41 protein-coding genes and 7 pseudogenes are annotated in these 48,144 nt (G+C 70.8%); 21 read left to right on the plus strand and 27 right to left on the minus strand.

The features are described from left to right. The 3 genes and pseudogenes from OO52_RS48885 to OO52_RS48890 form a co-directional block, all read left to right on the plus strand. Positions 1-215 (plus strand): annotated as a pseudogene (locus OO52_RS48885) (transcriptional regulator); the annotation flags it as partial. A gap of 50 nt (positions 216-265) precedes the next feature. Continuing rightward, a complete protein-coding gene (locus OO52_RS42625; protein WP_051819060.1) occupies positions 266-1,063 on the plus strand; it encodes an alpha/beta fold hydrolase in 798 nt (265 codons plus the stop codon). 27 nt (positions 1,064-1,090) lie between these two features. Continuing rightward, positions 1,091-1,695, plus strand: a pseudogene (locus OO52_RS48890) (hypothetical protein); the annotation flags it as partial. Between the two features lie 26 nt (positions 1,696-1,721). Here OO52_RS48890 and OO52_RS42635 read toward each other — a convergent pair. Both OO52_RS42635 and OO52_RS42640 read right to left on the minus strand, forming a co-directional pair. Beyond that, the gene (locus tag OO52_RS42635) at positions 1,722-2,030 is read right to left on the minus strand and encodes a hypothetical protein (protein WP_030657915.1); all 309 of its coding nucleotides are present in this window, start codon (positions 2,028-2,030) and stop codon (positions 1,722-1,724) included. A gap of 465 nt (positions 2,031-2,495) precedes the next feature. Next, the gene (locus OO52_RS42640) at positions 2,496-2,882 is read right to left on the minus strand and encodes a hypothetical protein (RefSeq protein ID WP_030657917.1); all 387 of its coding nucleotides are present in this window, start codon (positions 2,880-2,882) and stop codon (positions 2,496-2,498) included. A 287-nt stretch (positions 2,883-3,169) separates the two neighbouring features. On the opposite strand from OO52_RS42640, the gene OO52_RS42645 reads away from it, so the two are divergent. Then, positions 3,170-3,757 carry a TetR/AcrR family transcriptional regulator gene (locus OO52_RS42645; protein WP_030657919.1) on the plus strand — a complete coding sequence of 196 codons (588 nt, stop codon included), beginning with the start codon at positions 3,170-3,172 and terminating at the stop codon, positions 3,755-3,757. Further along, positions 3,754-4,467 carry a hypothetical protein gene (locus OO52_RS53605; RefSeq protein WP_231406219.1) on the plus strand — a complete coding sequence of 238 codons (714 nt, stop codon included), beginning with the start codon at positions 3,754-3,756 and terminating at the stop codon, positions 4,465-4,467. Before OO52_RS42645 ends, OO52_RS53605 begins: the two co-directional genes overlap by 4 nt. 51 nt (positions 4,468-4,518) lie before the next feature. Here OO52_RS53605 and OO52_RS42655 read toward each other — a convergent pair whose 3' ends face one another. The 4 genes from OO52_RS42655 to OO52_RS42670 all read right to left on the minus strand — a co-directional run bounded on the left by OO52_RS42655 (position 4,519) and on the right by OO52_RS42670 (position 9,038). Beyond that, entirely contained in the window at positions 4,519-5,412 is an 894-nt protein-coding gene (locus OO52_RS42655; RefSeq protein WP_030657921.1) for a Bax inhibitor-1/YccA family membrane protein, read from the minus strand. A gap of 172 nt (positions 5,413-5,584) precedes the next feature. After that, a complete protein-coding gene (locus OO52_RS42660) occupies positions 5,585-6,208 on the minus strand; it encodes a peptide deformylase (protein ID WP_374101775.1) in 624 nt (207 codons plus the stop codon). A 70-nt stretch (positions 6,209-6,278) separates the two neighbouring features. Beyond that, positions 6,279-7,079, minus strand: coding sequence for a GNAT family N-acetyltransferase (locus tag OO52_RS42665; RefSeq protein WP_030657924.1), 801 nt, complete (start codon positions 7,077-7,079; stop codon positions 6,279-6,281). Positions 7,080-7,652: 573 nt separating this feature from the next. Continuing rightward, complete coding sequence (locus OO52_RS42670; RefSeq protein WP_030657927.1) at positions 7,653-9,038, minus strand: FAD-binding oxidoreductase; 1,386 nt, start codon at positions 9,036-9,038, stop codon at positions 7,653-7,655. Positions 9,039-9,304: 266 nt separating this feature from the next. On the opposite strand from OO52_RS42670, the gene OO52_RS52330 reads away from it, so the two are divergent. The 3 genes from OO52_RS52330 (at position 9,305) to OO52_RS42680 (ending at position 13,085) form a co-directional block, all read left to right on the plus strand. Next, positions 9,305-9,499, plus strand: a complete 195-nt coding sequence (locus tag OO52_RS52330) for a hypothetical protein (protein ID WP_030940558.1) — start codon at positions 9,305-9,307, stop codon at positions 9,497-9,499. 126 nt (positions 9,500-9,625) lie between these two features. Then, on the plus strand, positions 9,626-12,418 hold the full coding sequence (locus OO52_RS42675; protein ID WP_030657929.1) for a LuxR family transcriptional regulator: 2,793 nt from the start codon (positions 9,626-9,628) through the stop codon (positions 12,416-12,418). A gap of 178 nt (positions 12,419-12,596) precedes the next feature. Then, positions 12,597-13,085 carry an SRPBCC family protein gene (locus OO52_RS42680; protein ID WP_030657931.1) on the plus strand — a complete coding sequence of 163 codons (489 nt, stop codon included), beginning with the start codon at positions 12,597-12,599 and terminating at the stop codon, positions 13,083-13,085. Positions 13,086-13,302: 217 nt separating this feature from the next. On the opposite strand, the gene OO52_RS42685 is transcribed toward OO52_RS42680, so the two are convergent. After that, on the minus strand, positions 13,303-14,850 hold the full coding sequence (locus OO52_RS42685; RefSeq protein WP_106972169.1) for an MDR family MFS transporter: 1,548 nt from the start codon (positions 14,848-14,850) through the stop codon (positions 13,303-13,305). A gap of 235 nt (positions 14,851-15,085) precedes the next feature. Here OO52_RS42685 and OO52_RS42690 point away from each other — a divergent pair, with 235 nt between their 5' ends. The 4 genes from OO52_RS42690 (at position 15,086) to OO52_RS42700 (ending at position 18,635) form a co-directional block, all read left to right on the plus strand. Continuing rightward, a complete protein-coding gene (locus tag OO52_RS42690) occupies positions 15,086-15,574 on the plus strand; it encodes a TetR/AcrR family transcriptional regulator (protein ID WP_030657935.1) in 489 nt (162 codons plus the stop codon). Positions 15,575-16,127: 553 nt separating this feature from the next. After that, positions 16,128-16,940 carry a hypothetical protein gene (locus OO52_RS53610; RefSeq protein ID WP_030657937.1) on the plus strand — a complete coding sequence of 271 codons (813 nt, stop codon included), beginning with the start codon at positions 16,128-16,130 and terminating at the stop codon, positions 16,938-16,940. A 625-nt stretch (positions 16,941-17,565) separates the two neighbouring features. Beyond that, entirely contained in the window at positions 17,566-18,033 is a 468-nt protein-coding gene (locus tag OO52_RS53615) for a hypothetical protein (protein WP_234339972.1), read from the plus strand. 152 nt (positions 18,034-18,185) lie between these two features. Further along, complete coding sequence (locus tag OO52_RS42700) at positions 18,186-18,635, plus strand: hypothetical protein (RefSeq protein WP_030657942.1); 450 nt, start codon at positions 18,186-18,188, stop codon at positions 18,633-18,635. An 84-nt stretch (positions 18,636-18,719) separates the two neighbouring features. Here OO52_RS42700 and OO52_RS42705 read toward each other — a convergent pair whose 3' ends face one another. From OO52_RS42705 to OO52_RS42735, 7 genes are all read right to left on the minus strand, one after another. Next, positions 18,720-19,637 carry a TIGR03619 family F420-dependent LLM class oxidoreductase gene (locus tag OO52_RS42705; RefSeq protein ID WP_030657944.1) on the minus strand — a complete coding sequence of 306 codons (918 nt, stop codon included), beginning with the start codon at positions 19,635-19,637 and terminating at the stop codon, positions 18,720-18,722. A gap of 10 nt (positions 19,638-19,647) precedes the next feature. Further along, positions 19,648-20,298, minus strand: a complete 651-nt coding sequence (locus OO52_RS42710) for an HAD-IA family hydrolase (RefSeq protein ID WP_030657946.1) — start codon at positions 20,296-20,298, stop codon at positions 19,648-19,650. A 370-nt stretch (positions 20,299-20,668) separates the two neighbouring features. Beyond that, on the minus strand, positions 20,669-21,505 hold the full coding sequence (locus tag OO52_RS42715; protein WP_030657949.1) for a prephenate dehydratase: 837 nt from the start codon (positions 21,503-21,505) through the stop codon (positions 20,669-20,671). 2 nt (positions 21,506-21,507) lie between these two features. Further along, positions 21,508-22,440 carry a hypothetical protein gene (locus tag OO52_RS42720; protein WP_030657951.1) on the minus strand — a complete coding sequence of 311 codons (933 nt, stop codon included), beginning with the start codon at positions 22,438-22,440 and terminating at the stop codon, positions 21,508-21,510. A 4-nt stretch (positions 22,441-22,444) separates the two neighbouring features. Beyond that, complete coding sequence (locus tag OO52_RS42725) at positions 22,445-23,416, minus strand: 2-hydroxyacid dehydrogenase (RefSeq protein ID WP_030657953.1); 972 nt, start codon at positions 23,414-23,416, stop codon at positions 22,445-22,447. 403 nt (positions 23,417-23,819) lie between these two features. After that, positions 23,820-24,335, minus strand: a complete 516-nt coding sequence (locus tag OO52_RS42730; RefSeq protein WP_030657955.1) for a flavin reductase family protein — start codon at positions 24,333-24,335, stop codon at positions 23,820-23,822. Positions 24,336-24,418: 83 nt separating this feature from the next. Beyond that, entirely contained in the window at positions 24,419-25,621 is a 1,203-nt protein-coding gene (locus tag OO52_RS42735) for an acyl-CoA dehydrogenase family protein (protein WP_030657957.1), read from the minus strand. A 134-nt stretch (positions 25,622-25,755) separates the two neighbouring features. Here OO52_RS42735 and OO52_RS42740 point away from each other — a divergent pair, with 134 nt between their 5' ends. Then, entirely contained in the window at positions 25,756-26,337 is a 582-nt protein-coding gene (locus tag OO52_RS42740) for a TetR/AcrR family transcriptional regulator (RefSeq protein WP_234338052.1), read from the plus strand. A 13-nt stretch (positions 26,338-26,350) separates the two neighbouring features. Here the strand turns inward: OO52_RS42740 and OO52_RS42745 are convergent, their stop codons facing one another. Beyond that, a complete protein-coding gene (locus OO52_RS42745; RefSeq protein ID WP_030657961.1) occupies positions 26,351-26,725 on the minus strand; it encodes a WhiB family transcriptional regulator in 375 nt (124 codons plus the stop codon). A 566-nt stretch (positions 26,726-27,291) separates the two neighbouring features. On the opposite strand from OO52_RS42745, the pseudogene OO52_RS42750 reads away from it, so the two are divergent. Continuing rightward, positions 27,292-29,638 (plus strand): annotated as a pseudogene (locus OO52_RS42750) (LuxR C-terminal-related transcriptional regulator). Positions 29,639-29,705: 67 nt separating this feature from the next. On the opposite strand, the gene OO52_RS42755 reads toward OO52_RS42750, so the two are convergent. Then, positions 29,706-30,527 carry an alpha/beta hydrolase gene (locus OO52_RS42755; RefSeq protein ID WP_030658678.1) on the minus strand — a complete coding sequence of 274 codons (822 nt, stop codon included), beginning with the start codon at positions 30,525-30,527 and terminating at the stop codon, positions 29,706-29,708. A gap of 313 nt (positions 30,528-30,840) precedes the next feature. Here OO52_RS42755 and OO52_RS42760 point away from each other — a divergent pair, with 313 nt between their 5' ends. Further along, the gene (locus tag OO52_RS42760; RefSeq protein WP_030658680.1) at positions 30,841-31,311 is read left to right on the plus strand and encodes an SsgA family sporulation/cell division regulator; all 471 of its coding nucleotides are present in this window, start codon (positions 30,841-30,843) and stop codon (positions 31,309-31,311) included. On the opposite strand, the gene OO52_RS42765 is transcribed toward OO52_RS42760, so the two are convergent. Both OO52_RS42765 and OO52_RS42770 read right to left on the minus strand, forming a co-directional pair. Further along, on the minus strand, positions 31,312-32,277 hold the full coding sequence (locus tag OO52_RS42765) for an SAM-dependent methyltransferase (RefSeq protein WP_234340004.1): 966 nt from the start codon (positions 32,275-32,277) through the stop codon (positions 31,312-31,314). A 178-nt stretch (positions 32,278-32,455) separates the two neighbouring features. After that, complete coding sequence (locus OO52_RS42770; protein ID WP_048910706.1) at positions 32,456-32,902, minus strand: acyl-CoA thioesterase; 447 nt, start codon at positions 32,900-32,902, stop codon at positions 32,456-32,458. A 236-nt stretch (positions 32,903-33,138) separates the two neighbouring features. Between OO52_RS42770 and OO52_RS42775 the strand changes: the two genes are divergently transcribed. Continuing rightward, positions 33,139-33,834 carry a transglycosylase SLT domain-containing protein gene (locus tag OO52_RS42775; protein ID WP_030658693.1) on the plus strand — a complete coding sequence of 232 codons (696 nt, stop codon included), beginning with the start codon at positions 33,139-33,141 and terminating at the stop codon, positions 33,832-33,834. 359 nt (positions 33,835-34,193) lie between these two features. Here the strand turns inward: OO52_RS42775 and OO52_RS42780 are convergent, their stop codons facing one another. The 7 genes and pseudogenes from OO52_RS42780 to OO52_RS46375 form a co-directional block, all read right to left on the minus strand. Continuing rightward, the gene (locus OO52_RS42780) at positions 34,194-34,577 is read right to left on the minus strand and encodes a DUF6009 family protein (protein WP_030658695.1); all 384 of its coding nucleotides are present in this window, start codon (positions 34,575-34,577) and stop codon (positions 34,194-34,196) included. A gap of 202 nt (positions 34,578-34,779) precedes the next feature. Beyond that, positions 34,780-36,333, minus strand: coding sequence for a DNA primase family protein (locus OO52_RS42785; RefSeq protein ID WP_030658698.1), 1,554 nt, complete (start codon positions 36,331-36,333; stop codon positions 34,780-34,782). After that, entirely contained in the window at positions 36,330-37,460 is a 1,131-nt protein-coding gene (locus OO52_RS42790; RefSeq protein WP_324606079.1) for a bifunctional DNA primase/polymerase, read from the minus strand. The genes OO52_RS42785 and OO52_RS42790 overlap by 4 nt, the downstream gene beginning before the upstream one ends. Positions 37,461-38,645: 1,185 nt before the next feature. Beyond that, positions 38,646-39,541, minus strand: a pseudogene (locus tag OO52_RS42795) (IS701 family transposase); the annotation flags it as partial. After that, a pseudogene (locus OO52_RS54870) lies at positions 39,472-39,759 on the minus strand (transposase); the annotation flags it as partial. The pseudogenes OO52_RS54870 and OO52_RS42795, both read right to left, overlap by 70 nt. A 50-nt stretch (positions 39,760-39,809) precedes the next feature. Continuing rightward, positions 39,810-40,304, minus strand: a complete 495-nt coding sequence (locus OO52_RS51235) for a hypothetical protein (RefSeq protein ID WP_051819108.1) — start codon at positions 40,302-40,304, stop codon at positions 39,810-39,812. A gap of 250 nt (positions 40,305-40,554) precedes the next feature. Next, a complete protein-coding gene (locus tag OO52_RS46375) occupies positions 40,555-40,839 on the minus strand; it encodes a hypothetical protein (RefSeq protein ID WP_051819110.1) in 285 nt (94 codons plus the stop codon). Between the two features lie 773 nt (positions 40,840-41,612). Here OO52_RS46375 and OO52_RS53620 point away from each other — a divergent pair. The 3 genes from OO52_RS53620 to OO52_RS42815 all read left to right on the plus strand — a co-directional run bounded on the left by OO52_RS53620 (position 41,613) and on the right by OO52_RS42815 (position 44,880). After that, complete coding sequence (locus OO52_RS53620; protein WP_234340003.1) at positions 41,613-42,473, plus strand: hypothetical protein; 861 nt, start codon at positions 41,613-41,615, stop codon at positions 42,471-42,473. Between the two features lie 385 nt (positions 42,474-42,858). Next, positions 42,859-43,242, plus strand: a complete 384-nt coding sequence (locus tag OO52_RS42810; protein WP_030658704.1) for a VOC family protein — start codon at positions 42,859-42,861, stop codon at positions 43,240-43,242. A gap of 435 nt (positions 43,243-43,677) precedes the next feature. Next, entirely contained in the window at positions 43,678-44,880 is a 1,203-nt protein-coding gene (locus OO52_RS42815; RefSeq protein ID WP_030658706.1) for an IS110 family transposase, read from the plus strand. A 593-nt stretch (positions 44,881-45,473) separates the two neighbouring features. Here the strand turns inward: OO52_RS42815 and OO52_RS42820 are convergent. After that, positions 45,474-45,869, minus strand: a complete 396-nt coding sequence (locus OO52_RS42820; protein ID WP_030658709.1) for a hypothetical protein — start codon at positions 45,867-45,869, stop codon at positions 45,474-45,476. 113 nt (positions 45,870-45,982) lie between these two features. On the opposite strand from OO52_RS42820, the pseudogene OO52_RS48915 reads away from it, so the two are divergent. Beyond that, positions 45,983-46,456, plus strand: a pseudogene (locus OO52_RS48915) (helix-turn-helix domain-containing protein). Between the two features lie 404 nt (positions 46,457-46,860). Here OO52_RS48915 and OO52_RS42825 read toward each other — a convergent pair. Beyond that, complete coding sequence (locus OO52_RS42825) at positions 46,861-47,382, minus strand: hypothetical protein (RefSeq protein WP_030658711.1); 522 nt, start codon at positions 47,380-47,382, stop codon at positions 46,861-46,863. Between the two features lie 335 nt (positions 47,383-47,717). On the opposite strand from OO52_RS42825, the pseudogene OO52_RS42830 reads away from it, so the two are divergent. Beyond that, positions 47,718-48,046 (plus strand): annotated as a pseudogene (locus OO52_RS42830) (helix-turn-helix domain-containing protein); the annotation flags it as partial. Positions 48,047-48,144 lie beyond the last annotated feature (98 nt).

A 48,144-nucleotide genomic window follows, 5' to 3' on the forward strand; every position in this document is an offset into this window, starting at 1 on the left:
TGGAAGCCGCGGCCGACCCCGACGACCCCGAACTCGCCCGCCTCGTCGGCGAACTCTCCCTCCACGACACCGACTTCCGCACCTGGTGGGCCGAACACCACGTCAGCACAGCCACCTACGGCACCAAGCACTACCACCACCCCCTCGTCGGCGACCTCACCCTCGACTGCGACACCTGGACCGCCCCCGACGGCTCCGGACAACGCCTGATCCTAGGACTCCGTAGCGGCCCCTGCGTCCCCGGACGGGTGAACCCGCGTGACACATGCTCGCGTACGACATCCGGGGCAGCGGGCCCGGTCTGGTACTCCTGCACGGCATCGGAAGCAGCGCGGCCGAGACCTGGGGGCCCCTGGTCGACGGCCTCGCGGCCACGCACACCGTCGTGCTCCCCGACCTCCCGGGATCGGGACGCAGCCCGCTGCCCGTCGGCCCGCTGGCGGCGAGCACCGTGGCGGACCAGGTGGTGGCCACGGCCCTGGCGGCCGGGGTGCGCGACTTCGTGATCGCGGGGGCCTCGCTCGGCGCGGCCGTGGCCGTCCGTGTCGCCGCCCGTCATCCGGGCCGGGTCCGTGGACTGTTCACCCTCGCCGGCTTCGCCCGGCCCCGCACCACGCTGTGGCTCAGTCTGGAGATGTGGGCGTCGCTGCACGCCCGTCGCGACGAGAGGCTGGGCCCCCTGCTGACCTCGCTGTCCTTCTCCGAGGAGTACCTGACCCACCTCACCCCGCGGGAAGCCCGGCAGCTGACCGCCAAGTTCGCGGGGTCCGCTCCCGGCACCGCCCAGCAGATCGCCCTCGCCCTGGGCATCGACGTCCACGGTGACCTTCCCGCGGTCGCCGCCCCCGCCCTCGTGGTGGCGAGCCCAGGTGACCGGTTGGTGGTCCCTGAGCACTCGCTGGAACTGGCGGAGGGGATACCCGGCGCGCGGCTGGCCGCGGTCAAGGGCGGGCACGCGGCGACCATCGAGGAGCCGGAACGAACCCTGGAGATCCTCGCCGGCTTCCTCCGCGACATCCGCCGGCACCACGGCGAAGCCTCCCACACCGTGCGAAACGTGTGAAACCTGTCCCAGCCGCCGAGACATACGTCGCTGCGTGACTCCGGTGTGGACGTGCGTGTCGGTCTGCACGAGGGCTCGAAGTCCAAGGCCAAGGCCGAGGAGCAGGGCCTGCGCGTGGGTGACCCCGGCCGAGGCCGCCGCCGAGGCCGACGTCATCATGATCCTCGTCCCGGACCCGATCCAGGCCCAGGTGTACGAGGAGTCCATCGCCCCGAACCTGACCCGGGCCACCTGGTGCGCCGCCAGTACGAGGAGGGCCGCGGCGTTCCGTGCATCGTGGCCGTGGAGCAGGACGCCTCCGGCAACGCCTTCGCGCTGGGGCTGTCGTACGCCACGGCCATCGGCGGCACCGCGCCGGTGTCATCAGGACGACGTTCACCGAGGAGATCGGGACCGCCGAGTGGGGCGACCACGTCACCGGCCCGCGCATCATCACCGACGCCACCAAGGCGGAGATGAAGAAGGTCCTCGCCGAGATCCAGGACGGCTCCTTCGCCCATAACTGGATGGACGAGTACCACGGCGGCCTGAAGCGGTACGACGAGTACAAGATGCAGGACTCCGAGCACCTGCTGGAGACCACCGGCAAGCAGCTGCGCAAGCTGATGAGCTGGGCGAACGAACAGGCGTGAGCCTCACCCGCACGCCTCGCCGACCGTCAGTCGGCCAGTCGGTCCATGACCACGGTCGCGAGGCGGAGCGCGGCATGCAGTTCCGTCACCTCGGCGACCGTGGGACGGACGACGCCTGACCACTCACCGCGCAGGCCCGGCCAGACCGCGAGCAGAACCTGGGCCCCCGCGAGCCCCAGCTGGGCCGTGACGTCCGTCCGGTCCGCGCCCGCGGGTGTCCAGGACAGCAGGACGCGGCCCTGCGGGACGCGGGTCGGTGCGCTCAGCGGCATCCAGGTGGCCATGAGCCTGTCGCCCACCGGCGTCACGATCGCGCCCCGGACGTCGGCCGGCATGGGCTCGCGCGTCAACGTGGACAGTTCGACGGTCCGGCGGGGCTCCGAGCCCCGCACCAGGGTGAGAACGGGCCCGCTCGCACGGGCGCTCCTGGACCGCCGCCCGGTCGACGACGGCCTGACCGGCGAAGGATCACAGCAAGGCCGACCGCACCTGTGGTACCTCGTCATGTTCTCTCCCCCTTCGGGCAAGGTGTGCGCTTGGTGGCATTCAGTCTTCCGCAGGCGGAGTGCCGGACACATCCGTCATCTGACTGTTCCGGGGGGCGGGGCGCACGCCGCCCGCGGCGACCGGTGCGAACGGTGCGGCTGAGCGACGGTCGGGACCGGTTCTCACGCGCTCTCGTCGCCCGGGCACCGGCCGCCCCGGCCGGGTGGGAGTGTCATCGCCGGCGGCGTCAGAGCCGGTCGCCGTCCGCGGATGCGCCCCGCCCCGGCCGGGTGGGAGTGTCATCGCCGGCGGCGTCAGAGCCGGTCGCCGTCCGCGGATGCGCCCTGTGCCACCCGCTCCAGCAGGCGGGCGCCGGCGGACAGCGCGGGTTCGGCGTGAGGCGCCGGGTGTGCGGTCACCGCGCACAGCTGGGCGAGGAGCCGGGCCAGCCGGCCGCCGCCCGCGTACGTCAGGGCGACGCTGCCCTCCCAGAGGGTCTCGCGCAGGCGGGCCGGGGTGAACTGCCCGTCCCCGGCGCAGGCCACGAGCAGGCGGGACGCCAGGGTCCGTTCCAGCGCCGCCGGGGCCCACCTGCCCTCGTCGAGGTCCTCGGCGAGGGCGCCGGTCAGCTCGTCGAGCCGCTCCACGGCCGACGTGTGCCGTCGCAGGCCGGCGACAGGAGCGACTGCGTCATGGGACATGGGTATCGGTTGCCTTCTGCTCGGTGCGGGTGGTGTGTGTCCGTCCTGCTCGCCGGACGACGCGCCCCCGCGGGTGGTCTGCCCGTCAGGACGACGGCGGCGGGGTGTAGATTTCCATCAGGATACGTGTTTGGCAGGTGTTCCCGGCACCGGCTCGACGAGCACCGGGTTCCAGAGTCGGTGTGTCGAGAGACCACAGCCATGTGTGCGACACGTCATCACGCTGCCCAGCGGGCGCGGCCCGAGCCCGCGCGACGGCATCATCACGGAGAGAGACCGGAGCATCGATGAGATCGGACGCACGCTCCAACCGGCTGCGCATCCTGGAGGCGGCGACGGAGGAACTCGCCGCGCCTGGCGACACTTCCCTGAAGTCCATCGCGCGCAGAGCGGGCGTGGGCCAAGGGACGCTCTACCGCCACTTCCCGACCCGCGAGTCCCTGATGCTGCAGGTGTACGGAGCGGAGGTGGACGAACTGGTGACCGCCGTGCCCGCGCTCCTGAAGACCCTGAGCCCGCCGCACGCGCTGCGGGTGTGGCTGGAACGCCTGCTGGGCCTCGGGGGATGCGCACCCGAGTTCGCGGAGGCGATGAGGGGAGCCACCGCCGTGATGACCGAGCAGTGCCGTGAGCCGTACCGGCCGCTGCTCGACGCCCTGACGGAGCTGGTGCGCGCCAACGAGGCCGCCGGGACCATCCTGCCGGGGACGACGGCCGACGACGTGCTCGTGTTGCTGGGCCCGTTGTGGGTCTGCCCTCAGGGCGAGGAGCACACCCGGGCCGCACGGCTGTTCGACGTGCTCATACGGGGGCTGTGTCCTTCGTCCGCCGCGCAGGACGCCACGGACCCCGGCGGAACGCGGCCCCGGGCGTGAACCTCCCCGGGCGTCGTCTCGCGCACGGCAGGCTGCATCTGCTGCTCACCCTCGACTCGCTGGTCGTCGTGCTCATCTCCGTCAACAGGAAGGCCGACGGCACGCTCGCGTACGTCGCGGACAACCAGTTCCTGCGCTGGGTCGAGATCGACAACATGGTGCTCGGCCTGTGCACCGTCCTGCTGTACTACCTGGTCGCCGCTCACCTGGTGCGCGACGCTCGGCCGCGGCGACGCGGGGGCCTGCTCGCGCTCGGTGCCCTGTTCACGGCCGGCGCGTACCTGTACGCCCTGAGTTTCGGCGACCACGAGGTCACCAACTACCTGCACGGGCGGTTCTGCTCCGAGAGCCTGCCCGCGATCTGCCGTGTCGTCGCCTTCAACGACGACGTGTTCTCCGACGCCGTCTTCCTCGCCGGGTTCACGTTGCTGAACACCACAATCATGCTGGCCCAGTTCCTCTTCCCGACCGACCGTGCGCCGCGCCCCTGGGACAACGTCCTGATCACCGTGAACGCTCTCTTCATCGGCGCGGGCATCACCGCCAACGTGGCCTTCGAGAAGGCCGGTTTCGATCCGTTCGTGGTCGGTGGGACAGCGGTGTTCGCGCTGGTCCTGCTGTGGCTCTCGCCCCGGCAGCCGGTCCTTCGCTACTACGGCGTCGCGTACGGCGTCGGACTGCTGGCCACGGTGGTGATCAAAACCCGGTGACCCGTCGGCCGCCCGGTGGGCCGGACGGAGCCGAGGGCCGTCCTCCTGGGGTCAGTACAGCTCGTCGCCGGGGAAGAGGGTGAACAGCCGCGCGGTCTCCACGTACAGCCACACCAGGGTCAGGGTGAGCCCGAACGCGGCCGGCCAGGACTGGTCACGGGACGCGCCGTACGTGACGCCGTCCTCGACCTGCCGGAAGTGCAGGGGCAGGAAGGACATCCCGAAGGCGAGACCCACGACTCCCATGACGATGCCGAGGCCGAGTGGGCGCAGGCCCAGGCCCTCCGCGCCCATGAGGGGGAAGAGGATCCAGTCCGCCAGGCCGAGGAGGCCCAGTCCGAGCAGCGCGGCGCCGGCGACACCGTAGAACCGGCGGTTCGCCCGCATCCAGTGCAGTGCGCGGGCGAGGAGGGCCGCGGCGGAGGCCGCCATCGTGCCGAGCACGGTCTGCACGAAGAGACCTGGTGACAGGTGGCTGGAGGCCGTCATCGACAACACGCCGAGGAACACGCCCTGGAACGCCGCGAACGTCAGGGTCAGGGACGCGGACGGCAGGTTCCTGCGGCGCTGGACCACCACCAGCGCCGCGGCGAGCAGTCCGGCGCCGGCGGCGACGCCGTACGACGCGGCCGTGCCGAGCGCGGCGAGCGGCAGCAGGGTCCACGACAGCGCGGCCGTGAGAGCCGTGATCGCGAGCGCCGCCGCCGCACGGGGCAGGACGTCGTCCATCGTCATCAGGTCGCCGACGAAAACGGGCAGCGGAGCGGCCTCGTCGGCGTGAGCCCGCTCCCAGTCGTTGCCCACTCTGATCCGGTCCCGGGCGACGGCGATCCCGGCCCGCGGGTCCCTGACCGCCGTCTTCTGTCCGCCCCGCCGTTCGAACTGCGGCCGGGAGAGTATCGGATTGCTGCTCGTCAGCGAAAGCTGCTGTTCGACCGGTGTCACGCCAGGTCCTCTTCTCCGTGTCGGACGTACCGCTCTCGGCAGTCGTGTGTGATCCCGGGTGCCGACGGGCTCGCCGGAGTGTCGGCGTGCTTCAGCCTGACGCAGGGGACAAACCGTGCGCATCAGTCACTTGACGGTGGGAAGGGAAGGTTTCCCGGCCCGCGACGGGCAGTCACGGCATCCTGAATCCCAGCGCGTGCGCGGCCGCCTCGGGGGTCGGCTGCGACCAGTGCCGCGCGACGGCCTCGTTGGCGGACAGCGACCGCGACTCGGCCACGTCCAGGTAGAGCGTGCCGGCCAGGTGGTCGGTCTCGTGCTGCACGATGCGCGCCGGCCAGCCGGTGAACACCTCGTCGATCGTGTGACCGTGCTCGTCCTGCCCGCGCAGCCGCACCCGGGCGTGGCGGGCCACCACCGCCTGCCAGCCCGGCACGCTCAGGCACCCTTCGAAGAACGCGGCCCTGGTCTCGCCCTCGGGCTCGTAGGAGGGGTTGACCAGCACCCGGAAGGGCAGGGGGGTGCGTCCCCGCGCCTCGAACACCTCACGCGGCCCGCGTGCCCGGTCCTCCACCACCGCGATGCTCAGCGGGACACCCACCTGGGGCGCGGCCAGTCCCACGCCCGGGGCCGCGTGCATCGTCTCGCGCAGCGCGGCCAGGAAGCGCTGCAGCAGCGTGTCGTCGAGCTGACCGTCGTACGGTTCGGCGACGCCGCGCAGTACGGGGTCGCCGGCGGCGACGATGGGCAGCGGGCCGCCGGTCTCCAGCAGTTCCTCGACGCGCTCGGACAGGGACATGTGTGTCGTTGGAGCAGTCATACTCTCTGCTTGTCGCTCGTGGTGGGTGTGAACCACACGTGTTTTCGGATCATTCCGCCGGCGCGTAGAAGTGCATCGGGGAGTTCGGTTCGAAGCCGATCCTCGGGTACACGGGGGCCCCGGCGACGGTCGCGTGCAGGGTGGCCCGGGTCAGCCCGGTGGCGCGGGCGCCCTCGTACAACGCCTTGCGCGTCACCGCCTCGCCGTACCCCCGTCGTTGCTGGTCCGGTTCGGTGGCGACGAGCACCACGAACAGGCGGCCCTCCGCCTCGACGGTCGCGGCGCACGCGACCGGGACGCCGTCCCGCAGCGCCAGGTAGGCGTACACCTCCCGCTTCCACAGCGTGGAGCCGGCCAGCCCGTCGCGGCCGTCCTCCAGGTCGAAGCCGTAGGCACGCGAGTTGATGTCCGCGTAGGCGCGCAGCTGTTCGTCGGTGGTCACCCGCTGGAAGACGAGGTCCGGGTGGTGGGGCTCGGGGACGGGCAGCAGGTCGCCGGCCATGCCGGTGCCGGGGAAGGCGTGGGCCAGGCCGGCGCGCCGCGCCGCCTCCGCCAGTGCCGCGCGCGCGTCGTCCGCGAGCAGGTCCTCGAAGAGCCACAGGAAGCCCGGCCGTTCCTTCGACCGCATGATGTCCGCCGCCTGGCGCAGGCGCTTCTCCAGGAGGGCCGCGTCCGCCCCGACCTCGTTCAGGGTGATCGCGTTCCAGAAGGCGAACCGGCAGTCGGCCCAGCGGACGGCGAGACCCGGCAGGTCCCGGACGTCCGCTTCCGCGTCCCGGTCGAGCACCATGACGCGCCAGACCGTGGAGAGCTGTTCCACCGACTCGACCGCAGCCGCGAGATCCGTCACCGCAACTCCCTCACCTCGTCGTGTGCGGACGTCCCGCACCTTGCCGTGTGTGCGTACGTCCTGCCCCGTGCCCGTGGCGCTCACCGGACAGTCCCGGGCTTCCGCTCGCCTCCGCCCCCACAGCGGAACCGAACGGAAGCCCGGTGGGCGACCACCCGGGGGAAGCGCCCGGCGGACGGCCGCCGTCCCCGCGACCCGATCGGCAGCGGGAACCTGCCGCATTCCACACGGATGCGGGGCCGCCGCCGGTTCACTTCCGGAGGCAAATCGGAGCCAGTTCCACGAACTGGTGCCGCAGGCCCGGGCGGCGAGGTGCGTGCGCGGGCCCAGGGGACGGCGTCCCGCTGAACCGGGCCAGGACGGCACCGCGGCGTGCGCTCGCCCCGCCGGACGCGGTGACCGGGCCGGGTCGCGCGGACCTCCGCCCCGCAGCCCGAGGACACGCACCTGGCCGCCTGAGGACGCGCATCCCGCCGCCGGAGCGGGCGCGCGCCCGGGTGAACGCCCCGTCGACGGCCGCCGGTTCGCGACCGCAGGCACGGCGAGGGGCGCGCGTCGTTCGGGTCCGCCGGATCAGGCCGGCGTGATGTTGTGGTTGAACCGGAAGACGTTGGCCGGGTCGTAGCGCCTCTTCACCTCGGCGAGCCGGTCGAACCGCTCCGCCCCGTACACCGCGCGCACTCCGTCTGCGTCGGTCGCCTCGTCCGGTGACAGGAAGTTGACGATGTTCCGCCGGGCCTCCCAGGGCGCGAGCCCGTCCCTGACCCGGGCCAGTTCGGCCCGCAACGCGTCCGCCTGGTCCGGGGCGCCCACGGCGACCGCGAACACGACGTACGGAAGTCCTCGGCTCGACACCGCGTTCGGCACCGCCGGTTCACGGTCGAGCGCGCCGCCGAGCGCCCGGATCTCCACGGTCGTCAGGGTGCATCCCGACCGCGGGCCCGTCAGTTCCACGAAGGCCTTCATCGTCTCCGCGGAGAACTCCTCCAGGCAGAGACTGCGGTCGAAGTAGGGCATGGGGTCGACGGGATCCATGTGGATCTCCCCGATCGCGGTGAAGGGCTTCTCCTCCACCAGGTCGATCAGCACCGGCGCACACGCACGCAGCGGAGCGACCAGTTCGGCGCCGTCGGCCGCCGACCCGAGGTAGCCGATACGCAGGTGGACCACGAAGGCACCGCGCAACGGCTCGGGCAGCACCGGGATGTCGGGCAGCCGCTGGACACTTATGGAGGAGGTCATGTCCTCCCCCACTCCCGGCAGCCAGTTCCGCCAGGCCTCCAGCACCTGGGCCAGGTGCTCACCCGCGAAGTAGATGCCGCCGCCGTAGAAGCGCGCGACCGGGAACACGTCGAACTCGATCTCGGTCACCACACCGAAGTTGCCCTTGCCGCCCAGCACCGCCCAGAACAGGTCGGGTTCGCTCTGCGGAGTCACCCGGCGCAGTTCTCCGTCCGCCGTGACCATGTTCAGCCACCGCACGTGGTCGGCGGCGTACCCGAGCGACCGTCCCAGCAGCGGGCTCAGTCCGCCGCCCAGCGTGTAGCCGACGACGCCGACGTCCGGGGCCGAGCCCACGATCGGGGCCAGTCCGGACTTCGCGGTGTGCGGCAGCACGTCCCGCCACAGCACACCCGCCTCGACCCGCACGGTCTGTGCCTGCGCGTCGACGAAGACGCCCTGCATCCGCTGCGTCGTGATCAGCAGCCCGCCCTCGGCCGGGGAGACCACCTGATGGGCCGCGGTCTTCACCGCGACCGGCAGCCCGTGCCGCACGGCGAACCGGACCGCCGCACGTATGTCCTGCTCGCCGGTGGCACCGACCACCACGGCCGGTCGGAGGCCGCAGGCCAGGTTGAACGTGGCGCACTCCGCGTCGTAACCGTCCGCTCCCGGCTCCAGCACCGGTCCCTGGACGGAGCGCCGCAGAGCGGCCACGTCCTCCGGCCGAAGGTCCATACGTGTCACACCGGACTTTTCCGCACTCACCTGATCACAACCTCACTCGCACATGCGGCACATCCCCGCGCCGCGTCGTCGTACGACACGGACAAGACGGGCAGCGGGCGACGAACCCTGTCGCCACCTACACGAGCCGGACGTGCTCCGGCGTTCACATCTACGTGTGACCGTACGCACGGTGGGAACCAGTTGCTCCGCCTATGCGAAAGAGACCCGGCAACTGAAATACGTGTGCCGCCTGATTCAGCAGGAACGGACCCTCCATGTCGTCACAGAAACCCGGGGACGAGGAGTCCATCGCCGGCCACGCCCGCAGGTACTTCAGCGCTGCTGCGCCGTTCCTGATGCCGTGGCGCGGACGCACGACCAGCTCCGGCTATTACGCCGTAATAGGTAGGGCTCCGCCGGGGAGCGGCCGTGCCCCGGCCCGCGAGGCGAGCCCGGAAACGGCGACGTAACGGCAATGGCCGATTATGGACGTCCTTTACACTGCAGTGATTGCATGGGCCGCACGGGGCGGGTGCCGGCACAGCCAGGTCGGCGGAACACCGAGCCTCCGTACGTCGGCCGTTGGAGGCAGCCCGATGAATGACCTGGAACCGACCGTGTGTCCGGCCTCGACACGGCTGGTCGGACGCGACGCGGACCTCGCGTTCATCCAGTCCTTCTTCGGCAACTCCGAGGTCCAGGGAGCGGCTCTGCTGCTCTCGGGCGAGGCCGGGGTGGGCAAGAGCGCCGTGCTCGACGCGGTGGCGAAGGGTGCCGTGCACAACGGCGTCCGGGTCCTGCGCGCGGCCGGCGTGCAGTTCGAGGCGGACATCAGCTACGCGGGCCTCAACCAGCTCCTCGTGCCCCTCTTCGACGACCTCGACGTCCTGGACAACCCGCACCGCGACGCCCTGCGGGTCGCTGTCGGAATCGGCAGCGGACCGGTTCCCGACCGCCTCCTGACCTCGACGGCGGTGCTGCTGCTGTTGCGGCTGATCTCCGCCGAGACGCCGCTGCTGGTCGTCGTGGACGACCTGCCGTGGCTGGACCGGGCGACCAACGCCGTCCTCGGTTTCGTGGCCCGGCGGCTCGTCGGCAGCCGTATCGGCTTCCTCGCGGCCTCCCGTGAGGGCTCCGACAGCTTCTTCGAGTCGAGCGGCCTGACCGAGCACCGGCTCCAGCCGCTGGACGACGCGTCGTCGGCCGAACTGCTCGCCCTGACTCACCCCGATGTCTCTCCCGCGGTACGGCGCCGCATCGCCGCCGAGGCACGCGGCAACCCGCTGGCGCTGGTGGAGCTGCCGGTGGCGCTCTCCACCGAGCAGCGCGCGACCCTGGCGGCGGTGCCCACCGTGCTGCCCCTGACCGAGCGCCTTCAGGCGATGTTCGCCTCGCGCGTGGCCGCGTTGCCCGACGGCAGCCGGGAGCTTCTGCTGCTCGCCGCCCTCGACGGCACCGGCGACCTGGCCGCGATCGAGGCCGCCGCGGCCGGCCGGGCCGGCGTCGACGACCTGGCCCCCGCCGAACGCGACCGGCTGGTGACGATCTCGGCGGACAACCGGCGGCTGTCCTTCCGGCACCCTCTGATCGGCTCCGCGGTGGTGGAGCTGGCGACCGCCTCGGAGCGCAGAAGAGCCCATCAGGCGCTCGCCGGTGTGCTCGGCGACCAGCTGGAGCGCCGCGCCTGGCACCTGGGAGAGGCGGCCGTGGGCCCGGACGAGACCGTCGCGGCCCTGCTGGAGGAGGCCGCGCGCCGCCGCCTGCGGCGCGGGGACGCGCTCGGCGCGGTGACGGCGATGACCCGGGCCGCCGGGCTGAGCACCACCGCGGCCGACGAGAGCCGCCGGCTGGCCGAGGCGGCCTACGTCGGCGTGGACTCCAGCGGAGAACTGGAGGACGCCTCGCGACTGCTCGCCGGGGCCCGGCTCGTCCATCCCGGCACCGGGCAGCAATCGTTGCACGCGGCGGCCGCGGCCGCGTTCCTGCTGATCAACAGGGACGGCGACATCGACACCGCGTACCGGCTCCTCGTCGGGGCGATCGAGTCCGGGGGTCACGGCTGGGACGCCTCGGACCCAGCTCTCGTCGAGGCCCTGCACCTGCTGGTGCTGCTGTGCTGGTACGGCGGCGCTCCCGAGCTGTGGCAGCCGCTGTTCGCGTTCATGGACCGGCTGACGCCCGAACCGCCGGAGCTGCTCTGGGTCATCTCCCAGACCTTCGCCGACCCGGCGCGCACCGGTCCCCCGGCCCTGCCCCGCCTGGCGGAGCTGATCGCCACCGTCGGGGACGATCCCACCCGCGTGGTGCGCGTCGGCACCGCCTCGGTCTTCCCCGACCGGCTCGGGGACTTCCGGTGGGCGACGCGCCGGCTGATCGAGCAGGGCCGCGCAGGCACCGCGCCCGTCCGCCGGTATCTGGGCGCGCTGATGCACCTGGGCCTGGACTACGTCCTCCTGGGCCGCTGGGACGACGCCACACAGCTGGCCGCCGAGGGGCTCGCCCTGTGCACCAACCACGACTACCGCTTCTTCGCGTGGTACTTCCAGTACATTCGGGCGGTCGTGGCCGCGGCGCAGGGCGACGCGGAGACCGCTGCGGCGCTGACCGAGGAGATCGTCCGGTGGGCGACGCCCCGCGGGGCCCATGGCGCCCGGTTCTTCGCCTGCCACGCCAGGGCGCTGGCCGCCCTCGGCGACGGTGACTACGAGACCGCCTACCAGCACGCCTGCCGGCTCAGCCCGCCCGGGACCGTGGCCCCCTACGTGCCGATCGCCATGTGGGGCACGATGGATCTGGTCGAGGCGGCCGTCCGGACCGGCCGGGAGGAGGAGGCCGCAGCCCACGCGGCGGCGATGCGCGCGTCCGCGATGGGCGAGCTGTCGCCCCGGCTGGAGCTGCTGGTCCTGGCCAGCGAGGCGCTGACCACTGCCGGCGAGGAGTCCGTCGCCCTGTTCGAGCGGGCGCTGTCCCTGCCCGGACCGGAACGCTGGCCGTTCGACGCCGCACGGGTGCGTCTCTTCCACGGTGAACGCCTCAGGCGCCTGCGTGCCACGGCGGAGGCCAGGGAACAGCTGACCCAGGCGCTGGAGGTCTTCCAGCGCCTGGGTGCCAAGCCCTGGGCAGCCCGTACGGCGGCCGAGCTGCGCGCGAGCGGCCTGTCCGCGCCGGCCGCTCCCAAACCGGGGCCCGTGGCGCTGACCGCGCAGGAGTTGCAGATCGCCACGCTGGCGGCGACAGGACTGACGAACAAGCAGATCGCCGAGCGGTTGTTCCTGTCCCATCGCACGATCGGTACGCATCTCTACCAGATCTATCCCAAGCTGGGCATCACTTCGCGGGCCGCGCTGAGAGACGCGCTCTCCGGCCTCGACCTCGACGGGAACGACTGACTCGACGGGAACGACTGACGCGCGCCGGCGAAGGCCGACGACGGGCCGTCCGCTCAGTCATTTGACGTATGCCGGTCCGTGGGCAGCCCCGCAGAGTGGAGGCGGGAACGGCCTGCTCGGGCTGTCCTCCCGCGGTGGCCGTACCTGGGGCCGCCGGGCGACGCGAGAGGGGAACCGGATGCTCGATGCCTCGGACAGCCATCCGGACATCCACTGGCCGTCGGGCTTCTCGCCCGACCAGGCCCACAGCTTCTGCCAGGCGCAGGCCGTGGTGCACGCACCGCCCGCCACCGCCTTCGCCCTGCTCGCCGATGTGACGCGGTGGCCCGACTGGGTTCCGGGCATCACCGAGGCGTGGGCCGGACCGCTCCCCCGGGCCTTCGAGGTGGTCTTCCACGAGCAGCGGTTCGAGATCTTCCTGGGAGAGCACGAACCTCCCCGCCGGCTCGGCTGGTCGGGCGTCGGCGCGGGTGTGCAGTTGTACCAGGCCTGGCTGTTCACCGCCGTCGCGAACGGTACCCATGTGGTGACCGAGAACGTCGTCCGCGGTCCCGCCGCCAGGTCCCTGAACGCGTTGTCCCCCGTGTGGGCGCAGCGGCTGAACACCCTGTGGATCGCGCAGCTCAAGCGACTCTCCGAAAGCGCCCCGGACGTGGGCGGCGCGTAACCGGCACCACCGGGGGCGGCCGCGTGCCCGCGCTGCGCCCGACGCCTCACCCCCGAAGCGCGCGAGCCCGCCGGAACGCCGGACGCCATCACCCCGACACGGCACAAGCCCACCGGAACGCCGAACGCCATCACCCCCGACACGCCGCGGGCGTCCGGACACGCCGACGGCCGGCACCCGCTGGGGGCGTCGGCCGGTCGTGGCGCTGCGCGGTGGTTCAGGCGGCCGGAACGGTGTCCTTGGCCGCCGGGTCGGGGGTGGCGGAGTCGAGGGCGGCAGGGCTCGTGTCCCCGGACTTCCGGGCGGGCCGGAGGAAGACGGCGAGGACGACGCCGACGACGAGGGTGGGCGCGATCAAGAGGTAGCCGCCGGCCGTGGCGTGGGCGAAGGCGTCCAGCGCGGTGTCGCGCAGGGCGGCCGGCAGCCGGCCGATGGTGTCGGGGCGGGCGGCGTCGAAGCCGGTCCTGGTCGGCAGGGCGCCGGTGCGGTCGGCGAAGCCGGTGTTGAGCAGGGTGCCGAAGACGGCGACGCCGAAGGCCGCGCCGATGGAGCGGGCGAAGGTGACCACGGCGCTGGCGGCGCCGAGGTCGACGGCAGGCACGCTGTTCTGGACGGTGGTCAGCACGACCATGGGCACCATGCCGATGCCGACTCCGGTGATCAGGAAGTAGACGCTCAGCACCAGGGTGCTGGTGCCGGCCCCGATGGTGCCCAGCAGGAGCAGTCCGGCGAGGTTGGCGACCAGACCCGCGAGCAGGATCACGCGGAGCCGCTCGACGTGCGCTGCCCAGCGTCCGGCCAGGGACTGGCTGATGACCAGCCCGGCGACCAGCGGCAGCATGTAGATGCCGGAGAGGGTGGCCGAGACACCGTGGACGATCTGCAGGTAGGTCGGCAGGTAGACCAGGACGGAGAACATCGCGGCGTTGGCGAGGAACCCGATCAGCGAGGAGAAGACCACGGTCCGGGAGCCGAGCATGGCCGGCGGCAGGACCGGGGCGGCGGCGCGGCGCTCGACGGGCACCAGCAGCGCGGCCAGCGCGACGGTGGCGACGATCAGGCCGATGATGGCCGGCGAGCCCCAGCCCCAGCGCTCACCGAACGAGGTGGTCAGGACCAGGCCGGTGGCGATCACGGCCAGGACGGTGGCGCCGAGGTAGTCGATGCGGGCCTTGGCTCCCCTGGTGGCCGCGGGCAGCGCACGGGCGGCGACGACGAGGGCGACGACGCCGATGGGCAGGTTGATCAGGAAGGCCCAGCGCCAGGAGAGCTGGTCGGTGAAGATGCCGCCCAGCAGCGGGCCGACGATGCTGGCGACGCCGTAGACCGAACCGAACATCCCCTGGTACCGGCCGCGTTCGCTCGGCGAGACGATGTCACCGACCAGGGCGAAGGTCAGCACGATCATGCCGCCGCCGCCGATGCCCTGGAGCACGCGGGCGCCGATCAGCTCGGGGAGGTTCTGCGCCAGGCCGCAGGCCACGGAAGCGATCAGGAAGATCGTGGTCGAGGTCAGGTACAGGCGCTTGCGGCCGAACATGTCGCCGAGCTTGCCCCACAGCGGCGTGACCGCCGTGGACGCGAGGAGGTAGGCGGCACTGACCCAGGCGATGTCGTCGAACCCGTTGAGGTCCTGGGCTATCCGGGGCAGCGCCGTGGAGACGATCGTCTGGTCCAGGGCCGCCAGGAGGACCGCGAGGATCAGCGCGCTCATGGCGGCCGCCACCCCGCCCACCCGGGGTGAGGACTGTTGTGACGTCGGCATCGAAGGTGCCTTTCTGGAAGCGGTGGGCGGGCGCGCCGACCGTGGCACAAGCCAAGAGCCTCAGCGCGTCTGCACTACCTTGCTTATCTGTCACTTCAATGTAGCACTTACTCGACGCACTTTCACACTCCAGTGGCTTTAGCTGTCTGAGGCTCCACATTTCCTGGCTAGACTCGGTGCGGTGAGAGCCGACGCAGCACGCAACCTGGAAGCAGTCCTGACCACCGGAGCGCGCATGCTCGCCGCCGACCCCGGCGCGAGCATCGCGAGCATCGCCGCCGAGGCGGGCGTGGACCGGCGCACCGTCTACCGGCGCTTCGCCTCCCGCGAGGAACTCCTCGCCGCCATCTACGAGTCCCGCCTCACGGCCATCGAGCGGGCCATCGAGGACGCCCGGCTGCGCGAGGCACCCGTCACCGTCGCCCTGCACCGCTACGTCGAGAACATCATCACCGTCAACCGCACCTGGCCCGTCGACCTCACCCGCATGCTCGCCGACGACACCGTCCGCGCGCGCCGCGACGCGTCCGTCCGCGAGGTGGAAGCCTTCCTCGACCGCGCCACCGACGAGGGTCTCCTGCGCCCCGGTCTGCCGCAGGGGTGGGCCGGCGTGCTGCTGCCCCAGCTCATGCACCTGGTGTCCCGGCAGATGCCCGAACTGAGTCCCGGACAGGCGGCGGACGTCGTCGTCGACACCCTGTTGCACGGCCTCGGGGCCTCCTGACACGCCGACGGGCCCCCGGGAACACACGGACGCATGTGTTCCCGGGGGCCCGTCGGCCCACGTGGCGGCGGTCAGGTCGCAGCGCCGCCGCTCAGCTCATTCCACGGCCTGCCGAGCCGTGTCCGGGCCGGAGGCCTCCTGTGTCTCCTCGTCACGGGGACGCCGGGACACCGCCGACGAGGGCGAGAGTACGGTTCCGGGGAGGCGGACGCGGCGGAGTCGGGACGGCTTGTGGGCGGATTCGGGGCGCTTCAAGGCTTCTCCCATCGATGCGTTGCCGTACCCCCGGCGCGCGCGGCACCGACGGGGCGGACGGGGTGGGTGTTCTGGAGAAACCAGCGAGGACGCGCACACATTCCGGGTCGGACCGGATCCGCACGGACGGCGGGCTCCAGGTGTCCACATGGCGTCATGGCACAACCGCGCCACAGCGCGGTGACATGTGCGGGGGCCGACTGTCGAATGCTTGCGGCATCCCGTAACACGTCCGACGAAGGGACCTGTCGTGCCGCCTCTGCCTTGGCGCAGGTGCGGGTGGACGACGCTGTGCACCGTGTTCGCGGTGCTGGCGGCGTCACCCGTCCCGGCCTTCCCGGCCGCCGAACCGCCCGCTCCGCCGCCCGCCGCTCCCACCGCCCCGGCGACGGCCCCGCCCGGCGCACCCCGGGTGACCCTGGTGACCGGCGACACGGTCACCGTCGTACGGGCCCCCGACGGCACGCGCAGCCACCTGGTACAAGACCCTGAAGGCCGCTACACCGGCTTCGAGACCCACCGCAGCGGGCGGCACACCTACGTCTATCCCCGCGACGCGCTGCCGTACGTCGCCGCCGGCCTGCTGGACCGGGAACTGTTCGACGTCGACCGGCTGTTGGCGGACGGCTACGACGACGCGCACCGCGACCGGCTGCCGCTGATCGTCACCTACACGGACGCGGCCCGGCACTCCGGCCGCCTGACGCCACCGCGGGGCGCCCGCACGATACGCGCGCTGGAGAGCATCGGAGGCGCGGCGCTGGCCGTGGACCGTTCGACGGCGTTCTGGACGTCGGTCACCGGCCACACCTCCGCACGGGACGCGAACCGGCGGCCCCGGCTCCAGGGCGGCATCGCCAAGATCTGGCTGGACGGCAAGGTGAAGGCCGCTCTCGCCGACAGCACCGCGCAGGTGGGAGCGCCGCGGGTGTGGGCCTCCGGCGACACCGGTGAGGGCGTGGACGTCGCGACGACACGGTGTCCGTGCCGGAGCAGGCCGCCGCGGCGGCCGCCGCGGGCGCCCGGCTGCTCCTGGTCGTCAACGACGGCGACGGCCGTCTGCAGCCGTGGGAGAACTCCCCCTGGCTGCCGGCGGATCCACCGCCACTGACCGTCGCCACGCTCACCCACGACGAGGGCGAACGGCTCATCGCCCGGACGACCGGCGACGCCCGTACCCGGCTCTCCGTCACCTCGCACCCCGTCACCGAGTACGTCTACGACCTCGCCCACGACTACCGGGGCGCCGTCCCCGCCGACCTCGTCCACCGGACCGACCGGCGCGAACTGGCCCGCGTCGACGTCTCCTTTCGCAACTACCGTGCCGGGCGGGCGCTGGAGAACCGGGACGACGTCACACCGGCCGGCGGCAGCGCCCTGAACCCCTCGGACGCCCCGGCCCAGGGTGACCGCACGGACTGGGTCACGGCGGGCGAGCCCTGGTCGGACCGGGCGCAGATCCCGGCCGAGCAGCAGCAGTACGCCCCGGCCGTCACCTACCGCGCCGGATCCGCCGCCCGGGTCAGCTGGTTCGGGCCGGTCCAGCGGTCGCGGCTCATCGACGGCAACGGGCACCGGTCCGCCAGGACGACAAGCTGTACGTGTCCGTCCCCGGCTGGGGCGACTCGGGAACCGGCCATCTGGGCGGCAGCTACGGCAACTTCGACGTCGACAACCAGGTGCGGCTCTATCAGGGTGACAGGCTCGTCCGTGAGATGGGCCGCTACCAGCTCACCATGACCGTGTCCGGTCTGAGCCCGGCCCCGCTCCCCTACCGTCTGGTCTCGGAGAACTCCCGTGACGCCTGGAACGTTCCCTACTCCACCGCCACCCGGACCGAGTGGGGGTTCACCTCCCGGGCGGGCGCGACGGGCGAGCAGGCCCAACTGCCGCTCATCCAGCTCGACTACGGGATCGCCACCGACGCCTCCGGGCGGGCCGGGCGGCACGCTGAACTGGCGGTGACCGCCTCGCACCTGGCCGGGTCCACCGGCACCGCCGCGGTCGACGAGGTGGGCCTGGAGGTCTCGTACGACGACGGGGTCACCTGGCACCGCGCGGCGCTGCGGCACTCGGGCACCACGTGGCGGACGCGGCTCGACGCCCCCCGCGCCGCCCGGTTCGTCAGCCTGCGCGTGAACGCGCGCGACGCCCGCGGCAACAGCGTGCGGCAGAGCGTCGTACGGGCCTTCGGGCTCACGTAACAGGTGCCGGGGCGGCCGGCCCGGCCGCCCCGGCATCCCGTGCCACCCGAGATCACACCTATGGCACCCTTCAAAGCGGACATTATGTGTAATGTCTTCTTTGCCGTATCGGTATACGTATCTCGGCCACGTGTCACGTACAGGGAGTTCTCATGCGGTCACTCACCAAGGGTCTGCTCGCCGGAGCAGCCGGCACCGTCGCGCTGAACGTCGTTTCGTACGGCGACATGCTGCTGCGCGGCAGGGGATCCAGCAACATGCCGGCGACGGTCGCGGGGAAGCTCGCCGGCGGGGTCGGGGTGCGGCTGGGGGAAGGTGAGGACAAGGCCCATCGTGAGGAGGCCCTCGGCGCGCTGCTCGGCTATGTCACCGGCCTCGGGGTCGGAGCGGCGTACGGGTTGGTGCGGCGCGACGGGCACCTGCCGGTCTGGGCGGCCGGGCCGCTGCTCGGTGCCGCGGCCATGGCCGGCAGTGACGTCCCGGCCACCGCGATGAAGGTGACCGATCCCACCACCTGGAGCCTCACGTCGTGGGTGTCGGACGTCATCCCGCACATGGCGTACGGCTTCACCGCGGCGTCGGTGTACCGGGTGCTGCGCTGAATCCTCCTCGCGACAGGTCCCTCGGCCTGCCCGCAGGGGCGAGGAGGAACTCGCCTCCTGGGCGGGTCCACGCGCGGTGCTCCGTCAGCCGGCGCGGACCCCTTCGAGGAAGCGGCCGGCCAGGTCGACACGCTCGGCGAGGGTGGGCTGCGCCTGCCCGAAGTCCACGAACAGCTCGTGCACCCCCGCCTCGGCGGCGGCCCGCGCGTAGTCGACGTACTGGTCCAGCGTCCCCGCCCGGGGCATCTGCTCCGGGCCGGTCCTCGAGTCGGTCAGCTCGGGGTTGACGCGCAGCGCGATGTGCAGGCCGGCCGGGTCCCGTTCCGTCTCCGCCGCCTCCTTGAGGACGGTGTCCCACATGCCCATGAGGTGCGCGAGGGGCATCGCGCCGGGCAGCCAGCCGTCGAGCCGGCGCCCGATCCGCCGCAGGCCCCTGGGGGTGAACGCCGCGAGCAGCACCGGAGGGCCGGGCCGCTGGCGCGGCTTGAGCCCCACCACGGTCTCCGGGATGGTGAACAGCGGCCCCTCGTGGGCGAAGACGTCCTCGGCCCAGTACCCCTCCAGGACGTCCAGCGTCTCGTCGAGCCGCGCGCCCCGGCCCTTCCAGGGCACGGAGACCGCGGTGTACTCGTCCGGCATCCAGCCCAGACCGAGGCCCACGGTGAGCCGTCCCTGACTGAGGATGTCAAGGGTGGTCAGCGACCGGGCCAGCATGATCGGCGGCTGCCACAGGCCGTTCAGCGTGCTCGTGCCCAGGCGGACGCGGCTCGTGTGGGACGCGGCGAAGGTGAGAGCCACCAGGGGGTCCATGTGGTTCTCGTAGACGCGCGGCATCCGGCCGTCGCGGCTCGGGTACGGAGCGCTCGGAACGCGGGGGGCGAGGACTCGGTCGCCCGTCCACAGGGAGTCGTATCCCATCTCCTCCGCGGTGCGGCAGACGCGGAGAAGGCCTTCCGGCGTGGCATCGGGACCGAAGGTGGGAAGGGCCAGACCCAGTCGCATGTGTGTCTCCTCAGGGGGCCGTCCGCTCGGGGTGCGCGTCCGTCAGCGCAACGCCGAGCAGGTTTTCCAGGGCGGCGACCGTCCGTGTGGGCTCCACCGCGTGGACGGTGGTGAAGCCGAGTTCGGCCGCAGGGGGGAGGTACTGCTCGGTGTCGTCGACGAAGACGCACTCCTCGGCCGACAGGCCGAGCCGCTCCAGCACGAGCCGGAAGCTCTCCCGCTCGGGCTTGCGCGTCCCGTGGAGTTCGGACAGCACCACGGCGTCGTAGAGTTCGTCCACCTCGTAGCCGTCGTACAGGTTCCACGGGGTCAGGCCGACGGAGTTCGAGAGGATGCCGACCTTCACCCCGGCCCGGCGCGCGGCGGCGGCCGCGGCGATCACCGAGGTCTCGGGGCGCAGGTCGGCGAAGATGCGGCCCATCAGGTTGTCCGGCGCGATACCGAGCAGCCGTCCGGCCGCTTCGTTCCACTGCGTCTGGGTGAGCGTGCCGCGCTCCAGCTCCTCGGTGAGCCGGATCCCCTCGGGGTTCAGGTAGAGGCCGGTGAGCAGCGTCCCCTCGGCCAGTCCCGCGCGCTTTTCGAAGGCGAGCGCGGCGGGCAGCAGAGGTGTCGTCAGCACACCACCGAAGTCGAGGACGAGGCCCTTGCGGTGCTGAGTCATGCCCACACCCTAGAAGGCCGTCCGGCCCGGGCTTCCACCAGGTCACCAGGTTTGTCGCCGATCAGGCACATGTGTGGATGTCGCGGCTCGGCGGGCGGGGCGCCCCATGTGTGTTCATTGACCATGTGTGTCCATCGTCGCACAGGGCGCCCGGGGACGTCGCGGCGGCCGCGCACCCGCGCTGTCCGTGAACCCCGCGGGGGGCCGCGAACGTTGTCCGGGTGAAGGGGTTCTCCGCCGCCCCGGCGACGGCGGCGGAGACCCCGGCTCACCGGCGGACCGGCCACGACGGTCACGACCGGCGGCCCATGCGGTCAGGAACACGCCCTCCCTGGCCGCTCGGGTCGCCTCGTACCGTCCCCGGGACGGTTCAGCCCCCGAGCCGGTGCGGATGTGCGGGGTACACACCGAGGATGCGCACCTCGGAGGAGAAGAACCGCAGCTCGTGCAGGGCGAGGGCGACGCGCTCGTCGTCGGGGTGCCCCTCGATCTCGACGTAGAAGCGGCTGGGGTTGAGCCCCGCGCCCATCTGGTAGCTCTCGATCTTGGTGAGGTTCACGCCGCTGCTGGCGAACCCGCCGAGTGCCTTGTACAGCGCACTGGGGATGTTGCGCACGCAGAAGAACAGGCTCGTCATCGTCGGCTCCCCGGTGTGGGGGGCCAGGGCGGCGTCCCGGGACAGCACGACGAAACGCGTCGTGTTGTCCGGGTCGTCCTCGACGCCGGAGCGCAGCACCTCCAGGCCGTGGAGCCCGGCCGCGGCGGGCGGGGCGAGCGCCGCGTGCCGCGGGTCGCCCAGCTCGGCCACCTCGCGCGCCGCTCCGGCCGTGTCGTCGCTGACGAGGGTGCGCCAGCCGCCCTCCCGCAGCAGCTTGCGGCACTGTCCCAGGGCGTGGACGTGGCTGCGTACGCACTCCACCTGGTCCAGGGTCGCGCCGGGCACCCCCATCAGGTCGAAGCGGATGGCGAGGAAGTGCTCGGCGACGATGAACAGTCCCGACTCCGGCAGCAGGTGATGGACGTCCGCGACGCGTCCGGCCGCGGAGTTGTCCACCGGGATCACGGCGACGTCGGCGGCGCCGAGCGTCACCGCGTCCAGGGCCTGCTCGAAGCTCGTTCGGGGCAGTTCCACGCTCTCGGGGTACAGGGCGCGTGCGGCGGTCGCGGAGTTGGAGCCACGTTCTCCCTGATATGTGACGGTTGTCACCTTTATGCACCTTTCCAGGAGGTCCCGTCGTCGGGCGGCAGAAGCTGCGTCGCGTACCGCACCTGCTGAAGTATCGGTGCACTGGCTTCCATCAGATGCACCAGGGGGTGCTCACCGGCGTACCCGTACGACGCCAGTGCGTGGTCGAGCGCCGACGCGACCACCTGATGGGCGGCGTTCCCGGCCCGCTGCACGCGCGCGGCCAGCCGCTCCTCGGCGGACAGCGGCAGGCCCAGCCGCGCGGAGGGCGCGCCGTGCAGGGCCGCCGCCAGGCTCAGCCGCTCGTCGTGCAGCACGGCGGCCAGTTCGGCGGCCACGGCGGCGGACGGCCGCGGTCCCCGGGCCGCGCCGGGCTCCGCGTCCGCCGCGGCCAGTGTGTCGGTCATGCGCCGGACCGCTCCCAGGGCCTGGGCCACGACGGCCGTCCACAGGAACGGCGCGTCCCCGGCGCGCAGCGGGGTGGCCGCCGCGTGCGTGACGAACCCTGTGGGCACGTGCACGTCCTCCAGCCGGAACACCGGTCCCGGCATGTCGGCGTCGCCCGTGACGGCGTGGACCGCGGCCCGCAGCGCCTTGGAGGGCACCGCGAACAGATCCAGGCCGCCGGGCGTTGCCGTGACGGGGCGGGACGGCCGTTCGCCGGCGGTGAGCGGCAACGCAAGCCACGGTCCGGTTCCGTCGTGCCCCGGCAGGTGCCACAGTCCGGACAGGGAGAAACCGCCGCCGACGGCCGGCCGCGCCACCGGCCTGTCCCGGACGTCCGCGCCGGGTACGGCGGTGGTCAGCGGCGCGGCCCAGTTCCAGGCGGTGGTGAACGCGTGCCAGGCGGCGGACGGGTCGCCATGGGCGCGCTCTTCGTAGAACGCGAACACTCGCGCGAGGCCGCTGTCGGGTCCGAGCACGTGCAGATGGTCGCCGTGCGTGGATGTCGTCATGGGCTCACGCGGCCTGTTCGACATCGTGGGCCGCGGTCGTCGTCACGACGACGTTGTGCAGTTCCTCGCCCCGCGCGTAGCGGCGCAGCTGCCGGCGCAGGAAGTCCTCGGTCATCGTCGGGAACGCGTCGGTGAAGGCCGCCACGTGCGGGGTGATCAGGGCGCCGGGCAGGTGCCACAGCGGATGGCCGGGCGGGAGCGGTTCCGGATCGGTGACGTCGAGCGCGACCCGGAGCCGGCCCTTTCGCACCTCCTGGACCAGTGCGTCGGTGTCCACCAGCTCTCCCCGGGCGGCGTTCACCAGCAGGGCCCCGTCCTTCAGGAGCGCCAGCGCGTCCGCATCGAAGATGCCGCGCGTCTGCTCGGTCAGCGGCGCGCACAGCACCACCGCGTCCGCCGTGGGCAGCAGCTCGGGCAGCTCCGCCACCCCGTGCACCCTCCCGGCCGGGGTGGTGCGCGCCGTCCGGGCAACGAGGACCGGCTCGCACCGGAACGCGCCGAGCCGGGCGGCGACGGCCGCGCCGACGGCACCGTAGCCGATGACCAGGACGCGCTTGCCCACCAGCGTGGTGCGGAACTCGGGCTGCCACGTCCCCTCGGCCTGGCGGGCACCGAACACGTCGAGCCCCCGGCACAGGGCCAGCAGCAGGGTGACCGCCAGTTCGGCGGTGGCCTCGCGGTGCACGCCGCGCCCGGTGGTCAGCCGGGTCCCGGGCGGCATCGCGTCCAGCAACGGCAGCATGTGGTCGTAGCCGGAGCTGAGCAGCTGGAGCACCTCCAGGTTGCGCATCCGCGGCAGGACGGGGCTCAGGACGCGTTCGGCGCCGGGGGCCGGTGGCCCGACGAGGAAACGGACCTCGGCGGGGTCACCCGGCAACGGGCCGGACCCGTCCCAGTACGCGTAGGTGAACTCGTCCGGCAGGCCGGGTATCCGGTGTCGGTGGTACGGAAGCCAGACGGTCGTGCCGTCCTTCATCGTGATCAGCTTCTTCCCGCTCAGGTGCCGCGTGGGGCCGGCACCGACGTGCGGCCGTCCGTGCGGCGGTGGGTCCTTCGTGCCGGACCGCGTCCCGCGGAACCTGTCCACGCGGCGGACGATGTCCGGACCGCCCCGGTCGGCATGGGGTCGTTCCCTCACTTGAGGGGACGTGTGTGTCATGCAGGAGGTTCACGTGAGACCGGCCACTTCGGTGTGTGTCCGGCCACACGGATGAGATACGTGTGGACGCATGGAGGGTGTCCGGAGGCGGTGTGTCGCGGTGCCGGTGAGTACCCGCCGACGCAGAACGCGGTACGCATCAAGACCGTCCGCGCTCCGGCCGGGAGCAGCGGCGCCGGCCGGCCGCGGGGCGCCGCCCGGGTGGGCCGGGGCCGCCCGCTCACCGCACGTGCGCCGACAGCCCCGGGACCAGCTCGCGGTAACGGCCGCGGTGGAAGACCAGCGGTTCCTGTGCGGGATCCGCTCCGAGCGCCAGGACCCGCCCGACGACCAGGGTGTGGTCACCGGCGTCGTACTCGTTCCACAGCTCGCACGAGATGAAGGCGCACACGCCGTCCAGTCGCGGCGCGCCTCCCGGGCCCGGCGACCATCCGATTCCGTGGAACCTGTCGTTCCCGGAGCGGGCGAACGCGGCGCTGACGTCCGCCTGGCCGGCGGCCAGGACGTTGACCCCGAAGGTGCCCGCCGTACGGATGAGAGGCCAGGTCCGCGAGGTGCGGGCCGGGGAGAAGGAGATGAGCAGGGGGTCGAGGGAGAGGGAGACGAAGGACTGGCAGGTGAAGCCGAGCGGGCCGGCCGGCCCGCCGGCCGTGATGACGGCGACGCCGGTCGCGAAGTGCCCGAGCACCTCGCGCACGGTGCCTCCGGCGGCCGCCGGGGCACTGAGGCCGAACATGGTGACTTCTTCCTTTCTCGCCCGCCGGGCGACGGCCATGCGCCCGGCGGGCGTACGAACAGATGCGAGGCGTGGGCCGTGCCTCAGACCATGGGGCTGACCGGCCGGTCGTCACCCACCAGGGCACGGCCGTACATCTCCTTGGCGAGTCCGGGGTTGAGGGTGGGGTGCCGGGACGCGGTCTCCAGATCCCGCCAGTGCCGCTGGATGGTCTTGGTGAGCGAGAAGCTGCCCGCTCCGCTGACGGTCAGCAGGGCCTGCACCGCCTGGCGCAGGCAGGTGGAGGCGTGTCCCGCGTCCATGCGCACCCGCGCCCGTTCGAGCAGCGTGGGGGTGGTTCCGGAGGCCGCCGCGGTGCCGATGAACTCCGCCGAGCGCCTCAGGTGCAGGTACGCGGAGTCGATGAGGGTGGCCGCTTCGGCGAGCGCCGCCTGCACGCTGGGCGAGTCGGCGAGCCGGGCGTGCAGGGACATGGCCATCGGCTTGCCGCCCTCGACGGCCTCCATGGTGAGCTGGAGGACCGCCCTCGCCATGCCCAGCAGCGGTCCCATGGAGACGACCGTCATGGATCCCGGGGGAATCCGGTACAACGGCTCCTCCGGCAGTCCCTGGCCCTGGACGACGTCGGCGAAGCGCCGGAGCCGGTGGTACGGGACGAACACCTTGTCGGCGATCAGCGTGTCACTGCCCGTGCCGCGCATGCCCGCCATGTCCCAGGTCTTGTCGATGGTGAGGGCGGAGGCCGGCACGAGCGCCAGTCCTCGTTCGGTCGCGGCGCCCGGCTCCCCCGGCAGCGGGACGCCGAGCAGGGCCCAGTCGGCCTGGTGGCTGCCGGACGCCCAGGCCCAGGAGCCGGAGACGAGCAACCCGCCCTCGACGGGCGCGGCGGTGACTCCCACGCTGCCGAACACCCCGCACATGGGGACGTCGGGGCCGTCGCCCCACAGGTCCTGGCGCGCCTGCTCCCCGAAGGAGGCGGCGATCTGCTGCGCCACGTACGAGACCATCACGACCCAGGCGCTCGACGGACAGGCCAGCGCCACCTCGGCCGACACTTCCAGGCTGTCGGCGGGCGCCAGCTCCTCACCGCCCCAGCGCTTTGGTACGCCGAGGCGGAACAGGCCCGCCTCCCGCAGCGCCCGTTCGGCCTCGGGCGTCAGCCGGCTGTCACGCTCGGCCGCGTCCGCGGTGCGGCGCAGCACGGGGGCGATCTCTCGGCTCGCTTCCACGAGCCGACGGGTCGGATCGGCGAGCGTGGCGCGCTCGCCGCTGATCGATGCGGTCATCACCACTCCTGGGGGAACTGGATTCGGACCCTTGGGTCCGCTTGTCTCGTCCAGCATAACCGGACTCTCGAGTCCGTTTGTTCCCGTGGTCCTGAGTGGTCCTGACCACACAGGACGGCAGGCACAATGAACGGGTGAATCCGGTGCAGACGACTCCGCAGCAAAGCCGGCAGGAAGCCCCCCGCAGGCGGGCCGACGCCCGGCGCAACCACGAGCGGGTCTTCGCCGCGGCACTGGAGGTCTTCGAGGAGTTCGGGCTCCAGGGCACCGTGCCGCAGGTCGCCGAGCGCGCCGACGTGGGGAAGGCCACGGTGTACCGCAGCTACCCGACCAAGGAAGACCTGGTGGAAGCGGTCGTGGGGCACCGGCTGGGGGAACTGGAGCGGATCACCGCGCCCGCTCTGGCCAAGGCCGAGCCGGCGCGGACCTTCGAAACCTACGTGCTCCTCCTCTTCGAGAACCTCGCCCGGGACCGTCTGCTGTCCGAGGCGCTCGCGGAGGGGCGGTCGACGGCGTACACCGGTCCCCTGCTCGACCGGCTGGCCGCGCTGATGGAGGAGGCCAGGACCGCCGGCCGGATCCGCCCGGACGCCAGCCCGCTGGACCTGCGCGTGGTGCTCTGCGGCATGTGCCTACAGCTGGTCAACCTCGCGGAGCGGGATCCGGCACTGTGGCGCAGGTACGGCGAACTGACCCTCCAGGCACTGCGGCCCTGACCCCGCCGCGGCCTCAGCGGTCGAGCTCGGCCGACGCCGTACCACGCCGCCGTCTGCGTGCCGGGGCGAACCGGGACGGCGTCCGGTCCACTGCCGGGGACACGTCCCGACCGGTGACGACCGGGGCCGGGACCGCGTGCGTGGCGGCCGTGCGGAAGATCTCCGCCCAGGACGTCACGGCCGGGCGGCGACGCAGCAGCACCCGGCGCTCCCGCTCGGTCATCGCGCCCCACACGCCGTACTCCTCGCGGTGGTCCAGAGCGTGGGCCAGGCAGTCGAGCCGGACCGGGCAGGCGACGCAGACCGCCTTGGCCTCGTTCTGTGCGGCTCCTTCGGCGAACATCCGGTCCGGCTGCGCCCGGCACAGCCCTTGGTCCACCCAGTCCATGACCGCCTCGCTCCCCTGTGGCGCCCCGGCCGGGCCGCCACTGCGTCCGTACACACGTATGGAAAAGACACTGAGACACTAACTCACATGTTCCGCAGTCGGCGCGCTGAACGGCCAGGCCAGGCCGTACATGCCGCCCGGACACCACCGCTCCCGAGTGACGACACGTGTGTCGGCGCGGAAGACACACAGCTCATCCGAGGTGCGGGCCGCCTGCGCGGACCCCCAAACCGCAATGAGGGACGCGCATCAAGAACATTTTCGGCCATACCAGGTGACGAACTTCCTGAGGTACCTCTAGTCTTTTGGCTCAAGGCGGCTCGCAGGGCGGCGGGCCCGCCGTGGAGCACAACCACTGCTCAGGAAGCCGCAGGGAGCATGTGCACGCGCCGTCCCGAGGCCCCCAAGGGAAGCCACGGGGAAGAACGCCGCCGCAGCGAGGAGCGACGACGACGTACCCTCGCCTCTGTGCCTGGCGCGATCCGTGCACATGGGCGCGGCAGCGTCCGCCCGGACCGGTTCAGCGGGGAAGGAAGTGGGGGACGGTGGAGTCGATCGACAGGATGATGGTCGGCCGCGAACGGGAGCGGGAGGTGCTGTCCGACTTCGTGACGGCCGCCGGGGGCCAGGCCCTCGTCCTGCGCGGCGACACGGGTGTGGGCAAGAGCGCCCTGCTGGACCACGTCGCAGACCTCGCCGCCGGCGAGCAGCACCGAGTGATCAGGGCGGCCGGAGTGGAGGCGGAGTCGGAGCTGCCGTTCGCCGGCCTGCACCAGTTCCTGTACCCGCTGCTCTCCTACATCGACCGGCTGGACGACAACCACCGAGGGGTCTTCGACGTCGTCTTCGGCAGGAGCGAGGGCCCGCCTCCCTCGGTCATGACCCTCGGCATCGCCGTCCTCGACCTGTTCTCGCTCGCGGCGTCGCAGACATCGCTCCTGCTGGTGCTCGACGACGGCCAGTGGCTGGACGCCTCCAGCACCGAGGTGTGCGGGTTCGTCGGGCGACGGCTCACCGGCAGCTCGGTGAAGCTCGCCGTCGGCCTGCGCTCGGACGTGCCCTCGGGCTTCGACACGGCCGCGCTGCCCCAACTGCCGGTGACCACCCTGTCCGAGAAGGCCTCCGAGCAGCTCCTGGACATGCACCACCCCGGGCTGGACCCCGAGATCCGCCGTGTGGTCCTGGACGAGGCGCTGGGCAACCCGCTGGCGCTGCTGGAACTGCCGCCCCATGTGCTGCGCAGTGGCCGGACGGCGGGCAACGGGGAGGACCTGGTCGGATACGCCGGCGTCCCGCTGCCCCTGCGCCTCCGGCACGTCTACGGCGCCCGCATCGAGGCGCTCGGTGACGCCGTACGCGCGGAACTGCTGCGTGGCGCCCTGGACGGCGTCGGAGCGGGTACGGCGGCCGGCCGTACGCGCGGCACGCGCTACCGCATGATGGACGCCGACGAGGCCGCGGCCTGCGGCCTGCTGGACATCGACCCGCTCAGCGGCGACTTCGTCTTCCGGCACCCCCTGGTGCGCTCGACGGTCGTCCAGGTGGCCACCCCCAACGAGCGGCGCACGGCTCACGCGGTGCTCGCGCACGTGCACCGCGACGACGTGGAACGGCGTGCCATGCACCTGGCGGCCTCGACGGTCGACCCGGACGAGGAGGTCGCGGCCGCGCTGGAGGCGGCGGCCGACTCCGCCACCCGGCGGGGCGGCTCGCAGGCCGCCGTGGCCTGGCTGACCCGGGCCGCGGAGCTGAGCGAGGACCGCGAGCAACGGTCCCGGCGGCTGGGCAGCGCCGCGTTCATCGCCGGTCACGCCGGTCTGCTGGACCGGGCTCAGCAGCTGGTCGGCTCCGACACCACGACCGGCGGCAACGACTCTCCGGCCTCGGTGGTCGCGTCGGCCTACGGCGCGCTGTACGAGGACGGGGACGTACGGTCCTCGCACCGCCAGGTCCTGACGACGATCGAGAGCATCCGCGACAGCGGTGTGACAGAGCCGGACGAGGTGCTCACCCGGCTGGTGAACCTGCTGCTCGCGATCGACCAGTACGCGAGCGACGAGACGTCGTGGGAACGGACGCACGAGCTCATCGGCTCCCTGGGCGGCCTGGTGTCACCCCTCTCCCGCATCTACCAGGACGCCTGGGGAGACGTGGTACGTCGCGGCGCCGGAGTGCGGGAGCGGGTGGAGCGCGCCTTCGCCGGCCTCCGCGACCTCGAACCGTGGGACATCACCCGCCTGGGCGCCGCCGCCTACCACGTGGACACGCTCAGCCAGTACCGGCCGCTCCTCCAGCGCATCGTCGACCGCGAGATCGAGACGGGGGCCGTGTCGGTCAGCATGACCATGCTGCACCAGATCATGCTCGACCAGATGGCGGTCGGCGAGTGGGACGAGGCCGAGCGGACCGGACAGCGCTGCCTGGAGCTGACCACGTCTCATCGGAATGCGTTGTTCGCTCATCACACGCGTGCGTATCTGGGGCTGCTGGCCGCGATGCGCGGCCAGACCGAACGCGCCCGGGAACTCCAGGCCACCGTCGACGCCTGGGCCCGCCCCCGCGGCGTCGGCTTCCTCACCCAGATCGCCGACGCCATCGGCACCGCCGCCGCCCTCAGCGAAGGCGACTACGAAGCCGCCTACCTCCACGCCATCGGCATCAGCCGAGCTGCGCGCCACCGGTGCGGCCACCGTCGCCTCTTCGGCGCACCTCGCGGCGCTGACGTGGCAGGAGCGCCGGATCGCCGATCTCGCCGCCAGTGGTCTGACCAACAAGGAGATCGGCGCGCGAATGCACCTGTCGCCGCGCACGGTCAGCTCCCACCTCTACCGGGTCTTCCCGAAGCTGGGCATCACCTCCCGCGCCGCCCTGCGCGACGCCCTGGGCAAGATGCCCGGCGGCCAGGACGCGTGAGGGTGACAGGTGTGCGCGTGGCCCGCTGACGCGGGACGGCGGATCTCGCCGGTCGGCCGCGGTGCGGTCAGCCCTCCGGGAGGTGGGCGCGGATGCCGTGGCCGTCCAGCCAGCCGAGCACGTAGTCGGCGACGAAGCGCCATCCGCTGTCGATGACCAGCGAGTGGGCCCGGTCCGCGAACTGCTTCAGGTCGGTGACCGCGGTGGTGTCGCCGTACTGCTTGTACACCGCGCGGGTGGCCGCGTCCGGTACGAGCCTGTCCTCCTGTCCGGAGATCAGCAGCAGCGGGCCGCGCCCGGGGTTGACCACGTCCGCCACGGCGCGCGGGCTGCGGGGCGCACCCGTGAAGCCGACGTCGGTGAGCAGGCGGCGCGGTGCTGGCACCACGTAGCGGTCGAAGAGCCGGTCGGACTCCTCCGCTTCCACCGTGTTGGCGAAGACGCGGTGGAACTGCTCCGCCGACAGGGACACCAGTTGCTCGGCGGGGTCGTGCTCGGCGGCGGGCGACAGCAGGGCGGGGGGCTCGCGCAGCGGTACGTCGTCGACCGGGACGCCGTTGAGCGGGACGGGGGCGATGGCCACCGCGGCACGGCCGACGTCCGCGGTGATGAGATGCTGCGCGATGAGCCCGCCGACCGAGTGTCCGACGATCACCGGCGCGGTCTCGAAAGACCGCACGATCCCGGCGTAGTGGTCGGTCAGCGCGTCCAGGCCGATACGGCCGAGCAGCTCCGGGGACTTGCGCAGGTCCGGGACGGCGGCGGCCTCCCCCGGCCATCCGGGCGCGAAGGCGAGGAACCCCCGGCTGGCGAAGCGCTCCGCCCACGACTCCCAGGAAAGCGCGTGCAGCCACGCCCCATGGATGAAGACGACGGGAGTACGTTTCACGGCTGGCTCCTCCGAGCATGACGACCGTCCGGCACCGGATCACCGGCAACTGTTTCAGCATCGTTCAGGCGCGGAGCAGGGGCGACAGTCGAATGACTTAATGTTGGCGACCCGCGGGCCGCGCCGGCCCCGACCGGTCCCGTCTCCGGACAGGACGCTTGAAAACGGACAGCGGTCCGTCCGGCGGGCGGCCGTCACGCCGTTCACCGTCACCGCGGGTGGGGTTCGACGGTCAAGTTACTTATGTACGGCGATCCCGCGGGGGCGAGAGTAGGTCGAGCCAGCTTCCGCCACAGGGAAGGATCTACCCGTCATGAGCGGCTACCAGCCAGGTGTACAGGCCAGCCGAACGGCACCGCACGGTCGTCCCCAGCTGACCTTGGACATCGAACGCGTGCTGGACGTCTCCGCCCGGCAGGCGATCAGGGCCGAGTTCAGCTACGACCCGGAGCGTCCCTTGATCGTGTGCGTGGAGTTCCTCATCGAAGGCGGCCCGCGCGTCCTGTGGCGGATCGGCCGGGACCTCCTCCAGCAGGGGCTGTACTCGATGAGCGGCTTCGGTGACGTCCAGGTCTGGCCGACGAACCTGGAGGAGCGGACCACAGCGCGGCTCCAGCTCGCCTCCGGTGACATGGCGGCGCTGTTCGAACTGCCCGTGCCACCGCTCGCGGAGTGGCTGGAACGCACCTACCAGCTCGTCCCGCCCGGTCACGAGCTGGTGGGTGTGGACTGGGACGTGACCGCCGCGGACCTGCTCGGCGGCCGGAGAGCGGCATCCGACTGATCAAGCGGGACGCGCCCGGCCCGCGGGGCGTCGGGCGGCGACGAGGACGGGGCCGCCCGGAACCGTGGGGAAGGTCCTCACCTCCTCCAGCCCGAGGGCGACGAGTTCCTCGCTCATGCGTGCCGTGTCGAAGGAGTTGCCGCCGCCAAGCGTCGCGGTCCACCGGCCGACGGAGCGGCGCAGCGCGTCGTCGGCGGCGGGGTTGGTCCCCGCCACCAGCCACGCTCCCGGCACCAGAGCCGCGGCGAGGCGTGGGAGGGCGGCCCGCAGCTCCTCCTCCGAGAGGAACGGCGCGGGCAGCCAGATCAGTTCGTAGCGCTCCTCCTGCGACAGCTCCGCCGCGTTCTGCCTGCGCAGGCGGACCCGAGCGGCCACGGCCGGATCCGCCGCGGAAAGCTCCGCGCGCGCCAGGCCAAGCGCCCGCTCCAGAACGTCGATCCCCTCCACCCGGGCCCCGGGGAAGCTCGCGGCCAGCACCACGGCCAGCGCGCCGACACCGGTGCCCACGTCGAGGACGCGGCTGCCCTCCGCCCGCAGCCGCTCGGCGCACCCGGGCAGCGCCGGCACCACCTTCCCGGCGAGCGCACGGCCGGTCGCGGCGGAGGCCCGCCCCTGACCGAGGAGCACCTCGTCGTTCTGCGCGCCCCACCCGAGTCCGGCCGCGGCCTGTGCGTCCAGGGCGGCGGAGACGGCTTGGCGCAGCGAGCTGAGCTTCGCCTCCACGCCGCTGCGCGCGGTCAGGGCGTCCGCCGGGACGAGCGAGGGATGGACGGCGAAACCGTCGGCCTCCCTGCGGACCAGGCCGACGCTTTCCAGAACCGCCGTACGCCGCGCGTCTCCCGCGAGCACGTCCTCCAGGGGCTCCGACAGCGCCTGCCGCTGGGTGCTCACGACGGCGGCCATGGCCCACACGGCCGCCTCCAAAGTGGCCACCGGATCCTCGCCGAGCGGCAGGGCGCCGCTCATGGCAGGGCCGATGTTTTCTGGCGATGCGGACACGGAAGCCTCCGGAGAGCGCTGCTTTGCGGCACATGTTTGTTCACGCTCGTACGCACATGTTGCCACAGTCGGAAACACATTCTGCCAGACCCAGGTGTGTCCCGCGCCGCTTTCCGGCCCCGCTCCGATTTCCGGCCCGGCCGGCTCAGTGCCGCGACGCGATGACCTCGCAGTCGGCCGCACGGGCCTCTTCCATGACCGTCCGCAGTTCGGCCGGCGGCGGGGCGATCCTGCGGGCGCCGACGTCGATCCACGCACCGAGGGTACGGACGACAGCGGCCTCCTCTCCGCTCTCCCGGGAGAAGGTGTGCTCGAATCGCCAGCGCGCCGCGTCCGCGCTCAGACCGATGACGCGGCTGGTGGCGGTGACCACTTCGAGCGGGAAGACCTCGCGCAGATACCGCACCTCCTCACCGAGCGACACGGCGGCGAACCCGGCCTTCAGCAGCTTCCGCGGTGCCCATCCCTCGCCGATCAGGAAGGCGAGCCGGGCGGTGGCGGCGTACTCCAGGTATCGCGTGTTGCGCAGATGGCCGTTCAGATCCGCGTCGTCCCAACGGACTTCGAAGGTCTTGCTCAACTCCTTGGGCATGCCATAACCAGCCTTCCCGCTGCGGCCACCGACCGATGTGCTTCTCCCTACACGGCCCGAAGTGGGGAAATGGTTCAGATGCCCCTCCGGCATCCGTGTGTCGACATCCACACCTCCTTCACCAACCGTTGCGCGGCGTGCCCCGACACGGCAGAGTGCTACGCCTGCGCATTCGCCAGGCGAGGCACATACGTGCACGGCGACTCGGTGTCTCGGACGAACAGGAAGGAACACGGGTGAGCACGATCTCGGTCCGGGGATTCGTGGTGGCCGCGGCCACCACGGTCACCGCTGTCGGAAGCGTCGTCGGCATAGCCTCGGGCAGCACCGCGCAGACCAACGACCCCGAGGCGACGGCAGCCGACGCCACGCTCCTCGCGGACCTACCCGCGGGACGGCAGGCGCAGGTGCAGACCGCGTCTTTGGTGCAACAAGCCGACGCACAGGCCATCGCGGCGGACGCGAGCGCCAGGAAGGACGCCGAGGAAGCGGCCCGCAAGACGGCCGCCGAAACCGCCGTCGCGAAGAAGGAGGCCGCCCAGAAGGCGGCCGAGGAAGCCAAGGAGCGCGCTGAGGCCAAGACCCAGGCCGCCACCCGCTCGACCCGCGACTCCTCCAGCTTTCCCGTCCAGAGCAGCTACACCGTCGCGCAGATCCAGGCGATGGCACGCCAGATGGTGGCGAGCGGCCAGTACCAGTGCTTCAGCAACATCGTGGACCACGAGTCCAGCTGGAACTACCGCGCGGTGAACGCCTCCTCCGGTGCCTACGGCCTCTTCCAGGCCCTGCCCGGTTCCAAGATGTCCTCCGTCGGCGCCGACTGGCAGACCAACCCGGCCACCCAGATCAAGTGGGGCCTGAACTACATGAACACCGTCTACGGCAGCCCCTGCGACGCCTGGACGTTCTGGCAGGCCAACCACTGGTACTGAGGCCCTTCGGTCCCGCCGTACCGTCGCCGGTTCTGCTGCCGGTACGGCACCGGCACGGCGCGCGGTGGCGCTCAGCCTGCTCGGACCGGGGCCGCCGGGCGCGAACGGCTCGGCGGGGCCGGCCTCCTGCCGACGGGCATGGACCACGACCTCCCGGCAGGCGTGCGTCAGCACCCCCGCATAGGGGGCCGGTCCCGGACGAGGCCGCAGAGGCGGTACGGCACCGCACGTGCGCCGCCCCGTCTCGGGCGGACGCACGTGAACTCCGTGAGAACGTCGATCGTTTCAGTAGCGGAGGAATCCCGGCCCGTGCCCGGCCGGCGGCAGAGGTCCGCGCGCGCCCTGTCGGGGGCCCTGCCTCAGGGGGTCGATGTCGCTATGGCCACGGAACCGGACTGGGACCTGGGGGTCTTCGCGCCCGGCTTCTTCGGGGCGATCGTGCGCGGGTCGACCGCTTCTCCCGGGGCTCCCTCGCGGTACAGGCCGTCGGGCAGGCTGTCACGGTCGTGGGGCAGCAGGAAGAACACCCGGCGCTTGTACAGGCCGCTGTCCGGGTCCGGGGAGGCGCCCTCGTCCAGCAGCGCGTACCCGACCATGCGCCCGTCGCGCGCGTACGGCGGCTTGGTGTTGCGCCGCCTGGTCTTGTCCAGCGCCTGACGGACGTAGTCGAGCCGTTCGAGGTTCTCCAGCCACACCACCTCGGCCTCGTGGATGAGGTCGCTCTCGGTCAACAGCGAACTCATGGCTGCAGCCTCTCCTTCGTCGGCGTGCTCCCCGGCCATGGGACATGGCCGGGCATCTGTCCGTGTCGCTCCGGCCCGCCCTTCCCCGGGGGACAGGCCGCTTCGCGGGGGCCCACCGCGTACGGGGCCCGCTCACCATCGTAGAGCGCACTCCGACGACCGTGTAGGCCACATAGTGGAGAGAGCAGACGTACGGAGGCCGTCATGAGTGCTCCAATAGGGCGATGCCAGGATAATATTTCCGGCCATTCGACTTGATCATGTCGGCGGGCGAGGCCACGCCCACCTCCTGGCGGACGCGATTGGCGAAGGCCCGGGGCGTGGCGGGCCGGATCCCCTCTCCGGCGTTGCACCACGAGCTGTACTCCGAGTAGAGCAGCCCCTGCTCCACCCGTAGGTCCTTCCCCGCATCGCCGTCACGCGTGCAGCATTCGGCCAGGAAACGGCCGATGTGGTCCTCGGTGGTGGCGTAGGCCGTCGTGGCGATGCGCACCCTGTCAGGGCCCTCCAGCGGGTCCCTGGTGCGCAGGTAGCGCTGTGCGCCCTCGATGAGCCAATGGAGGATCCCCGGCCCCTCGTCGCGGACCAGCTCGAAGGCGAGGTTGTCGATCCTGCGGTGCGCCGGAACCGTACGGGTGAAGGGCAGCAGGCGGATACGCCGCCAGAACGCGAAGCCGCCCGTGGAGACCTCCGGGCGGTGGTTGCCCAGCAGCCACAGGTGGTGCGTGGGGGTGAACGAGAAGTAGTCCTGCCGCATACGGCGGGCCTTGATCTTGTCGCCACCCGTCAGGAGCCGGACGCGCGCCTCGTCGAACTTGTCGTTCGGCTTCAGCTCGCTGCACACCACCAGGCGGCGCCCGTGCAGTTCGGTCAGCTCGGTGGAGTGCTCCGAGAAGGCGCCACGGTCCATCAGGAAGCCCGGCGGAGCCGCGTCCGCGTAGTCACCGAGGATCTGGATCATGATGTCGAGCAGTACGGACTTACCGTTCTTGCCCTCACCGTGCAGGAACGGCAACACCTGCGCGCCCACGTCGCCGGTGATGGAGTAGCCGAGCAGCAGGTGCAGAAAGTCGATCATCTCCCGGCCCTCGTCGTCGTCACCGAAGGTGTCGGCGAGGAACCGGTGCCAGCGAGGGGTCTCCATGGCCTGCGGGGCGACGCTGGTGGCACGGGAGTGGAAGTCACGGGTGGGATCGGGCTTGCGGAGGTGCCCGCTGTGCAGGTCGACCACTCCGACGGGGGTGCACAGGGCGTAGGGGTCCCCGTCCAGCCTGTCGGGGGCGACGGAGATGTCCGGTGAGGCCTTCGCCTGGGTGAGGAGGGCCTTCAGGCCGGTGGTGGACAGCGTACGCCGCTTGTGGTTCGCGAGTTCGCGGTCGCTGAAGACCCCTCGCGGGTCGGTGGCCGGCATGTCCTCCGCCATCTCCCCCGCGGCCCACAGGGCGGCCTTCTCCCCTCCCCCGCGCTTCCACCGGTAGCCGTCCCACGCGAACCAGCCCAGTCCCTCCACATGCCGGAACTGATCACGGTGCATCTGCACGAAGAGGCGGGCGTTTCCCCGGTCCGAGAGGGAAGGAGGCAACAAGGGGGTCGAGGAGGCGGCTCCACTGCCGAGGGACGTCACAGGGGCGTTCACGAAGCCCTGTGCGGGCAGACGTGCGGGCGCGGTCACCACTTCCACCGTCTCCAGGTCGAGCATCTGCTGAGCGGCGGCCTGCGGATCGAAACGCGGTGAGCCTTCGGCGCTGCTGCTCATGGACGTCCTTTGAGGTGAAGAGGGCGGACGGACCCTACGGCAAGGGCGTCGTCGACGATCTTTTCATTCCTGCTCTGCTGCCATGGCCGGGCGTAGGAGGCGACACGGACAAGTCGGTCACGAATGGTGGCGTGGTCGAGATACCCCGATCCGACCAGTCCGCCGGCCGTGTAGGCGGCGCGGTTGAGCTTCTCCGTGAACCCGGTCCCTTCGGGGGCAGCGGCACACTCCGCGACCAGGGCGATCAGGGGGTCGATGAGCCGCTCCGCGGAGGTGGCGCGCCCCTGTCGGCGCACCACCGGGACGGCGGCCGCGGGGGCGGCGGGGCGCTGCGGCTCCAGCACGTGGCCCGTACGGCTCAACTCGCGCCGGAGCCAGTCCGGGAGCACGGCCGGACGGCGGGCCGTGCCCTCCGCACGGTAGACACCCTGCGGCGTGCGGGTGCCGGGGGCCACGATGTAGCCGCCGTCAGCGCGTACGTCGACCTGCCAGGCAAGAGCCGAATGGCGGGCGGACCCGGTCGAACACCTGTACCGCACCGACGTGTCGGGATTGCGGTACCAGACATGCAGACCACCTGAGGGCGTGCGTACGCGCAATGTGTTCTCGTCCTCGGCAGGGGAGGTTTCACCCCGGTAGGCGGCCAGCAGAGCCAGCGTGTCGAAACCTGAGGCCAGGCCGGCGAGCTGCACCTGTTCGGGGATGAGGATGCCGGGGAGGAGCCGTCCCCGGTCGGGCACGGGGGCCTGGTGGGCATCGATGTCAATCACGATGAGGTCGGCGGGCCCGCAGGCAACTCCCACGCCCGCGGCGGGGATGTCGGCCCACCAACGTTCGACGAGGCCGGGATCCGTCGTGGCGGCATGGAAACCGTGACAAGGGCGTCCTGCGGGGAGGCACGGGCACGACGCCGGTTCGTGCCGGCGCCCCGAGCAGGCGGGGCAGTTCCCGACAGGAGTCTTGCGTCCTGGGGCCAGGGGGTGAACCGGCCAGCCCTGGGCCGCACACCACAGCGCGACGGCTCGCGGCGACCCGTGCGCAACACCGGCTGCACTACGGCTGCTCTCGTCTTCGCGGGGCACGGGAATCGTCCTCGTCACTTCTGTCTGCCCGATCACTTCACACACCTGGCGTGGGAGGTTGGCCCCGCCAGGGACCGAAGGGACTCTGATGCGAAACGAGTGTAAGGCCCGCTTACTGGAAAGGGAGTGTCTGTCTGACCCGCGTGCCGTTCTATCAGTTTCGTGAGTCCCTTGGGTCCCTGGGTTGGTGGTCCACCCCCACCCTAGGGGCTGAAGGGACTGAACAGCACGGTGAACTTCGCCTGCCGTTTCGGGAAGCAAGCGGGAATCCCGGTCCCTGAGGGGGCGGGCGAGGGACCAGAGGGTCCAGGGACCAAGCCGCAGGGGCCGGAAAACAGAGCAGGGACTGACCAGCTGGGGGGCATCGTTGCAGGTCAGCGACCTAAGGCCAGGCAGGGCAGGGACTGTAGGGACTCAACCTCGCCATTATGAGCTGTACTTGATACCTGTGTTGTATGCGCACGCGCGTACGAATACATCTCTTCTCTACGTCATAATTGCGGTTTTCGGTCCCTACAGTCCCTCTCAGACCCTGTGTCAGGGCTCTGACCTGCGCAAATACCAGGGACTGAAGCCCAGGGACCGAAACAACCGCAGTCCCTCCGCCCCTCCGGCCAGGCCCTGTCGGTCCTCCCCCACCTTGCAGGCGCCGTTGAGTCCCTCCGCTCCCTGAGTCCCTTGCCCTCCCGCGAAGTGCCATCCCGTGGCGATGTCCCCTCCCCCGGCGAGCCGGAAGCAGGGACTGAACCCCTTGGGTCCCTGCCTGCGTTCTCTGCATGGGAGGCGCAACGTTTCTCTTCGGTCCCTGAGCGATCGTCCCGTCCCGGGGTGTCTCCGCCGCAAGGCCGAACACTTGGCGCTTTTAACAGGTTTTTACTGGAAGGACGTATTTGTCGACGCGTAAGCTGTGCGCGCAGACGCTTCTTGAGGGACCGTAGGGACTGTCCACGCACAACAAGACCACGTTGGCGCGCTACCGCTCCTCCCCCGGGCTGGTGGAGGTGTTGAGCGGTGGGCCAGGCGATTCCACAGTTTCGTCAGGGACAAGACCATCGGACTCCTCGCAGACCCTGCCGCCGAAGGCCCCCAACTACCAACCGACACGCCGGTCTCCCTGCCGGCGGCCGCGAAGTCTGCGTCGACCTCGGTGCCGTTGTCGCTGATGAAGAGGCAGCGTGTTCTGTGGACCTGGTTGGAGTAGGTACCGGCCTCTCCGGGGCTGTGTCCGCGTCAAGTGTCCGTGTCCAGCTCTCGGGCCCGCAGCCCGGTCAGGTAGGCACGGGTGCCCATGGCGAGGGTCATGTTGGCGTTTTGCCAGCCGGGGTAGCGGCGGATTTGGTAGTCGTCCAGACCGGAGCCCTGCCTCGCGCCCTGGACGCATTCCTCGATGGCCCATCGGCTGCACGCGATGCCGGTCAGCTCGTCGAGGGGGTCTCGGTTGGGGCAGTAGGCGATGTAGAAGAGATGTCCTGCGGGGCGGGCAACGCTGCGGTGGGCGAGTCCCCAGTGGCGGCGTTCGGCCCGTGCAGGGCCGAACTTCGACCCGTGCCCAGTCGTAGATCCGTAGGCCGTGAGCACCGGTGCCGCAGAAGCGGCGTTTCCCTTTCTGGGGCGGCAGGCCGTGGAAGAGCCCGTGGACGGGAGGGTCGATCGCCCAGCAGGTGACCACGGTGTCGTGCAGGGTGGTGGCCATGACGTGGAAGACGTCCGCCCTCTTCAGCCCCGAGCGCCAGCCTTTGCTGAACCTCGTAGGCGGCATCCGGGGTCCCCCCGGAACGGAATGTTGTCCGTGATGGCGCGGCGGACCATCGCCTTGGCCATGGCCACCTTCGTCTCGAAGCCGACCTCGTCAGTGATGTCGGCTCGGCGGTCCCGCTCACGGTCGTCGGGCCAGGGCGTGGGCAGATACAGGCGCCGGTCGGTGGGTGTCCGTCCGCGATCGGTGGCATAGGCGAGGAAGACGCCGACCTGGCAGTTCTTCGCCCGCCAGGCGGTGCTGGAGTGCTGCCGCCGCACCCAGGCCGACCGCGTCCCCTTCTTCAAAACCCCGTGTCGTCTACGACCAGGACGGCGTCGGAGCCGCCGAGATTGTCGACCACGTACTGGCGCACGTCGTCGAGGACTGTCCCGCCTGCCGCATCGGCCATGGCCCGCAGGTGCTGAAGCAAGCGTTCCCAGGTGCCGTCCAACGACCACCACCGATGCTCTGCTCGGGCTGATCATGCCATGGCCCCCCGCCGGTCCGTACCCGGTGAAGGATCCCGTCGATCACCTGACGATGGTCTCGCCAACGCCCGCGCCGCCTATTGCTCATCGGCAGGTGCGGCCGAAGCCGTTCCCACTCGGCACCCGTGAGATGGCCGCGTTCCTGACCCCCCTAGAGGTTGCTCTCCCCTATCCTCGCGCCAGCCAGGTCGCGATCTCGTCCACCACCGCGGGGTCTACTTGTCCCGGCCGCGCGTACTCGCCCGGGGTGGGCTGGCCGCTGCCGGCAAAGAAGAGGTGGTTGGCGTCCTTGTGGATCCGGATCGTCACCTCAGGCCGCCCGCCGAAGCGCGCTGCCAACCTGGCAGATCGTCGGCGACGGTCACTTGGTAGTCCCTCCTCCCTTGAAGGATCAGGATCGGGCGAGCCAGTTTGGCGGCCGGGGGCCACCGGGTCGTAGGCACGCAGATCGAGCCAGTACGCGGCGGAGATGCCCAGCGTCAGCAACTCGGACGGGGTGTCAGGCGTGAGAAACGGGTCCGCCACGGAAGCGGCCTGCCGAACCATCGTCGACACCGCCTCGTCCGCGCCCGGTCCAGTGGCGAGGTCCGCCAGATAGCGAGCCACCCGGACGGCTGTCTCGTGCATCGGCTGCATGTCCGCGGCAAGCATCACCAGGCCCACGATCGACGGATCGACGGCGGTGATCCGGGGTGCCGCCTTGCCATGCTGTGGCCGAGCAGATAGATCCGGTCCGGGACCACCTCGGGCTGCTGTCACAGCAGTTGGACGGCGGCGAGCTCATGAGGCAGGTACGCATCGGCCATGGTGAAGTCCGATGCCAGACGAACCGGGTGTGCGAAGGTCACCTTGTCCGAGCGCAGTACGGCCCCTGCGGGAGGCGAGCCTGAGGCGAGGTCCTTCAGGGGCTTGTTCAGGCCGCTGCTCTCGTCCCGGTCGAATGCGCCGCCCCCCTGAGCGGCACCACAGCGGGCCACGGTCGGCCTTCGGCGGGCAGGGTGAGCGTGCCGGGGACTGCGAACTGCCCGGTGCCGAGCAGGAAGTCCGGCTCGGTGAAACGGTCCTCATCCACGTAGTGCGGCGGCCTCCACTTGGCACCGTCGCACGTAGCGAGTCTCAATCCCTGCAGCAGACCGTCGTCGACCGACGTGACCACGATGAATCTGCTGCGGTGCAGATCACCGGGATGCGCACGCACACCATGTTGCCCTCGCCTGCCTCGGTCACCGGCTCCTCGATCGCCGTGATGCCACCTTGTCCGGCAGCCCCGTCGTCCCCGCGAGCCGTAGTGCCTCGGCGAAAACCGCGGGACATGGACTCCCTGGACTCTCTGCACCTGCTCGCCCCCCCATCCGGCTGCGGATCGTGCATGCGATGGGTGGTGGAAGGCTGCTGACCACCTCTCAGCTCTGCGCGCGCATCGGCCCTGATGTGACCGCACGCTCCTCGCGTTCAAGGCATCGATGTAACCGATCACAAGACCGCGAGTTGTTCCCGCGGGCGGTCCTTCCGCAGCCGAGCTCCGTTCCATGCTCACACAGGCCGGACACGAAGGTCGGCGGAGCAGGACGGAGAGTCTTCGGTATGTCGGGGCGGTCGGGTCGACGACGGTGCCCTTGAGAGGTCCTGCTTACAGCAGCTCTTCGATCCGGCCGGCTAGCAGCGGTCTGCTTGTCCGCAGCGTGTGGGCGTAGCACTGGCGGCGTCGGCGATGCTGCACGCATCTCTCTCCCCAGCTCGGCTGACAGCATCGGCGTGGTGTTCACCCTTGTCGACGGCCAGACTGAAGGAGACGTCGTCCGGACAGGCCCCTCGCGATCGTATGTCCCTTTTCTCTGCATTTCCTGGCCCCGGTGGACCGCCGGGGGCTATTACGGCGTAATAGCCGCGAGCTCGGAGTCGCCTGGCCCAGAGAGGCCTGGAGATGATTCACAGTCTGTGAAACGGCGTTCGGCGGGGCAGGATGTCAGCATGAAGAAGCACGCGCGAAGTGCGAGCCGTCCCACAAAACCGCTGCTCAAGGCCCCAATGCGGATCGGCTCTCTTGATGCTCCGGCCGTCGTCGGTGAACTACGAAAGATCCACGAGGACGCAGAAGACCCAGACGTGGAGCGCATGCCTGCCGATGACGAACTGTTCGGTGCGCTTGTGTATGCCGAGAAGCACGTGCAGGCGCTACGGAGGCAACCACCTGAAGTACAGCGTGCCGCGGCGCTTAAGCGCGTGCAGCTGTGGGAGTACCTGCGCGAGCAGACCGAGCTCCACCAAGTACGCGCGGTGGACGACGCCCGTCGAGCGGGAGCTCAGTGGATCGAGTTGGCTCCCGCCATGGCCGTCGGCGCACCGAGTGCTGCCTATAACAAGTCGAAGCGACTGAAGGCCGTCCAGTTCATCGACGAGACACCTCAAGCACACCCCGTACGTCGGACGCCTGAGGCGGTCCTCAGTGCTGAGCGACGGCTTGCGTTGGAGCAGGCTGCCGAGCGTCGCGCTCAGGAGGCGGCACAGCGGCGGCATGAGCTGTTGGTACCAGTTGCCACCCGTCTGCTGGAGCAGCGCGAGTCCTTGCAGTGCGATGAGGACGCCGACTATTGGTTGGAGGAGATCGAGGCGGTACTCCCCCACTGCCAGACTCCGCTGCAGATGATGAGCCTCAACCGCTATCTCGACGCAGCCCTGCGGGCTCTGCTCAAACTGGAGAAGCGTACGAGCCGTTCTCCTGCGTTGACCGAGGACGCCCGGCTGGCCTTGGCCGCTGCCGTGGAGCTGCAAAAGGGACCGACGGCCAGTCACGAGGCCGACTCCCCCGGCGCCGTGGCGCATGGCGCGTGACTGTCTTGTCGTTCAGGGCGAGGCCGGCAGATGCCCACGACGTGGAGTGCGGTCGGCGGGCACGAGGGGTTCTGGCTATTACGCCGTAATAGCCAGAACCATCAACGCTCCCGCTGGGCCCCGTGAACCGCTGCTGGTCGAGGTCGCACCCTCTTACCCAAGCCGGTCTCGTTCACAATCAGCGCACCATCCACTCCCGGGGCGCGGGCGGTGGTCCGGGGTTACGCCCGACGGAACCGGCCCGCGATCCGGGTCTCGGCCTGGTCCAAGCATCTCCCGCCAGCGAGCAGGCATTGCGCTGTGAACCGCGGCCACACCGCAGATCTCCAGGAGTTCACGCGACTCCCGGTGGCCTCTGGCGTGGAAGTCAGGAAGGCTGGCGCGCATGGTTTCGGTGTTGCAGAACGTGGCGATTGACTGTGCGGATGCCTACGAGCTGGCCCGGTTCTGGAGCAGCGTGACTGGCTGTCCGCTGCATCCAGAGGACAGACCGGGTGACCGGGAGACTCAGGTGCTGCTGGCGGAGGGACCAGTGCTGTACTTCAACCAGGTGCCAGAGCCCAAGAAGGTCAAGAACCGGATCCATCTTTGTCTGCGCCCTGATACCTCGCGTGAGCAGGAGGTGGAACGGCTGCTGGGCCTCGGTGCCACCCTTGTCACCGATCACCGGAATCCCGATGGCTCCGGCTGGGCGGTCCTTGCCGACCCCGAGGGCAACGAATTCTGCGTTCTACGCAGCGAGTCCGACCGAGCTGCGCTGAGTTCCTGAAGCCAGTCGCTACGGCCGCTTATCGACGGCCGCGATGCGAACGGTCGCCCCGCAGCGCACAGTGAGCTGGTCGTACCCCGCGGCCGCGGCCGCGACCCGGCGCGTCTCGGGGCGGTTGATGCCGCACTCGACCGCCAAGTGCAGCATTGAGGTCAGCCGCCTCGCGGGCATCCGAGGCCGTCGTCGTCGGGTCCCGTTACCTTCTTCGTGGCCTCGCAAGGAGGCTCCCGGCCTTCGGCCCCGGTATGACTTGAGTCCCCAGTCGAGATGATCGAAAAGGTGGTGTCGCCGGTGCCGGAGGCATTGGCAGACCGCTGATTAGAGGCACGAGCGCCAATCCCTCAACCGGGTACGGCAGTCTCTTCGTAACGTGGGTGCCGGCACGCTGATGCCGCAGGTGAGGCCGGGGAACAGGCGAGGGCGGGAGCGACGGTCGTGACGGACGAAACTGACATCGGCGTCTATCTGGGGCTGGATGTCGGCAAGGGCGAACATCACGCCGCCGCCGTCAATCGCGCTGGGAAGAAGGTGTTCGACAAGCCGCTGCCCAACAGCGAACCGAAGCTGCGGGAGCTGTTCGACAAGCTCCGGGCCAAGCACGGGACCGTGCTGATGGTCGTCGACCAGCCGGCTTCCATCGGAGCTCTGCCGCTGGCAGTCGCCCGGGATGCACGCTGCCAGGTCGCCTACTTGCCCGGGTTGACCATGCGGCGGATTGCCGATCTTTACCCTGGTGAGGCCAAGACCGACGCCCGTGACGCGTTCGTCATCGCGGACGCTGCCAGAGCGATGCCCCACACCCTGCGGGCGGTCGATCCCGCCGATGAGACGGTCGCCGAGCTCGCGATGATCGCGGGCTTCGACGACGACCTGGCGGGCGAGTCCACCCGGATCGCCAACCGGCTCCGCGGCCTGCTCACCCAGATCCATCCGTCGCTGGAACGGGTCCTGGGCCCACGGATTCAGCACCCGGCCGTGCTCAGGCTGCTGGAGCAGTTCGGTTCCCCGGCCCAGATCCGCAAAGCCGGAAAGCGACGACTGGTCACCCTGATACGGCCGAAGGCACCGCGGATGGCCGAGCGGCTGGTGGAGGACATCTTCACCGCACTCGACGAACAGACCGTCGTCGTCCCGGGCACCGACGCGGCCGCGCTGATCGTCCCCAGTCTCGCCAGTTCCCTCCGGTCCGTCCTTGACCAGCGCAAACTCCTCGCTGCAAGGATCGAAGAACTTCTGGAGGCTCACCCTCTTTCCCAGGTCCTGATCTCGATGCCAGGCATCGGGGTCAGGACCGCAGCCCGCATCCTCATCGACGTCGGTGACGGCAGCGGCTTCGCCACCGCCGGCCACCTCGCCGCCTACGCCGGCCTGGCACCCGTAACCAGGAACTCCGGCTCCTCCATCCGCGGCGAACACCCTTCACGACGCGGCAACAAGCAGCTCAAACGGGCCTTCTACCTCGCCGCGTTCGCCTCGCTCTCCCAACCCGAGTCCCGTGCCTACTACGACCGAAAACGTCGCGAGGGGAAACACCATGTCGCAGCCCTCGTCGCACTCGCCCGACGTCGCATCGACGTCCTCTTCGCGATGCTCCGAGACGGCACCTTCTACCAGTCGCCCACCCCGGCTACAGCTTGACGAAGCCCATAGAGGCACCTTTTTGATTCTCCGTGGCATGGCTGCGGCTCGGACGGGTCGACGGGCGTCGGGTCCAGTACGGTTCCACACGGCACACCTGCCGTCGGCATTATTACGGCGTAATAGCTCCGCTGCGCTGGACCGGGCACATCCGGGACCTCGAGCGCGACCGAGTTGGCAGGCGAGTGCCCGCCAGTTCTTCAGATGGGCGATCCCGTGCTCGACCCGGATGCGTCGCGAGGAGTGCGCCTTGCGTTGCCGCTCGTGCACTTCTTCGTACCACTCCGGAACGCTCTTTTTGAACTTAGCGGTGCGGTGGCGTGATCACGCGCCCGCCGGTCTGCGCGCCCAGGCCCTGGTACCCGACGTCGCGAGTATCTCGACCGGCGGCCTGTCGGCCAGGAGCAGACGTCTCACCGCCTACCGTGCACGAGCTCGTAGACCGTGTGTCTTGGTCCCGGCGGCAACTGATCGGCGGCGTACGGTTCCGGTTCCGGGCCGGTGTTCCCTGGCGGGACGTGCCTGTCGAGCACGGACGGTTCCGCAGGTAGTGGCGGCTGCGGTCGGGTAGAGGGCGGCGGATGCGGATCAGCTCAGGGCTCGAACGAGTCCTTCGTGTTGGGCCTCCGAGAGCGTTTGACGCCGCTGCACGCCAAGAGCTCGGTCCCGGTGGCGTCGAAGTACAGATTGAAGAACCAGAGCCGGTCTGCTGCGTCGATGGTCCCGGTACGCAGTTGCTTGCCGCGGTGCCGTGCGAGGATCTCAACGGTCTCGTCGAGGCCGACGGTCTCTTGCAGGCCGCGGGCCAACGTCCGTCTCAACCTCGTTGCGGCGATGCCGGCGACCATCCACTGGGGTACCTCCCTGTCCAGAACCCTTACCTCGGCGCCGGCGGCTATGGCCTCGCGTGCTGGCTTGCACGCGCTCGTCTGGTCGGTGAGCATCGCGGCGATGTCGGGCTGGCTTGGGGGCTCGTCTTCGGTGGCCATGCGGTGACTGTAGGGACTGAGCGTGGGCGTTGCTACAGGATGCGGCGTGGCCGGCGTTGGGCCGGGAGGCAGAGGATCGCGAGGTCGTGCCGGCAGCTTGGAACGATCTTGTGGTGACTGGTGTGATTACGGCGTCGGAGTCGTCTTGGATAGCCGTTCAGCGGGCTGAGCCCGCGCTCCTTCAGGAAGCTGGTGACCGCGCTGCGCCGCGAAGGTGCGGATCCGGTCCGCAAGGGCCGGCCGTGGTCCCTGCCGCTGGAGGACCGGGTACTGCTCGTGTCGGCCTCCTGGCGCACGAAAGCCGACGATGCGCCAACTCGCGCCGTTCTTCGGCATCTCGAAGTCCGCGGCCGACCGGATTATCGACCATCTCGGTCCCGCGTTTGCCTTGCGGCCCCGCAGGCGGTTCGCCAAGGGCACCGTGCTCATCGTCGACGGCACCCAGGTACCGGACTCGTCATCCCACACCACGGTGAGCGCGGCCAGAAGACCTGGAAAATCCTCCGCGACTGCCGCCTCAAGGCGACGGCGTCCACCACGCCATGCTCGGCATCGCCCGGATGCACAACCTCGCCCTCGCCGGCTGAATCAGAGGGCCGTACGGCGGCCAACCTGCCTGAGCCGATCCCGAGATCATTTACGGGACCCCCTTAGGGCAGGATCTATGACCTGATCCGCCGATCGCAGCGGGACGGCACCTGGCACCGCAGCCTCACCCGCTTCCAGTCCCTGGCCGACGGGACGGGCGCGATCGCGTGCGACTGAGCGTCGACTCCCCCTGCGCCGCCACGAGCCGCTCACCATCCCGGGGAAGGCCGACCAGGCGCACACCGTCAGAAGCTCGTCTCCCCCGCTGGCCGACTGTCGCATCTTGACCCGCTCGATCATCGCGAACGTCGCGCGGTCGCCACGTCATATGACAGGCTCGCCGTCCGCTACGAGGCAACTCTCACCGTTGCCGCCATCAACGAGCGGCTGTAACCCTCGGCAGTCACGCAGTGGGATCCACATTCCATGTCTCCGGCAGATCGCTGCCGCAGAAGACGCAGACGAAGTCGTCCTCGCGCACGATGTTGTACTCCTGGCAGTCCGGGCACCGCCGGAAGACCACCTCGTGAGTGAAGCCGTAGGGCCGACGGAGCCCTACATGGTCAAGAGCGAGAGCGACTGCCGGCCAGGAGGTGACGTCCGGGCAGTACCCGGTGGACTGGTTGCTGACCTCCCCCACGGCCCACCAGTCCGCCTCACGCACGAAGCCGATCTCGCCGGCACTCAGAACCATGGCTCCGTCGGCACAGGTCACGTGCTCGCTTCGTCGTGGCGCCAGCCGAAGCACACCGTCCGTGCCGACCACGAAGGTGAACGGTTCGGCCAGCTCCGCCGCCGATCGTTCAGCTACCCAGCTGCCGAAGTCAGCCGCCGAGCTGATCCGGCACCCGCCGCTGCCAGGTCGGACAGCAAGCTTCAGCTCGATCGGCCCGACGTATCGGTAACTTCGCCGCGACACACTCACGTAAGCCAACCTAAGGCACTTCCGCCACAGTCCCTGGCCGGCTGGCTCGCCACTGTTCGTGAGGGGCACTGGGGCGGTGCGATGGCAGTCGTCAACAGAAGTTGAGCAGGGGCAGGGGTGCAATAGAGGTGGGGGAGTGGGGGAGCAGCAGGGCAGAGGAGCAGGCGGGTAAGTGGGGTGGGGGCCGAGCTATTACGCCGTAATAGGTCTACGGCGACGCGGGTGCCGGTCAGCGGCTGAGCTCCGTCCAGTAGGAGTAGCCGCCCAAGGAGCTTTCGGGTTCGGTTTCCATCGCGGGTCGACCGGGGCCGGACCGTACAGCTGTCTACTGACCTCTGCAGGGTGGTGGGCTGACGTCTGAACGCCAGGCGCTTCGCGAACGGATCTGGCTGGAGGCCGCGGAGCGATTCGCTGTGCATGCCTCCAACGTCGAGGTCGCCAAGGACCTACGGGTGAGTGTGCACTCGGTGCAGCGCTGGCGTCGGGCCTGGCATGACGCCAGCACCGAGGGGCTGCGGGCGCGCGGGCCCGTGTCACGGCCCCGGCTGAGTGAGTCCCCGATCGCCGTGCTCGAGCAGGAGCTGGCGAAGGGGCCGGTCGCGCACGGCTGGCTGGACCAGACGTGGACGCTGGCACGCATAAGACGCTGATCGGGCTCCGGTTCACGGTTGCGTCCTGAGAAGTGGTGTACGGGTTCCCACCTGATCCGGGCGTTTGCCCCGGCGTCGGAGTGAGAGTCCGGATACAAGAACGGCCACCGGC

The sequence above is a fragment of the Streptomyces flaveolus genome (assembly GCF_000716535.1).
GTDB classification, from domain to species: Bacteria; Actinomycetota; Actinomycetes; order Streptomycetales; family Streptomycetaceae; genus Streptomyces; species Streptomyces flaveolus_A.

Coding starts and splice junctions, on each gene's coding strand:
- OO52_RS42780 (WP_030658695.1), bottom strand. CDS start 34,577: ATGAGTTCGCTGTTGACCGAGAGCGACCTCATCCACGAGGCCGAGGTG.
- OO52_RS42725 (WP_030657953.1), bottom strand. CDS start 23,416: ATGAAGGACGGCACGACCGTCTGGCTTCCGTACCACCGACACCGGATA.
- OO52_RS42810 (WP_030658704.1), top strand. CDS start 42,859: ATGGTTTCGGTGTTGCAGAACGTGGCGATTGACTGTGCGGATGCCTAC.
- OO52_RS42785 (WP_030658698.1), bottom strand. CDS start 36,333: ATGAGCAGCAGCGCCGAAGGCTCACCGCGTTTCGATCCGCAGGCCGCC.
- OO52_RS42745 (WP_030657961.1), bottom strand. CDS start 26,725: ATGGACTGGGTGGACCAAGGGCTGTGCCGGGCGCAGCCGGACCGGATG.
- OO52_RS42760 (WP_030658680.1), top strand. CDS start 30,841: ATGAGCGGCTACCAGCCAGGTGTACAGGCCAGCCGAACGGCACCGCAC.
- OO52_RS42820 (WP_030658709.1), bottom strand. CDS start 45,869: ATGGCCACCGAAGACGAGCCCCCAAGCCAGCCCGACATCGCCGCGATG.
- OO52_RS42670 (WP_030657927.1), bottom strand. CDS start 9,038: ATGGACCTTCGGCCGGAGGACGTGGCCGCTCTGCGGCGCTCCGTCCAG.
- OO52_RS42765 (WP_234340004.1), bottom strand. CDS start 32,277: ATGAGCGGCGCCCTGCCGCTCGGCGAGGATCCGGTGGCCACTTTGGAG.
- OO52_RS42690 (WP_030657935.1), top strand. CDS start 15,086: ATGCTCGCCGCCGACCCCGGCGCGAGCATCGCGAGCATCGCCGCCGAG.
- OO52_RS42705 (WP_030657944.1), bottom strand. CDS start 19,637: ATGCGACTGGGTCTGGCCCTTCCCACCTTCGGTCCCGATGCCACGCCG.
- OO52_RS42660 (WP_374101775.1), bottom strand. CDS start 6,208: ATGTCCCTGTCCGAGCGCGTCGAGGAACTGCTGGAGACCGGCGGCCCG.
- OO52_RS42680 (WP_030657931.1), top strand. CDS start 12,597: ATGCTCGATGCCTCGGACAGCCATCCGGACATCCACTGGCCGTCGGGC.
- OO52_RS42640 (WP_030657917.1), bottom strand. CDS start 2,882: ATGTCCCATGACGCAGTCGCTCCTGTCGCCGGCCTGCGACGGCACACG.
- OO52_RS53615 (WP_234339972.1), top strand. CDS start 17,566: ATGACCGTGTCCGGTCTGAGCCCGGCCCCGCTCCCCTACCGTCTGGTC.
- OO52_RS42770 (WP_048910706.1), bottom strand. CDS start 32,902: ATGCCCAAGGAGTTGAGCAAGACCTTCGAAGTCCGTTGGGACGACGCG.
- OO52_RS42735 (WP_030657957.1), bottom strand. CDS start 25,621: ATGACCGCATCGATCAGCGGCGAGCGCGCCACGCTCGCCGATCCGACC.
- OO52_RS42700 (WP_030657942.1), top strand. CDS start 18,186: ATGCGGTCACTCACCAAGGGTCTGCTCGCCGGAGCAGCCGGCACCGTC.
- OO52_RS52330 (WP_030940558.1), top strand. CDS start 9,305: ATGTCGTCACAGAAACCCGGGGACGAGGAGTCCATCGCCGGCCACGCC.
- OO52_RS42710 (WP_030657946.1), bottom strand. CDS start 20,298: ATGACTCAGCACCGCAAGGGCCTCGTCCTCGACTTCGGTGGTGTGCTG.
- OO52_RS42635 (WP_030657915.1), bottom strand. CDS start 2,030: ATGCCGGCCGACGTCCGGGGCGCGATCGTGACGCCGGTGGGCGACAGG.
- OO52_RS53620 (WP_234340003.1), top strand. CDS start 41,613: ATGAAGAAGCACGCGCGAAGTGCGAGCCGTCCCACAAAACCGCTGCTC.
- OO52_RS42675 (WP_030657929.1), top strand. CDS start 9,626: ATGAATGACCTGGAACCGACCGTGTGTCCGGCCTCGACACGGCTGGTC.
- OO52_RS42685 (WP_106972169.1), bottom strand. CDS start 14,850: ATGCCGACGTCACAACAGTCCTCACCCCGGGTGGGCGGGGTGGCGGCC.
- OO52_RS42730 (WP_030657955.1), bottom strand. CDS start 24,335: ATGTTCGGCCTCAGTGCCCCGGCGGCCGCCGGAGGCACCGTGCGCGAG.
- OO52_RS42720 (WP_030657951.1), bottom strand. CDS start 22,440: ATGACGACATCCACGCACGGCGACCATCTGCACGTGCTCGGACCCGAC.
- OO52_RS42645 (WP_030657919.1), top strand. CDS start 3,170: ATGAGATCGGACGCACGCTCCAACCGGCTGCGCATCCTGGAGGCGGCG.
- OO52_RS42625 (WP_051819060.1), top strand. CDS start 266: ATGCTCGCGTACGACATCCGGGGCAGCGGGCCCGGTCTGGTACTCCTG.